Genomic DNA, 57,671 nt, shown 5'->3' with positions numbered 1-57,671 from the left:
GCCGGTCAGGTCAACGAAGCTACAACATGGTAATGGCTCTAAATAACTTAGGTTATGAGAAAGTATATAATATTTCTGGGTCCTATTTAGGCATTAATCTGTATGAATACTTTAATGATTTGTCTATGAATAGAGAGAAGATTGTAACAGCGTATAATTTTAAGTAAAGATAGTTATATTATCATTAGGTATGGAAAGAAAACGCACTTTTTTCTGCTGAAAAAAGTGCGTTTTCCTATTACTATAGATGATTTGGTTTTCATGTAATAACTTGTACAATAAAGCTAAATATATACCATTTTTATCAATTAGATTTTGAGAATAAAAAGAGAATGGATTTAATTTATCACCTATTGAATCAAGAATATTCATAATAAGAATGTTTTCTCATTTTTAATAAAATATTACGTTTCAAAGTAAAATACATGTATTTTACTCAATGAATTAAATTTCCGATGCTAAAGATACTTTTCCTAAAAAGCAGGAAGTTAGATTTGTTATTCGCATAATAATAAGTAAGTAATGCGTTTTTTGGGAGTTGTCATAGCCGCTTTGAAATAATTCACTCTGGCTATTATTAATAAAAAGAATAGAAAATAATATTTTACATATACTACCTGTTGATTAAAATAGATGGACTTTTATTTGTTTGCATACTATATAAGGGTATTTAGAAGCGGATTAGGTTGAATAATCAATAATCCTTGAAACAAGAAAGGAGAATAGATATGGGTAAGACAGCTGAACAAATGGCTCCGATCGAACAGAAGAAAATGTGTTGCGCTGAAGATGGAGAAGATACCAGCACGCATATGACAGATGAGCTTCAGCGAAATTTAATGAATCGCATGAACCGGATTGAAGGGCAGGTCAAAGGTGTTAAACGAATGATTGACCGGAATGTATATTGTGATGATATTTTAACGCAAGTGTCGGCGGTGCAATCTGCATTGCATTCTGTTTCAAGGCTGCTTCTGGAAAGCCATATAAACACATGTGTAATGGATAGGTTAGAGATTAAGGACCCAGAAATTGTTGCAGAGTTTATGACAACTATCTCAAAAATAATGAAGTAAAAATTTTTAACTTGACAATACCTATCTAGGGTATGGTAATATGAAGGTGAATTAAAAATTAGGAGGTAATTTACATGGAAAATAAAACGCTAAATGTTCAAGGAATGTCTTGTGGCCATTGCGTCAACTCAATTGAGGGCAACGTAGGAGAATTGGATGGAGTTGAATCTGTCAAAGTACATTTAGAAGATGGAAAAGTAGACGTAACCTACCATGCTGATAAAGTAAATTTAAAAGAAATTACAGAAGTAATTGAAGAACAAGGCTATGATGTCGCTTAAATAAGAAGGGGATAATCGTGCTTTCAGCAGCACGATTTCCTTTTTGAATTTTTAATACCCCCAAAGGGTATAAGAGAGGTGGAGAAAATGGGAGCACAAAAGGAAGTAAACTTACAAATTCAAGGCATGACCTGTGCAGCATGTGCCAATAGAATTGAAAAAGGGCTCAACAAAATAGAAGGCGTGGAAAATGCAAATGTCAACTTTGCAATTGAAAAAACAAAGGTTGTTTATGATCCTGATAAAACAAATGTGCAGGATTTTGAAGATAAAATTGAAAAATTAGGCTATCATGTTGCGCATGATAAGCAAACATTTGATATATCGGGTATGACCTGTGCAGCGTGCGCCAATAAAATTGAAAAACGATTAAATAAAATGGAAGGTGTTTCTAACGCTTCTGTCAACTTTGCTTTAGAAAACGTAGCAGTAGATTATGACCAAGGCCAAGTTACTGCAGGCGATATGATGGAAGCTGTAAAAAAATTAGGCTACAGCTTAAAAGTGCAATCATCTAAAGAAGAAACAGCAAATAATAAAGGAGAAGAAATTCGACATCAGACAGGGAAATTTATTTTTTCAGCCATTTTAACCCTTCCATTATTATGGACGATGGTGACACACTTTGAGTTTACGTCGTTCATCTATTCACCGGATATGCTGATGAACCCGTGGGTACAGCTGGCATTAGCGGCGCCCGTCCAATTTATTGTCGGTGCACAATTTTATAAATCCGCATATAAAGCATTGAAAAATGGCAGTGCGAATATGGATGTCCTTGTTGCATTAGGAACAACGGTTGCTTTTGTTTATAGTATTTTCCTCGGCTACGAGTGGCAGGTACAAGGGCAGGCGGGTATGCCAGAGCTTTATTTTGAAGCAGCGGCAGTTATTATCACATTAATCCTGCTTGGAAAACTATTTGAAGTTCGTGCCAAAGGAAGAACTGGTCAGGCAATACAAAAGTTGCTTGGGATGCAGGCAAAAACTGCCCGCGTCATCAGAAACGGAGAAGAACAAGAAATTGCAATTGAAGAAGTAATCGTTGGTGATATGGTTATGGTACGTCCTGGTGAAAAAATCCCTGTGGATGGTCAAATCGTAAAAGGGGAATCAGCAGTTGATGAATCGATGATTACTGGGGAAAGTATTCCTGTTGATAAGAAGACAGGAGATGTAGCTATTGGTTCAACCATTAATAAAAATGGCTTGCTGACGATGGAAGCTACCAAGGTTGGTAAGGATACAGCCCTGTCTCAAATTGTAAAGGTAGTTGAGGAAGCACAAGGAAGTAAAGCCGACATTCAGCGTGTTGCTGACAAAGTGTCTGGCGTATTTGTTCCAATCGTTGTGGGAATAGCGCTTGTGACGGGACTTGTATGGTATTTCTTTGTTGCACCTGGCGATTTACGCTCTGCTTTAGTCCCTGCGATTACGGTATTGGTCATCGCCTGCCCATGTGCGCTTGGTCTGGCTACTCCGACATCTGTGATGGCCGGTTCAGGCAGAGCAGCAGAGCTGGGAGTTTTGTTTAAAGGCGGAGAGTATTTAGAAAATACACGTAACCTGAACACAATTGTTTTAGATAAAACAGGAACAGTAACCAAAGGAGAACCTGAATTAACAGATGTTCTGCCTGAGCAAGGATTTACAGAAGAAGAAGTGCTCGCTTTCGTCGCTTCTGCTGAAAATAATTCTGAACATCCATTGGCAGAAGCAATTGTAAAAGGTGCAAAAGCAAAAGGCGTTCAGATTCAAGAAACCGATTCTTTTGAAGCGATACCGGGATACGGTATTCAAGCATCTGTAGATGGGAAAATGATTTTTGTCGGTACAAGAAAGCTAATGAAGCGAGAGAATATTGATGTCTCTTCTGTAGAAGATAATATGGCAGACCTTGAATCAGATGGGAAAACAGCGATGTTAATTGGTTTGGAAAATCAATTAGCGGGTGTTATTGCGGTGGCAGATACTGTGAAAGAGACTTCTAAGACAGCTATCCAAAGAATGCACGAGCAAGGATTAGAAGTCATTATGCTGACTGGAGATAATCAGCGGACAGCTGATGCAATTGGAAAACAGGTAGGAATAGATCGTGTTATCGCAGAAGTCGTTCCCGAGCAAAAAGCAGATGAGGTTAGAAAACTTCAGCAGGAAGGCAAAAAAGTAGCCATGGTTGGTGACGGTGTCAATGACGCACCAGCGTTAGCTGTAGCAGATATCGGCATGGCGATTGGTACAGGAACAGATGTAGCGATTGAAGCAGCGGATATTACGCTGATGCGCGGCGATTTAAATAGCGTAGCAGACAGTGTACAAATTAGTGCAAAAACAATGCGTAATATCAAACAGAACCTGTTTTTTGCTTTTTTCTATAACTCAGCTTCCATTCCAGTCGCAGCAATTGGACTGCTCGCTCCATGGGTTGCCGGAGCAGCGATGGCATTCAGTTCAGTATCCGTTGTACTAAATGCTTTACGATTACAACGATTGAAATTAAAAGGGGGCCAATAATATGTCCATTAAGAAATGGGTTTCCTTAGGGATTATCTATGTAGTGGCTGTTTTCGCAGCGTTTGCGATTATTACTGGGCAAAATCCACTGGCAAGCGGAGAAATGGGACACGATGAACACGCAGATGAGCATGAGCATGAGCATGAAGGGATGGATCATTCAGCTGAAGAAATGTCCAGTTCTGGAGACATCCCTGCAGGTCTTCAAGAAGCAAAGGAACCGACATTTGAAATCGGCAGTGAGGCAATCATAAGTGCCGATCATATGCCAGGAATGGATGGTGCTGTTGCGGAAGTCTCCGGTGCATTTGATACAACGGTTTACACCGTATCTTATACGACAGAAGATGGAAAGAAGATCGAGAATCATAAGTGGGTCATCCATGAAGAGTTGGAAAATCCAGATGCTGCCCCATTAGATCCTGGTACGGAGGTTGTATTGAATGCCGATCATATGGAAGGAATGGACGGTGCTCATGCGGAAATCGATTCGGCAGATGAAATCACTGTCTATATGGTTGATTTTGAAACCACAGATACTGGAGAAGAAGTTCAATACCATAAATGGGTAACAGAGGAAGAGTTATCACCGGCAAATTAAGAGTTACCCTTTTGTAAAAAAGTTCTTCTCATAGAATCTGTTGAGGCAAACGGAAATGCTGTGAATTATCATATGAAAAAATCAAAGGAGGAAGTAAATATGGATCATAGTCATCACCATCACCACCATAATCATTCAGGTGAATCAGAGGTAAAAGTAAATGTAACGTATAAGGACGGAAAAATATCTATCGCCTTAGAGGATAATGCCGGAAAAGCGCCGGAGCTGGCTTTGGCACATGAAAAAGAAATGCATTTTATTATGGTATCGAATGACTTGGAACAGTATTATCATTTGCATCCGGAAAAAGAGCAGGAAGGACTTTATACTATTAACCAGCCTTTAAAGGATGGTACGTACAAAGCCTTTGTTGATATTACATCAAAGGAAAAAGCATATCAGGTAGCTCCAAGTCCAGTTCAGGTTGGAACGGAGGAAACAGGAAAAGCTGTCTTAAAGCCTGACGATGATTGGACAAAAGAAGTAGATGGTAAAACTGTTACGTTAGAGGACGTCAAAGCAGAGACCGGAAAAGCAGTACCTTTAGATTTTAATATGCATGGAGAAACTCCTGAACCGTATTTAGGTGCTTTGGGGCATGTAGTCATTGTAGATGAAGCAGCAGAACAATATATCCATGTTCATCCAGATTCTGACGACACAACGACATTCCATGCTCATTTTCCAAAGCAGGGCATGTATAAAATTTGGTCAGAATTTGAATTTAATAATAAGGTACACACTTATTCATTCAATATTGAAGTAAGTAAATAAGTGATATCATCATACCTGGAGGAGGTAAGTTAATAAATGGCTGCATATCATTTGGAAATTTATACTAGACCAACTTGCTCAGATTGCCAGGATTTGAAAAACTTCTTGGAAGAACATCAAATCCAGCATAAGCAATATGACTTAGCAAAACAGCCTGAAAAAGAGAAGGAATTAAAAAAGATAACAGGAAATAGAATCGTTCCCGGTATTGTTTTTTCTCGATCGTCTATGCTGGGTTTAAGGAAAAAAGCGAAAAGCATGACCGGGTTTGAGCAAAATAAAGAAGAAATCAAAAAGCTGTTAGAAGTCAGCTAAGAGAAAGAAATGGATTCCGTAAAGAGATTTTATTTCTTTATGGAGTCCATTTCTTTTCTGTCATTAAAAATACCTTACCAATGTATTGTATAAAAATGATGAAAAAGTATAAAGAGGGGGGAGTTTATATGGAGAGTGATGGAAAAAAGATTAAAATCGCCGTCAATGGAGGTATCGGATTCGGATCAAAATTAAATGCCAACCAGCTGCTGACCATCTCTAAATATATGGATGCAAATGAAGAGCTGGAATTAACCACTTTTCAACAGCTTTATATCGAAATACCGGAAAACAAAAAAGAAGAAATAATACAAGAATTTAAACATGTTGGGTTATCTTGTTATCCAGTGGGAAATTACGTTAAGAGCTTGAGAACCTGCAATTTTTGTAAAGGAGAAGAGCGGGAAGGGATGCCTGTAGCAAAAGAACTTAATAAGCGATTTGCAGGCAAACAAGTTCCTTTCACACTAAAGATGGCTTATACAGGCTGTCCGATTGGCTGTGGAGAACCAATGGTCAGCGATATAGGCGTTTTGAAATTTAAGGATCAGTACAATTTGTATGTAGGTGGAAAAGGAAATGGATTCGATGCAGAAGTGGGGATGCTTCTGAAAGAGAATCTGGAGCCGGAAGAATTATACGTGATTATAGAGAGAATCATCGATAGCTATGCACAGCTCGGCAAGAAAAGAGAGACTTTCTTTAAATTCTGGAGAAGAATCGGAAAAGAGCGGCTGGTAAATATATAAAGCGAAGCTTCAGGGAGTGTAAACTAAGCTGCATTGTTAGCCGTGTGCTCTTACTTACACAGTTTAGTTTACACTCCCAAATATAATGAAATATACATGGCACAAAGACGTTGCTAATTCTTTCATGGAAGATAGAGACGTCTTTTTCTATTTATTACCATATGTAAGATAAATAAAAATTAGTGGTTTTTGTAAATGAATCCATCTTTATTTGCAACACAAACCTCACTTCCTTATAATTATATTACATAAGTCAGCTACAGACGCTTCATAATCATCCAGCTACCAATAAGTATTATCCGTTTTAATGTTATTTTTTGTATTTTCCTATGCAGTCATTTCTCTATTATGAAAATGGGAAATAACTAGATTAGAAGGATTAATAATTTACCTGGAGGGACGTTTATGTCTTTTAACATCATTCAAGGTGATATTACAAAAGTCAATGCAGCTGCTATTGTAAATCCTGCTAACTCTACTTTGCTTGGAGGAGGCGGGGCTGATGGAGCAATTCACCGGGCGGCAGGACCTGAACTGTATGAGGAATGCCGGAACCTTGGCGGCTGTGAAACAGGTCAAGCGAAAATAACAAAAGGCTATCAGCTGCCGGCTGAATATGTTATCCATACTGTCGGACCAGTTTGGCACGGTGGGCAAAGAAATGAAGAAAAGCTATTGGCCGACTGCTACAAGCATTCGCTTGCTTTAGCGAAGGAGTATCAAATGGAAAGTATTGCTTTTCCGCTTATTTCTTCCGGCGTTTATGGATATCCAAAGGAACAAGCGTTTAACATTGCTGTCTCAGTCATTCATGACTTTTTATCAGAGAATGAGATGCGTGTGTATCTTATTGCGTATGACGAAGAAGCCTTTACCTTGTTTCAAAAATGGTATGCATCCATTGTGGGATAATTCTTATATATAGTACGACAGCCCCTGGAATTAGATGGAATCATCTAACTCCAGGGGCGTTTTGTGTTTGTCGAGGCATTTTATCGTGATACTTTGAGATATCACAATTATTTTAAAGTAATTGTGATAAGATAATAAATAAATTATTTATTTAGACTTTTGGAAAAGTGGTGAAATGAATGGATGAAAACTTTAAGGATATTCATAAAGCAAAAAAACTGCTGGAAATAAATAAAATGCTGACAAAGTCATTAAAAATAGAAGAAATCCTAAAAAGTGTTATTATAGCAGCCACGGAGTTAATTGATGTGTCAGGAGTTTTTATTATCTATTTATATGATGAAAAAACGAAAACACTTAAATTTGCTGAAGGGCAGGATGTGAATAAGGAAGCATTTGAAAAAATTGCATTCGCTCCCGGTGAATCGATTGCTGGCAGGGTGTTTCAAGAAAAAAAGTCAAAACTATTCACTTCGGAAGAAGAAATTGATGACTATATGAAAAATATGACTGCAAAAAATTATCAATATTATTATAAAGGAATCAAAGAAAGAAAAATAAAAAGCACATTTGTTGTTCCGATTGTAAATAAGAACCGCTGCTATGGCATGGTTGTTGTCAATAATTTCAGCCGTAAAAATATATTTACAAAAGAGGATATGCAGGTTATTGAAGTGGTTGCGGATCAAACGGCTATCGCAATCGATAATTCGAATGTTTACCAGGATTTAAAGGAGAAAAATAATTTACTGAGACAATCGTATGCTATTCATAATCAATTTTATGAATTAATTATTGAAGGGCGAGGCATTGAAAATGTCATTTCTTTATTGGAAAAAATTATTGAATCGCCGGTTCAGTTTGATCATGAGATAAAAGAATACGATAAAGAAAATATTTTTCCTATTGTAAGAGGAAATGAAAGGCTGGGATTATTGAAATTTGAAAAAGCCTTTAATGATTTTTCTTATATGAGCAAAATTGCTATTGAACAAGCAAGCCTTCCCATTGCATTAGAATTGGTTAAAAACAATGCGCTTTTTGAAAAAGAAATCCATTTCAGAGAAGAAGTGTTTAATCAGTTAATGGAAGGAATTTCAGATAGAGATCTGCAGCATGCTTTACAATATGTGAAATGGAAGAAAGATTGGACTGTGCAATGTATGATAATGGAAGGGAAGGATAAATCATTATGGCAGCTAGATAAATTAATAGAAAAAGAACGATTTATCCAGTCAATAGAGCGAATTAGTCAGTCACTGGGAATAGACAGTTTAATTTTTACGCGTACCTTTCAGGTAATTGTTATTGTACCGGAGCCAAAAAAGAATCGTTTATATGAGCTTATTAAACAAATAAAAAAATATTGGAATAACATGGAGGTTATTTATGGTATTGGCAGAGAAACGAATATAAAGGAACTGTCTGTTTCCTATCAGGAAGCTATTCGCTCCATTGGATATGCCAAACATCACCAGATGGAGATAGTTGAATATGCTATGCTGGGAGTTGAGAGGCTTTTATATGAAGTAGACGAGGATGTTCTGAAAATGTTTATGCATGATAAGCTGCAGCATTTATATTCTCTGGATGAAAGCTTTATTGAAACACTTCAAGTATTTATCCATTTAAATAAAAATCATAAACTAACTGCTGAGCATTTGCATATACATGCCAATACACTTTACTATCGTTTACGAAAAATAGAGGAAGCATTAGACATTCAATTTGATGATGAGAAGGATTGGATTGATTTCGTGATAGCCTTTCGTCTATATGTGGCGAGCAACAAAAAAGATGGGTAATCTTTGTTGCTCGCCCTATTTAATTTTAAGCGCTTTCATTTTAAGATGAAATATATCAAGTATTCAAAGGAGGCTATTTAGAAATGAGCAATACGTATTTTAATTTTATAAATGGGGAATGGGTTCCATCAAAAACAAATGAAACATACGCAAGCATAAATCCTGCAAAAACAGATGAAATAGTAGGCTTTTTCCAACAATCTAATGAGGAAGATGTCGAGTTAGCTATACAAGCTTCTGAAAACGCTTTTTTAAAATGGTCGCGCACAGCAGCTCCGAAAAGAGGGGATGTCATTTTCAATTTGATTCAGCTTCTTGAAAGCAATAAGGAAGAATTGGCTGTCATTATTACAAAAGAAGTTGGCAAATCACTCCGGGAGGCACATGGAGAAGTACGTAAAACGATTGAGGCGATGAAGCAATTTAGCGGAGAAGCAACCAGACTGACAGGTGAAACCATACCTTCTCAAGATAATGATATCTTCGGCTATACTATTCGAGAACCACTCGGGGTGGTTGGTGTAATAGCTCCTTATAATTTTCCGTTAGGTATCGGGATTTGGAAAATAGCTCCTGCAATTATCGCAGGAAACACCGTAGTCTTTAAGCCTGCAAGCAATACGTCGCTAATTAGTGTGAAAATCATGGAATTATTTGAAGAGGCTGGGGTACCGGCTGGAGTAATTAACATGGTGACAGGACCTGGCGGCGTGATTGGGAGCGCTATTGGAAATCATCCGAAAATCAAGGCTGTATCGTTTACAGGATCAACGGATGTAGGATTGGCGCTTGGAAAAGCTGTAACGGCTCGCGGAGCAAAAATGCAGGCTGAAATGGGCGGAAAAAATCCATCTATTATTCTTGAAGATGCCAATATTGACGAAACGGTTGAAAATCTGGTGATTAGCGGGTTTTTAGATAATGGACAGCGTTGTACAGGGACCAGCCGTGTGATTGTATTAAAGTCTATCGCAAAAGAATTAATTGAAAAATTAGTAAAACGGGCAGAAAAATTAGTTATTGCTGATGGATTTACAGAGAACGTAGATAATGGCCCGGTAATTGATGAAGGACAGTTAAACACCTATTTACATTATGTTCACTCTGCTATAGATGAAGGAGCCACATTGGAATATGGAGGAAAGCGTTTGACAGACGACGGAAAGGACAAAGGATATTTTGTCTTGCCGACCATATTCAGTAATGTAACAAAGGAAATGACGATTAACCGGGAAGAAATTTTTGGTCCGGTAATGGGAATTACAATAGTAGATACGTATGAGGAAGCAATTGAGCTGGCGAATGATAATGAATTTGGGCTTTCGTCAACGATATATACCAATGATATGAATAAAGCGTTTCATTTTATTCGTGAAATTGAATCGGGGGTTACACATGTGAATATACCGTCTAATTATTTTGAAAATCAATATCCATTTGGCGGCAAAAAAGCATCCAGCATTGGTCCTCGTGAACAAGGGTCAACAGCATTAGATTTTTGGACAGAGTATAAAACTGTTTATATTAAAGCATAAAAAGATAATAAACAGACGGCTCATATCCTGGAATGCACATCTATATTCTAATAAACCTGATATTCGCCGTCTGTCTATTATCTAAATGAAGTCAACCAGGAAAGGGAGAGTTTCGTGAAAAATATAGGAATCGTCGGATGCGGATTAATGGGAGCTGGAATTGCTTCCAATTTATTAAAAAAAGATTATCATGTACATGTTTTTGATATTAATGATGAACTTGTACAGGCATTGACGGATAAAGGAGCCATTGGTGCTGAAAATGTTAGAACATTAGCAAAATTGGTTGATGTTATAATTTTATCCCTGCCGTCTCCTTCCGTTATTCAGCAATTAATGACAGATCAAGAGCAGGGAGCATTTTCTGTGATGAAGAAAGGGGCTTATATCTTAGATATGAGCACAAATGATGTAGCAATTACAAGACAATTGCATGAAATCGCTAAAACATATGAAATAGAATATTTTGATTGCCCATTAAGCGGCGGTCCGGAAGGTGCTCATAATGGTACGCTGACGATTATGGCCGGAGGAAGCGAACAAGCTTTTCCAGAGGTATTACCTGTTTTAGAAGCGGTGGGGGAGAATATCGAATACGTAGGGGAAAGCGGTGCAGGACAAATTGTGAAATTGTGTCATAACATGGTGGTTGGAGGAGTAATCACCTTGTTGAGTGAAGCACTTATTACTGGTGAAAAGGCGGGTGTTTCCAAGGAGAAAATTGCTTCTATTTTACAAAATGGATCTGCGCAAACACGTGTAATGGATGTTTTTGGAGCAAATATGTTAAAAGACACATTTAATGATGTGAAATTTTCATTAGCGAATATGATGAAAGATATGAATTTATACCGGGACCTTGCTGAAGGTCAGCAAATCCCGACGGTCTCCAGTCAATCCGCACACCAATTATTTCAAATCGCCAGTTATAACGGGAAGAATCATAAAGATTCTACAGCTGTCTATGAAATGATTGGTCAATTAAGAAAAGTAGAATTGCTGAATAAAAATTAAAAGGAGGGTTCCAAAATGAGTAAAAAATCCAGTACAGTTATGGGGTTATGGAAGGATTGGCGTTTGCATGCTATCGTACTTGTCATTGTTTTGATAACAGAAGCAATTGGACAATTTAGTATCACGGTCGGTCCCGGAGTAATTTTACTTTTACCTATGCTATATGCCTTAATTATCGGGCTGGTTTTATTTTTTACCCCATTGGTTAAAGAAGAGCAATCAAAAAATGCAGAGCCTATTATTGTGCTCGGAGTTGCTTTATTATTAGCAAAAATCGGAGTTATCATTGGCCCATCTTTACCGGAAGTAATTGCTGCAGGTCCGGCATTGCTTTTGCAAGAACTTGGTAATTTAGGGACAATACTATTTGCTCTCCCTGTTGCAATTTGGCTGGGGTTGAAACGAGAAGCTGTTGGAATGACTCATTCGATTGGGAGAGAGCCAAATGTAGGGCTGATCATGGATAAATTTGGAGTTAATTCTCCGGAAGGCCGCGGTGTTATGGCAATGTATATTTTTGGAACGGTTTTTGGAGCCGTATTCTTGGGGCTGATTTCCGGTCTTCTTGCAACGATTACTCCGTTAAATCCGCTTTCTTTTGCCATGGCCTCAGGAGTAGGAAGCGGCAGTATGATGGCAGCAGCCAGCGGTTCGCTCGTAGCTGCATTTCCAGATTTAGAGACCCAAATTGTCGCATTTGCTGGAGCAAGTAATTTATTATCACTTTCAACTGGACTATGGGTCAGCCTGTTTATTGGTTTGCCGCTGACAGAAAAAATATACCGTGTGATGACTCGAAGCAGATCGTCTAAATGATAAGGAGGGCTTAATGATGTTATTAAAAAACATACAAGAATGGACATTATTATTAGTTATTTTTGGGTTTACAGCCCTTATAGGAAATTGGGCAGGCTATGAAATTATGCCATTAACAGCGCTTCCTGGGATGATCACACTCATACTGATTTGTTTAGCTGGATTTATTTTAAGAGAACTTATACCGGTTAACTTCCCGAGTATTGCTTATATTTCACTGATAGGCGTTCTGGTATCTATGCCATGGATGCCCGGTTCGGAGAAAATTGTTGAATGGACGAGTCAGGTCGAGCTTCTCGCACTTGCAACGCCTATATTAGCTTATGCCGGTATTGCCATCGGCCGTTCGTGGACAGATTTTGTGAAATTAGGATGGAAGACGATTGTTGTGGCAAGCTTAGTCATGTTAGGAACATTTATAGGTTCGGCATTAATTGCAGAAATTATATTGCGATTCCAAGGAATTATTTAAATGATAAGTAGCGCTGTTCTTAAAGAATATAGTCTTAATGAATACAGCGAGTTATGTATAAATCGTGTACGGCATAAATAATCTTTTTAAATAACTCAACATTCACACCTAACAATAAGCATATATATATTGCTATTCCAAGATGAACATGTTCCCCATTATCATACTTCCTTTGATTGCGTAAAGCTGTATAAATTTAAAGAGATAAGTAAGGAATTATTTTTTGTTTTCGTGTAGGCTATGATTATAAGCATTTTCTGACAGAGGGGAGTCTGCTATGAGGGAAGCAATTATGTTGATTGTCGATTTAATCAATGATATGCATGATGTGATTGCCAGTACATTTGGTTCGAATATGACAGATAAAGAATTGCATTTCTGGATTTTTGGTATCCTGGGAATCGTAACTTTCTTTATTGTCTATGTAGTATTTAAAATTCTATCTAAAATAAAGTGGAGTATTGCCATTTTGGCTTTTCTCTACACATTTACCGTAATGGTCGTCCTTGTATTTGCTGTGGAGATTCAGCAGGCCTATACACAACGCGGAAATATGGAATTTGCTGATGCTGTCATGGGCTTATGGGGCTTTATTGTCTTTTTTGCAGTTTATGCAGTGATTGGTATCATTGGTTATTTTATATATAAAGCGTTTAAGAAATAAGCAGAGCACCTTGTTAAGTCAGGCAGATAACAAGGTGCTTTTTCTATGACTTTCTTTGTGTCAATTCGATTGAAAAAGAATGGCTTTCATTGGAAATTAGGACTATATCCATGTATGTTAATGAAAAAGGGGGAGCTGCGGTATGATAGATTTAAGTCATAAACCTTGGCTGAAAGGTGAAAAGGTTACACTTCGGCCATTTAAGGAAGAAGATTTTCCTCATATAAATGCATGCCTGACGGATGAGGAAGTTTTAAAATTAACTGGAAGCGATATGGATTTTGACTTTGAGGAGGAAGAAGAAAATATTCTTGGCTGGTACCGTTCAAGACACACTCAAACGGACCGTCTGGACTTGGCTATTGTTGATTCATTCCTGGACATTTTGGTGGGCGAAGCAGTAATCAATTTATACGACGAATCCACGCATAGTATGAATTTCAGAATACTTATCGGTCCACAGGGGAGAAATCGCGGCTTAGGAACAGAGGCGACACAGCTTCTTATCGATTATGTGTTTAAAAACACGACACTTCATTATCTGACCCTGGACGTTTTGGAATTTAATCCAAGGGCGAGGCATGTTTATGAAAAAATTGGTTTTGTGAAAGTTGGCATCAATGAAAACGAGCTGGAATTTGAAGGGGAATGGATCGATTCTATGCAAATGAAATTAACGAGGGAAACGTGGTTAAGCGAAGAAAAAACATAATAGAATACCTGCCATCAAATTATTTGTTTTAAGTGGAGAGTGTTATAATCTAGCTTAACAGAACAATTTTCAAAAAGAGGTGACAGGATAATGACAATCGTAAAGGGGAAACCGATGGAGAAATGGATCAGAGAATTTCCGGATCTGGGCCCCATATTAAATTACACCCCGTTTTATTGGAGTAATCCAGGTGTGAAGGATAATAAGGAAGCATTGCAAGACCAGCCGCTTCAATTAAAAGATATGAAAGATGCGGAGGAACGCTTAAAACGATTTGCACCTTTTATAGCAAAGGCCTATCCCGAAACGGAAAAGGACAGGGGAATTATTGAATCACCGCTGATAGAAGGGAATCAAATCAAGGCCAGAATCGAAACGATTACAGGTCAAAAAATCCCTGGTGCATTTTACATAAAGCTGGATAGTCATTTGCCGATTTCCGGTTCGATTAAAGCCAGAGGCGGTATTTATGAAGTTCTCAAATATGCAGAAACCCTGTTACAGGAGCATCATTTGTTATCCGAAACAGATGATTATAGTAAAATGACGGAAGCAACGTATCGGGAATTTTTCTCGCAGTATACGATTCTTGTAGGCTCTACAGGTAATTTGGGTCTGAGTATCGGCGTCATCAGCGCCAAGCTTGGTTTTCAAGTCATTGTCCATATGTCTGCAGATGCAAAGCAATGGAAAAAAGATTTGTTAAGATCGCGCGGAGTTCAGGTTATGGAGCATCCATCTGATTATAGCAAGGCAGTGGAAGAGGGAAGAAAAGAAGCTGAAAATGATTCGAAAAGCTATTTCATCGATGATGAAAATTCTAAGGATTTATTTTTAGGATATACGGTGGCAGCTATTCGTTTGAAAAAGCAATTCGAAGAACGGGAAATTCAAGTGAGTCCGGAGAAGCCGCTCCATGTTTACTTGCCTTGCGGTGTCGGCGGAGGCCCGGGCGGTGTTGCGTTTGGTTTGAAGGTTATCTTTGGTGACGCTGTAAAATGTTATTTTGCAGAACCGACTCATTCCCCTTGTATGCTGGTCGGAATGATGACAGGACTGCATAATGAGATTTCCGTCAATGACTTTGGATTAGACAATCAAACAGCCGCAGATGGGCTAGCTGTCGGCAGACCCTCTGGTTTTGTCGGAAAAGTCATGGAGCCGCTGTTAGAAGGAATTTATACGGTAAGTGATGAGCAAATGTTCCGCCTAATTGCAGAAATGGCTGATGCAGAGGGCATTCATTTGGAACCTTCTGCTGTAACCGGGTTGATGGGACCTTCTTATGTCGTTCAAAATGAACTGAAAGTGACCGATGGAGATACGCATTTAATTTGGGCTACCGGTGGAAGCATGGTGCCGGGTGACATTCAGGAAGCGGAATATCAAAAGGGACTGGAATATAAAAACAATCCTGATATAAGGTGATTATTGAAAGAATAGAAAAAACGCAAATCAGACGCGCCAGCCGATTTGCGTTTTTCTACATGGCAGAGGCCTTCTTTAGGCATGTTTATTTTTCAATAACCTGGCATTGAACGCTACCATAATCGTACTGAGTGACATTAATACTGCGCCAACGGCAGGGTTTAGTACAATGCCCCAAGGGGCTAGTATTCCTGCTGCTAATGGAATGGCAATAATATTATAGCCTGCTGCCCACCAAAGGTTTTGAATCATTTTGCGATAGGTTGAGCGGGAAAGCTCTATGATGGAAACAACATCGACCGGGTCACTATTCACTAAGACAACATCAGCTGTTTCCATCGCGACATCTGTACCGGCCCCGACTGCTACGCCTAAATCAGCAGTGGCTAAAGCAGGGGAGTCATTGATGCCGTCGCCGGTCATCGCTGTTCTTTTTTTATTTGCCTGCAGCTGTTTGATTTGATCGGCTTTTTGGTCTGGGAGCACCTCAGCGATAACGTGGTCAATGCCGATTTCTTTGGCCACGCCGGTCGCTACGGTCTGATTATCACCAGTCAGCATCTGTGCTTCAATGCCAAGCTCATGTAAACGGCGTACAGCTTCTTTGGAGGAAGCTTTGACTTGGTCAGCAAGGGCAATCATTCCAATGAACTGTTCTTCCTCCAGAACAAAAATTACTGTTTTACCTGCATCAGCAAGCTGGTTAAAAGCTTCTTTATCATAAGGGATTCCGTTTTTATCCATATAACCGGGGCTTACTGCTAGAAGCCAGGAACCTTCCAATTTTGCTTTTACACCTGCACCTGTTATGGAATCAAAGGTTTCTGGTGTGGTCAAGTTTATTTGCTGCTTCTTCGCAGACGCAACAACCCCTGCAGCAATCGGATGCTCCGACTGTGCTTCAATAGAAGCTGTTTTTTGCAGAAGCTCTTTTTCGGTTATATTGCTGCTGGAAATAATATCTGTTACAGCAAATTCCCCTTTGGTCAACGTGCCTGTTTTATCAAATACGACTGTATCGATTTTTCGTGCATCTTCAAAGCCTGCACGATTACGGATAAACAAACCGTTTTGAGCTGACAGATAAGTGGAACGGGCAACTACCAAAGGAATTGCCAGCCCTAAGGCGTGTGGACAGGAAATAACGAGAACTGTTACCATTCGTGTCATCGCTTCTTCCATTCCATAGCCAAGAGAAATCCAAATAACAAATGTAAGGATTCCGGCAGTTATAGCAACATAAAACAGTAATTTTGCTGCACGGTCGGAAAGCTTTTGCGTTTTTGACTTACTTTCCTGTGCTTCTTTAACAAGCTGAACCACCTGTGAAAGATAGCCTTCTTCACTTGTTTTAGAAACCTCAATTGTCAATGAACCAGATGTGTTAATTGAACCGCCGATTGCTTCATCTTTCACTTGTTTTTCAACAGGGACCGATTCGCCAGTCAGCATGGATTCATCCACAGAGGATTTTCCGTTAATAATGATACCATCTGCTGGTATTTTTTCACCTGGTTTAATCAGAACATGATTCCCTTTTTTTAGCTCTGAAACGGGGATGACTTCGGTGTTGCCCGTTTTGTCTATTTTGGTTGCCTCCTGTGGCATCAGCTCTACTAATGATTCCATGGAATCAGAGGCTTTGCTGACAGATTTCATTTCTATCCAATGCCCCAGCAGCATAATGGCAATCAGTGTTGCTAATTCCCAGAATAAATCATGACCTTCCAAACCCAATACAGTAGCGGCACTATAAACATAGGCTACAGTAATTGCAAATCCAATCAGGGTCATCATTCCAGGAGATTTTTGTTTTAATTCGTCCACAGCACCTGTTAAAAATGGCCAGCCGCCGTAGAAGAAAATAATAGATGCCAGAATGAGCTCAACCCAATGGTCCCCTGCAAATGTTAGCGAATAATTAAAGAACGACTGAATCATATCCGAAAGCAGAATAATCGGCAGTGCCAGTACAAGCGAAATGTAAAACCGCTTTTTAAAATCTGCAATCATATGCTCATGATGATCGTGGTGGGAATGAGCATGATGCTTCTCTTGATGATGTTCATGGTCGGAATGATGCGCGTTGTGATGATTATGTTGTTCATGCATTTGTAATCCACTCCTTTCCTTTTATTATACCCCTGCAAGGTATTTGCGAAACATGAAATTATTCAATCTTGAGAGGGAATTTTTATGGTCAGCGAACTTTCGTTTGTACCTGCTGGAAGAGTATAAGGATTTCCCGCCCGATCTGCAGAAATATGTCCCTGATTATGAATTTTTTCTATACGATGTATCTGGTTATAAAGACGAAAATGTCCAATTGAATGTGTTCCTGCGAATTATTCTGATGGTGTTTCGGGATATCCGCAAAAAGGATATCCACGCCGTGGTAAATACCATCTATCAGGCAGTCGATTACCTGCGGCAGCTGCAGGATCAAGCAAGAGCCACAGCGTATTTGAAGACGTTGTTTTATTATATTTTCCGTGTCCAGCGGCATCTTACCAAAAAACAATTTTATGATATAATCGACCATATAGGAAACACTTATCAAGAAGGAAGCGAGTTGACAATGACATTAGCGGAGATTTTTCGGAATGAAGGGAAGGAAGAAGGCAGAGCGGAAGGTATAGCCAATACCACAATTCGATTAATCACAAAGTTTGTAGCTCCACCTTCAGAAGATATAAAGAAAAAGATACACGAACAGGAAATAAGCACACTGGAAGCAATAATAGATCATATAGATGAATTGGAAACCATAGAAGACGTCAAACAATACTTGAAATAGAAAAGAGATGGGATGCCTTGACCTAATGTAAGAAGAAATACATCTCATATAAATTTGCAGTTCCATTTCATTTTTAAATATTGTATAATGTGATTATAAATTAGATTTCAATGCTATTTAAATAAATAAGGAGTGTGCTGTGTGAGTATTGTAGTAGGTTCTAAATAGGATAATTTCAAACGAAATAAATATAGAAATAATTAGGGTGAGTAGACCCTTTATTTGTAATGTATTTATTTCAACCTATGAAGATACCTGCTGAACTTATAAGCACCTCATCATAATCGTCTTGTCTCGTTGTGCTATCTGTTGTTATTCTGAAACAGATGTACATGACAGATGGGTTATTATGTAAAAAAGCTGCGGTATTCCTGCGGCTTTTTTTATTGATAAAATTCATTCTCAAAATGGATGAGAAGATACGTATTGAAATCTAATGGGCAGGTATCTTCATTCATACGCTCCCTTGTAAACAAGAGAGGAACTTGATTACTTCAACGCATATCGTAAAGGAGAACAAAAAATGAATGAGATAACCTTTGATAAACTGCAATATAATGAACTAAAAAAAATTATCAAATCTTATTGTATCAGCGGGCTGGGAAAGCAGTTAATGGATAAATTAAAGCCCAGCTCAAATATTAACGTGGTGAAAAGCAGATTGAATGAAACGACGGAAGCGGTGGCCATTTTGAATACGAATAGCCGTGTTCCTTTCCTGGGCGTTTCCAATATTGAAAATATCATGCAAAATCTAGAAAAGGGAATCATCTTACAGCCGGATGATCTAGTAAATGTATCGGATTTCCTGCGGGGCTGCCGGAAAATCAAAAAATACATGCTCGATAAAGCATTTTTTGCACCTGTATTAGCCTCTTATGCAAATTCAATGGCCGTATTTCAAAGTATAGAAGAAGAGCTTGATTTTTCGATAAAAGGAAATCGAATCGATTCCGCAGCAAGCAAAGAATTAAAACGGATTCGAAACCATATCCAAGCTGTTGAGACGAAGATGGAGGAACGTTTAAACCGATTTTTGAAAAGCAGTGTGTATAAAAAATATATCCAGGAAGCATTTATCAGTAAAAAAGATGATCGATATACAATTCCAGTAAAAGCTGCTTATAAGCATCATGTCGATGGCGTCATTGTAGACACCTCTTCCAAAGGCTCTACGGTTTTTATTGAACCTGCTGCAGTCAGTAAATTAAATAATGAACTTGCTGTATTAAAAGCTGAGGAGCAGATGGAAGAATATCAAATTCTGGCAACTTTATCGGGAATGATTTTAGAGAATATCAGCGAATTAAAAATAAATATGGAATTGATTGGCCAATATGATATGGTGTTTGCCAAAGCTAAATTTAGTAAGCAGATGGACGGAATTGAGCCCAAATTGAATGACCATGGGTATATGAAACTGATCGATTGTAAACATCCGCTGTTAACAGGGAAAGCAGTGCCTTTGAATTTTGAGATAGGTGAAGATTTCAGGAGCCTGATTATCACCGGACCAAATGCCGGCGGAAAAACCGTTGTATTAAAAACGATTGGGCTTCTGACATTATCTGTGATGTCAGGGTTTCATATAACGGCTAATAAGGAAACGGAAATCAGCTTATTCGAAAATATTTTTGTGGATATTGGCGATAATCAAAGCATGGAAAATGCGCTAAGTACATTCTCCTCTCATATGCAAAATATAGCTGAGATTATGCAGCAGGCGAATCATCATTCTTTAGTACTCTTTGATGAGATTGGCAGCGGAACAGAGCCGAATGAAGGAGCAGCTCTTGCTATCTCTATTTTAGAAGAATTTTATCAGATGGGCTGTATTACTGTAGCTACAACCCACTATGGTGAAATCAAGCGTTTTTCAGAAATGCATCCGGACTTCATGAATGCGGCGATGCAATTTAATAGTGAAACATTAGAGCCGCTGTATAAATTGATTATGGGGAAATCAGGAGAAAGTAATGCGCTGTGGATCTCCAGGAAAATGAACATGAAAGAACAAGTTCTTCAAAAAGCGAAGGAATATATGAATAATAAAGAATATCATTTTGACCTTGTTAATCATAATAAAATTAGAAAGCCTAAGACAGTTAAACAGAAATCAGCTGTATTTACGGAGTACGAAAAAGGAGATCGGGTCAAGCTGTTGGAATACGATGATTTCGGAATTATCTATGAAGGAGCTGATTCACAATATAATGTGGTCGTTTTTTATAAAAATGAGCTGATTACGGTGAATGTAAAGCGAATCTCTTTAGAGATTAAAGGGAAGGATTTATATCCTGCAGGTTACGATATGGATACTTTATTCGAGAATTATCATTCTCTGAAAATGCAGCATGATTTGGAGCGGGGATCTAAAAAAGCATTGCGGAAGGTGGAGAAGGAGATTAGAAACAGGGAAAAGTAAGCTGGCCTTTTGTCCGTGCTGACTATAAAAAAGGGTAGGCATCTTCTGTTATTTGAACCTTACGTAAACCTCTCCCTCCAAATAGAGAGTATAAATGAATTTATTTAGGCGGGGATTTTACGGGTGTTAACTCCCTGAATGAAATTTTGCTTATGAATTTGGAGGGTTATTAAAAAACATTTAATATTTGATACAAATAGTGCCAAGCTGATGTTTTCAATATGAATTTACAAGCAACAAAAAATATTTTTAAAATTCCCCCTTCCCATTCTCTGATAAATCTGATAAGATAGTGAAAATATCAAAATTGGAATGCAAGGATAAGGAATAGTACTTGTCTGACTTGTTTACAGAAAGTTGCTGGCTGATGAGAAGCAATGACAGGGAAGCAGGGAACTCGCCTTAGAGCAGCCTTAGTGAAATCAAGTTAAGAAAGTAATTAAGGACGGAACCCCACCGTTACACGGGAAGGATATAAGACAGTTTTGTCTGTATCTGGATAAGTGCATGGTAATTTGGTTTACCATGAAATCGGGGTGGTACCGCGTAAGAATAAGTCTTTCGTCTCCTAGCAAAGTGAATTGCTGGAGAAGAAAGGCTTTTTTTTATTTCAATTTAAATTTGAGGAGGAATGTATCATGTTTAATCATCAAAAATACGGAAAACAATATTTTATGCCACCGACAATATCTTATGACTGGGTGAAGAAAGAAACCTTGGAGAAAGCTCCAACATGGTGCAGCGTGGACTTGCGGGATGGAAACCAAGCGTTGCCTATTCCAATGAATTTGGAAGAAAAGCTGGAATTGTTCCAGCTATTAGTAGATATCGGCTTTAAAGAAATCGAAGTTGGTTTTCCGGCTGCCTCTGATACGGAGTTTAATCTTTTACGGAAATTAATTGATAATAATATGATTCCAGATGACGTAACAATTATGGTGATCACGCAGGCAAGAGAGCATATTATACGCAGAACCTTTGAAGCAATTCAAGGTGCACCAAGAGCTATCGTGCATTTATATAACTCCACTTCGGAAGCTCAGCGCAGGCAAGTATTTAAGAAATCTAAAGAGGAAATTAAACAAATTGCTCTAAATGGAGCTGTTTTAGTGAAAGAGCTTGCGGAAGAAGCAGGAGGAGATATCTATTTCCAATATAGTCCGGAAAGCTTTCCAGGAACAGAGGTAGATTATGCTTTAGATATTTGTAATAGTGTGTTAGATATTTGGAAGCCGACACCTGATCATAAAGCAATCATCAATATCCCGACCACTGTTCAAATTGCGATGCCGCATATTTTTGCTAATCAAATTGAATATATTCACAAAAATCTGGCTTATCGGGATGGAGTTACTTTATCGATTCATCCGCATAACGATCGTGGAAGTGGCGTGAGTGATGCTGAATTTGGCGTTTTAGCTGGTGCAGAGCGAGTAGAAGGTACGTTATTTGGCATCGGTGAGCGTACAGGGAATGTCGATTTGATTACCTTAGCAATGAATATGTATTCCCAAGGCTTTGATCCGGAATTGGATTTCAGTCAGATGAATGCCATCCGTGAAAAGTATGAGAAGCTGACTCGAACAGAAGTGCATGAAAGACATCCGTATTCCGGCGATCTTGTCTTTACAGCCTTTTCTGGTTCACATCAGGATGCAATTTCCAAAGGGATGAAATACCGTCAGGAAACAAATACGGAAAAGTGGGATGTTCCTTATATTCCAGTAGATCCAGTAGATATCGGCAGAAATTATCAGGCAGATGTTATTCGGGTCAACAGTCAGTCCGGAAAAGGCGGAATCGGTTATATTCTGGAAACGAACTTTGGCGTAAAACTTCCGTATAAAATGAACGAAGCAATGGGATATGCAACGAAAAAAGTGTCTGATCAAACAAGCAGAGAGCTTTCCGCGGAAGAAATTTATCAGGTCTTTAGAGAAAATTATGTGGAATATCATCCAAACTTTGAATTAGTAGATTACTATTTTAATAAAGGAACCGGGCAGGAAGTAACGTTAACCATCCAAAAAGAAAAGGAGCAAATCGAGCTGCAAGGTAAAGGAGCCGGAAGTCTGGATGCGATCAGTAATGCGTTAAAAGCGCATTTTGACATCGATTATGCTTTAGAAGTTTATGAACAGCAATCTTTAGGTAAAGATTCCGCTGCAGAGGCTTGTGCACAGATTGGTATTTCCCATCAGGGAGAAATTTACTGGGGAGCAGGCATTCATGAGGATATCACTGCGGCATCTGTATATGCTTTAGTGGTAGCAGTGAATCGACTGGAGGATGCCTTGATAAGTCAAAAAGAAACGGTAAAATGATGTGTTTTAGGAATCTCAAGTAAAAGAAGAGTAACAAGAGACTTCAAAAAAAGTATCAATGAATGGAAGAGCTTCTCTTAGACATATGTATGTTTAAGAGAAGCTCTTCTTTAATTCAGATAGAGTTTCTGATCTTTGTAGTCTTGGTAGGCATGATCGATAGTATACTCGAAATCATGATAATTTTCCCATGTACCGATGAAACCAAATGGTACTTCTTTTAAATCATCTACTACCCATAATCCATAATCAGTCAGATAGTATCTTTCATAATAAGCATTTACAAACGGAAAAATTTCTTCAGAGACATCTTCCTCTGTGAATTTTCCATCACAATTTTTAATAAAAAATTCTATCCCGGACATTGTTTCGTTTCGTACAGCCTGGAGATCTTCATTTGCTGTTTCTTTTAACAATTCCCCTTCAAACTGATGTTGAATAATCCAGGTCAGAAAGAAGCCGATATGGTTTCCAGCATAATATTCAATTACATCCATATCTGTTTCTGTCAGTTCTTCCTCGTCTTTTTGAAATTTTTGCATATACGGTTCGTAAGCAGACGCGTGATGATAATCAATTCGATCAAAATACATGGTTTTATCCCCTTTAAATATATGTTATGTACTTCCAGCTTTTATCTAATAAGTGTATCATCATACAATAGCTGTTTACAGTTATCCGGCAGAATAGATTGATGAAGACAGGCACGTTTTTACTGTATTCAAATGATAGGAACAGAAGTTAAAATTTAGCTGCATAACTGGATTAAAAGGGACGCAATGTTCAAAATGAATTAGATGTGACCGAAAAGAATGATGGTCATTTCTTGAGTTAACATAATGTTTATCATTATAATGAAACAATAGATAGTTTAAAATGTAGACAAAAAAACTAAACCAGCAGCTAAGAAGGATAGCAGAAAGGATTGAATGACAGGTATGTTAGTCAAATTATTAGAACCGCTAAATGTTCCAGATTCACTTATTGAAAAATTAGCAGAACCACTCCAAAAGAAAGGGCATGAATTTGTTTACTATAATGAAAAAACAACCGATACGAAAGAACTGGCCAAACGGAGTGAGAATGCAGATGTAGTAATGATTGCAAATAATCCGTATCCGACAGAAGTAATTAATCAAAATGACAATTTAAAATTAATCAATGTTGCTTTTACAGGAGTGGATCATGTAGGGATTGCAGATGCAAAAAATCAAGATATCCTCGTATGTAATGCAGCCGGATATGCCAATCAGGCAGTTGCTGAATTAGCCATTGGCCTGGTGATGGATTTGTATCGCCGCGTAACGCAGGGGAATAGTGATATCCGTGCTGCAGATTACCCTGGAGCTTTTCAGGGAAAAGAAATCAAAGGAAAAACAGTCGGTATTATCGGTACAGGAAAAATTGGTATCGAGACTGCCCGTTTATTCAAAGCATTTGGCGCTAAATTAGTTGCCTCCAACCAGGCGAGCATCAATCCAGAAGCAGTAGAACTGGGCATGGAGTATATGGATTTAGATGAGGTATTGGCTCAATCAGATATTGTAACCTTACATGTGCCGCTGATGCCGAACACGAAGGGGCTGATTTCTAAAGAAAAACTAAGCTTGATGAAAGAAACAGCTGTTTTAATTAATTGTGCACGGGGGCCGATTGTGGATAATGACGCGTTGGCAGATGCGTTGAACAGCGGCAAAATCGCAGGAGCTGGTATTGATGTGTTTGATATGGAACCGCCAATTCCAGGAGACTATAAATTATTGCATGCGAAAAATGCTATTTTAACTCCACATGTCGGCTTTTTAACAGATGAAGCCATGGAAGCACGAGCTAAAATTGCTTTTGATAATACGGTGGCATTTTTAGAAGGAGAGCCTCAAAACGTTATGAAGCGGTAATATGCCGGATACCGGCTGAGATAATAAAATAATTTATTGTTTTAGAAAGAAAAGAAGGGCTGATTGTGTATTTATAATAATAGATACAATCGGCCCTTCTTCAAGCTTATTGATCTGCTGTTGCAGTTCCGGCAGAAGAACGGGCGTTTACTTATTTTCTTTTACTCTGTACCAATATCTGTAAACTTCTGAAAAACCAATTTTGGAATAGAGCCGCAATGCAGATTCGTTATTCAGCAAAACAGCCAGGTAACTGTATTTTGCTCCCTTATCTTTTCCCCATTTTAGTAAGTGCAATATCAGCTGTTCGGCAAATCCTTGATTCCTGTATTGACTATCGGTGACAATATCGTAAAGCCCTATGTATTCCCTTTCGATAACACCAAGACCGCAGGCAATTACTTCTTCATTATAATAGAGGGATATAAAGCACTTTTGCGTTACGATATTGGATAGCATCTGCATCATAGTATCCTTATTTTTTTCTTCTACATTATTAAGTTGGCAAAAACAATCCAGCCACTCTCTGTTTATTTTTTCATCTATTCTTACCCTATGGAGAGCCGGCTCGCTGATAGTATCTAAAGCTATAGTTTGGACACTGGTATAGTCCACCAATGAATAAGCCCGCTCCTTTAATATATCATCTAAGTTTTCTGGCTGAATAAAAGGCGTGATTTTAAACGTGGTACGTAAATTTTTTTCTGCATAGATTTTCTCGCATGCATCTATTTTTTGCTCCAATTCTAAAGTGGAATAGAGGATAGGCTGAATGGAATTCGCCCGTTTGGTATAACCATTCGCAAATCTCAGCACCCAGCCGTCATAAAGTAATGTAGATAAAGGCTGCCAATTGTTTAAAGATAATTCTTCCATCGTCTTATCAAGCATAATATCCCTCCGATAGCTTTTGAATTATTATACATTTATTTGTATAAATATTCAATTCGAAAAGGTATTCTTTTTTCGGTATAGTAACAGGCTTTTATGTCGTGTAATAACATCCGGAAGAATCATTGTAAAAAGTATTTGGTTATGATATTTTAAAGTTAGTCAGTTGAATAACTAAAAGGACGGTGTGCGAATGGCAAAACCTAATGGAGTCAGCAAGCAGGAGTTAATTCAATATGCCAAGGAATGTCTGGTTGAGAAGGGGACGGAGAAGTTTACTTTGAGAGCGGTAGCAGATACAGCCGGAGTAACTCAAGGGACGATTTATTACCATTTTCGGACCAAGGAACAGCTGCTCTTGAGCATTGTCGAGGACATATGTGAAAAAAGCTGGTATGAAATTTCTAAAAGTAATACCTATGTGCTAAAGCAGGCGATTGCTTCGGCTAAAAGCCGCTGTTCCTATAATTCTTTTTTTCATCAGCTGTTTATTTTAATGACAGCAGCCAGTTTCAAAAATGAGAAGATCAGAAATCAGCTCTCAGAGATTATGCAGGCAGAAAATCAGGCATTATCCGAGAATCTATTAAAAATATGGCCGGCATCTCCGGTGCATGGTGTTTCTATGGAAGCATGGGGAATTATGTTTAATGCCATGGTGGATGGCTTGGCGATGCAGGCATTACTGCAAAAAGATTTTCCCGTTGAAAAAGTATATCAGGAATTTGAGCAGATTATAGAGGCTCTTACAAATTTAAGCGAGAAGGAGGCAGCGGAATGAAAACCTATTTGTTCACAGCAGCATGGGGTGTCATCGTTTGGGGCGCAGCTACCTTATTTTTCCGGATTTTTGGAGAAGCTGTTCTTTTTCCGCCTGGTACAGATGCATTTATGTATAGTTCCGGAGCACTTCTCGTTGGAACAGCCATTCTATTAACGCTGGTCATCTATCTTTATACCCTATTTGATAAAAAGGAGTATGCCGCGATACGATTTGGAATTGTAGGAACCATGATTGGTTTACTATTGGATAGCTTTGTTTTTTCAAATTATCAAATGATATTTCCTGACTTACACGAGACACAGGTAATTGCTTTTTCATCCTGGATGACTTTTGCCTATGCTTTGTATTTAGTAATACCCTTTTTATTCCAGCAGAAAGCCAGACAAAAACAAGTTGTAAGAGGAAAGTAGAAACTTTCATATCTTGCTTTTTAATTGGATTATTCTTTATTTCTTATCTTTCAGGTGTACAATGAAAGAAGAGGTGGTTGCTGTTGGATACAAAAATAACTGCAGAGCAGCGAAGGGCAATTATAGAAAATGATAAATCGTATGACGGGCAATTCTTTTATGCGGTGAAAACAACAAAAATCTTTTGCCGTCCTTCTTGTAAATCAAGAGTTCCCAACTTTGATAATGTTACCATTTTCAAAAAGGCAGAAGATGCTTTACAGGCTGGATATAGGCCATGTAAGAGATGTAAATCTGGAGGAAGCAGCCTTCCGGATGAAGAATGGGTAACACAGGCGGAAAATTATATCAGAGAAAATTATGCAACGTCTTTAACATTAAATGAGCTTGCAGAAGCGTGTCATGGCAGTCCTTATCATTTGCATCGCGTGTTTAAAAGGTGGACAGGAATAACTCCATTGGCTTATTTGCAGCAAATTCGGCTGGAAAAAGCAAAGGACTGCTTAATAGAAACGGATTTATCTGTGAAGGAGATAGCTCATCTTATCGGTATAACAAATCCAACTCGCTTCACAACACTTTTTAAAGAAAAGAATCAACAAACACCGCGTCAATTTAGAAAAGCGTACAGGGAGAAGGTGTCTGCAATGAAGCATAACCAAGAAGAAACAATTTATTATGGAAAATTAGAGCATAACGGCTGGTCGTTCTATCTTGCGGCAACTGATAATGGATTATGCTATGTCGGATCTCAAAATAAAGAAATAGATGAAATTGAAGCCTGGGCAGATAAAAAAAGAGCAGACTCAGAACTGGTACATGATGAGGGGAAAATTAATTGTTACAAAGAGCAGCTGATTTCCTATTTAGATGGTGAACGAAAAGAATTTGATTTGGCAATGGATTTAAAAGGGACTGCTTTTCAAGAATCTGTTTGGGAAGCGCTGCAGCACATCCCTTATGGAGAAACAGTTTCGTATATGAATATAGCGGAAAAAATAGAAAAACCGAAAGCGGTACGAGCTGTTGGTGCCGCAATCGGCGCCAATCCAGTAATGATTCTGGTTCCATGTCATCGTGTGATTGCAAAGGATGGCAAGCTGACAGGATTTCGCGGAGGTATTCCGATGAAAGAAAGTTTATTAGAGCTGGAGAGGAGATAAATTCTAAGAGCATCTATTAGAATTTCTAGAGATGGAAAAAGCATTAGAAGTCTGGCACAGCCACGCTTTCTAATGCTTTATTATTTCGCAGCTCCAGAGAGCATTCTTCTTTAGAGGAAATCCTGACAGGAAACTAAGAGGTCAATCTTTTTCCACTGTATTTCCTCATCAATAGAATTTCCTTCTTCCACGGAAGCAAAACCGCATTGTGGAGATAGTGCAATGTTATCGCCCACGACGGATTTGGCTTCCAAATATCTTTTCTTAATATCATCATGTGCTTCCAATGCCGGATTTTTGGTAGAGATAAGACCGACTACAAATGTAGCGCCGGTATTTTTAAGCACTTCCCAAGGTGCAAAGGAACCGGAACGGGCATCATCATATTCCACAAAGAAACCGTCATAAGGAATCGTGCTGATAACTTCTGCGACTGAATCATAAAATCCTGAAAAGAGCGGGTTTCCTTTAAAGTTTCCTTTGCAGAAATGCGTTGCAATTGTCATGTCTTCGGGTTTTTTCTCCAAAGCCTTGGCAGAAGCTCGTCTAAACCATTCTAAAACCTCTTCTTTTGTATAACCCAGAGCGGATACTTTTTCATTGAATGTGTCATCAATCATATAGGTCCATGACGTATCATCAATCTGTAAGTAACGGCATCCATGATCGTATAAATCCTGAACGGCTTCCTGATAGGCTTTTCCAATATCCTCAATAACGAGGTCAATATCGGTGCCATAATATGGTGTATCCTTGATGCCGAGCTGAAGAAAATGATCAACCAGAATCATATTCGGTCCGGAGATAGATTTTTTTGCTTCTACGCCATCGTAATTTTTAGCGAGGCTATGTAAATAATCCCAGGCTTCTATTTCTGGATGATTCTTATTCTTGTTATAAGAAATTTTCCCTTCAATACATCCTAGCTCAATTTTGTTCGTGACGTCGTTGATTACCTTATCAAAATGCTTTGTAGTAAAGCCGTCAAATTCTTTCAGCCAGTCAAGGTGCCACCATCTGCGTCTGAACTCACCGTCTGTAACAAATTTGAGACCGTGTGCCACTTCCTTCTCCACCAAATCGGAAATGGCCTGATCTTCTGCTTCTCTTAATGCATTCAAATCAATTTCTCCATTAAAATATTTTGCACGGGCAATCTTGATTTCATCGGGTCTTAAAAAAGAACCTACAATATCGTATTTTATGTTTAACATCGCTGCAACTCCTCGTAAGTATGTATTTACTTATGCTTAATAGATTAATTATATACAGAATAATAAAAGTCTGTAAAATACTTAAAACATATTGGTAGATATAGTTTTAACATATAGCGGGTATCCTGCTTAATTATAATTTCTATCAGAAATGTTCCATTTAATTTTGAAAAGATGCAATAGCCTGTTATAACAGGGGGAATGAAGAAATTTATTCTTAGTTGAAATATTTTTATTGATTTTCGATAAATAGTTATCTATAATCAATGTTAATAATAAAATTTTAAATTGGAGATTGAGAAAATGAAAGCAATCAAACAGCTTATCCGATTTGGTTATGAACAGGCGCTGTCCTGTATCTTTCCAGTCATTATTTTTGCGTCCTTAGCGATAACAAAGTTTATCGATCTGCCTTTCCTGTCAAGATATGATTGGCTATTGGTTATCTGTCTCATCACACAGGTTTTTATGATAGCCTCCGGATTAGAAACGAAAAAAGAGCTTGTCGTCATTACCTTATTTCATATCATTGGATTGACTTTAGAAATTTTTAAAGTGAATATGGGCTCATGGGTCTATCCGGAAGAAGCGTTTACGAAGATTTTTGGAGTTCCGCTATACAGTGGTTTTATGTATGCAAGTGTCGCCAGCTATTTGTGTCAGGCATGGAGAAGATTAGATGTTCGGCTGGTAAAATGGCCATCTATCTTTTTAGCAGGACCGCTGGCAGCTGCAATTTATTTGAATTTCTTTACCCATCATTATTGGCTGGACATCAGATGGTGGCTGTCTGCATTAGTACTTATCGTATTTTTAAGAGCATGGGTGGATTATAAGGTCGGCAATAAACGCTATCGTATGCCCATCGTCCTTTCTTTTTTCCTGATTGGTTTCTTTATATGGATAGCCGAGAATATAGCAACCTTTTTCCAGGCATGGGAATATCCAAACCAGGCAGAAGTATGGAGCATGGTACATTTAGGAAAAGTAAGCTCCTGGCTGTTATTAGTCATTGTCAGCTTCTTGATTGTAGCAATGTTAAAACAATCACAGGCGAAGATAGAAGGGTTATTGGAAGGAAGTAATCAAGGAATTGCCAGAAGTAAAAGTTAATTAAGAGAAGTATTTTATATATATATAAACGAGGTGATTATGATGCAGAAAAGCTCAACGACATTTTTGAAAACAGTTATTTATTTAATGGGATTAATTATGATTGCCCTATCGGTTATTTTAATTCCGCAAATTATCATCGATATTTCGGATAGTTCTGCGATGGTTAAATGGGTCATATATCCAATTGTAATTGGTGTTTTTTTAACAACGATTCCATTTTATCTGGCACTTTACCAAGCCTTAAAACTACTGAGGCTGATTGACCAAAATCAGACCTTTTCAGAAGAGGCTGTTTTTACTCTGAAAAAGATTAAACAATGTGCCTTAACAATTACTGGGATTTATATTCTGACGATGCCGTTTATTTATTTGTTTGCCGAGAAGGATGATGCTCCAGGTGTAATTATAATTGGCATGGTGCCATTGTTTGTTTCATTTGTTGTTGCTGTATTTGCTTCCCTTTTACAGAAGCTGTTTAAAAATGCGTTAGAAATTAAAACAGAAAATGATTTGACCGTGTGAGGGGTGATGATATGGCAATAGTGATTCATATTGATGTGATGCTGGCAAAACGTAAAATGAGTGTAACGGAATTAACAGAGAAGGTTGGTATTACCATGGCAAATCTGTCTATCTTGAAAAATGGAAAAGCAAAAGCGATTCGGTTCTCTACATTGGAAAAGATTTGTGAGGCTTTGGAATGTCAGCCAGGGGATATTTTAGAGTATGTGCCGGATGAGGAAGAAGGAGTTTGAGAGGTTTTTTCTAAAGTTATACTAAAATGAATCATTGGATTCCCTTGATGAAGTTTATAAAAAAGTATAGGAATTGTCTAAAAGGTTAATTTTTAGTGCAGCTCTTTAATAAGAAACTAACAGCCATAAACTCAGGATTATTGAGGTTCATGGCTGTTTATTAATGTGATATAAAAGTGTTTGATGTATTTGACTTCAAATAATGTAAAGAGGTAAGATACTGTAATATCCTATTTCAGATAGTGAACCAATAATTTGTTTTGAAAATTATAAATGAGATTAGGAAATGGTTAGGAGTACGTTTATGAGAATTGCAGAAGCATTAAAAATTGGAGAGTTATCAGAAGGAACACTAATTACAGGGCATGAGGGGTTAAATAATATAATTAATTCTGTTGAAGTAATGGAGGTTCCTGAAGTGCTGGATTGGGTTACACCCGGTATATTGATTATGACTACTTTCTATTCGATTAAGGATGACGAAGAAAAGCAAGTTGACATTGTCCGTACTTTAATTGAGAAAGGTGCGTCTGGGATTGTAGTCAAACTTGGAAGGTTTATTAATAAGCTTCCAGAAAAAATGATTGAATTGGCAAGCAGAAGAGATTTTCCGATTATATCTATTCCAAAGAATATTTCGTATATCAATATTTTGATGCCTCTATATGAAAAATTATATGAAGAGAAACAACTGCAAATTCAAACCCATCATCCATTTACTCAAATACAAGAATCAAATTTTATTTCCATGGAGCAGGCAATTGAAAGTATGGCAGAAGTCGTGAAAGCTTCTGTCTATGTGGAAGATCTGGAAGGAAAACTTTTGTATCGTTCTGCTTATTTTAAAACAGATGGATGGAGGAAAAAGAACGCTTTATTTTCTCCTCCACAAGCTGCTTCTTATTTAAAAGTCATTGAAGGATGGATAGCAGAATTCAATGATCAATCATTTATTATTTATAAAATGCAAGGATATAAAAATAGGATGCTGATTCCTTTGACGTCAAAGAATCAAATCTTTGGAATTATTCATGTGCTCTATGCAGATGAAAAATTAGCCGAAACAGATTCTGTCACTATGAAGAAAATGAGTAATAAATTGAGTGAACTATTTATGAGTGATCAGATTTATTATCAAAAAAATCGGCTATATGAAATAGAGTTAATGGAATCTTTTTTAAATGATTTAAAGGAGAATGAAGATAAGGGAATAACCATTGTACACTTTCAAGCGCCATGGATAAGACAGTCGAACCAGCCTGCGAATTTGTTGGTGGATTCCTCCTGTCTCATCAGGAAAGAATTGGACGTTCTAATAAAGAAATTCGAATTTGGTCAGACATTAATTTTTGAAAAACATAATTATTTTTATGCATTTCATTATGGGAAAAAGGTGAATTATTCAATGCTTGTTAAGGCATGGCAGCAGATTGTTGTACAATATAATGCAAGAAACAGTGCAGAACCGATTCGTATTTCAATAAGTTCTTGCATATCAGATCCTCAAAACTTCGATCAGTCGATGCATTCTGTTACAAAAATGATGGAAATAGGGGAAAAGGTAAAACCGGAAGAAAATGTTTATATCCAAGACCAATTAGGAATTTATGAGATATTGATTAATTTAACCTCGGAAGATGTTGTGCAAAAATATACCGACACAGTTCTGTCTCCCTTGCTTCGGGAAGAAAATGATGATTTACTGCATACGCTAATCGTTTATTTGGATAATAACGGAAATGTCTCTAAAACTTCTGAAAAATTATTTATTCACAGACGTACCTTAAATTACCGAATTAATAAAATTGAAGAGGAGTTAAATATGGATATCAGTAATCCGGAAGCAGGTTTTATATTGCGTTTTTGTTTGAAAATAAAAGAATTATCTTGAAAGATAAAACGATAAAAAATATTGTTATGAATAAAAGATTGTGGAAATGAAAGAAACCGGGGCAATACTCAGACTCTACTGATAGAATTTGAGTGTTGCTCCAGTTTTTTTTGGGAACCAGGGCATTTAATTGATTTCATAACAGCTATAATGAGTTTATTTTTAGTCATTTTTAGAAAGATAAAACGTATGCACTTTTTTTGCAGTTGAAAAAAGTGTGAAAATTTATTGTAAATATATTGCACATTTTTAACATTCTAAAATAATTTATAACTCTTTATAATAGCCGGAAAGGAGATGAAGTAATGTTAGGAATTATCAGAGTATTATCAACAGATAATGAAAATATTTTGATGGAGCATGGAACAAGAATGAAAGAGTTGTATCAAATTGCCTCAAAAACAAAATGTATCGGAGAGCAGCCGAATGGTATATATGATAATGAATCGGAAGCAGCAGCGATACCCAAAATTGTTTCTCTGGCAAAAGAGCTATCCCAAGAAAGGGATATTGATGCAATTACCATCAGCTGTGCGGCGGATCCGGCATTAGATGAAGCTCGTTTGGAAACAGATATTCCAATAATCGGTGCAGGAGTCTCAGGTGCACATGCTGCCAGTATGGTAGGGAGTAAGGTTGGAATTATTGGGATAACCCAAGAGGCTCCAATAAGAATGAAAGAAGAGCTCGGAAGTCGTTTCCACGCTTATACTTCTTCACCAAAACTAAGTAAAACAACAGATTTATTCAAAGAGAACGCAAAACAGGAACTATTGACACTTGTTCATGAGCAGATAGAATCGGGTGCTGATGTTATTTTATTCGCTTGTACAGGCTTTTCAACAATACGTTTAAAGAACTATTTACAGAAAAGGGTGAAAATTCCTGTGATTGATTTAGTCGAAGCGCAGGCGATAGCCTATCAGCTAATAGAAAGCAGGGAAAAAGATGAAGAATAAAACGTTTGATCCTACATTTATTATATTCTCTATTATTATCGCGTTTTTAGGTGCGATTATTGGGATGCAGTTAATTACGTCACTGGGGATTACTCCGAATACCTCTATTATTGGTGCTCTAATTGCAATGCTAATTGCGAGGATTCCGATGCAGATGTTTTATAAATATCGTACATTGGAAAACCAGAATTTGGTGCAAACAACGATATCTGCTGCAACCTTTGGCGCAGCAAACAGTTTATTGATTCCAATTGGATTACCTTATGCAATGGGAGTTCCTGAGTTGATAATACCTATGCTGATTGGTTCAGGAATTGCTCTTGCTATCGATGCTTTAATCTTATATAAAGTGTTTGACACAAAGTTATTTGGTTCAGATGAAGCTTGGCCATCAGGAATAGCAACTGCAGAAGCTATCAAAGCAGGAGATGAAGGTGGAAAGAAAGCCAAATATTTAAGTTTGGGCATTGTTGGCGGGGTAATTGGTTCTTACTTTGGCATCTCGATGTCAGCCTTTGGTGTAGCTTTTATCGGTAATATTTGGGCTCTTGCCATGTTTGGAATAGGTTTATTACTTATGGGATATTCTGATCCTTTATTTGGATTAGACTTAAATGCATATTATATTCCACATGGCATGATGATTGGTGCGGGAAGTGTAGCACTGTTACAGTTTATTTTCATCCTTGTCAAATCGAGAAAAGAACAGAGAAAAATAAATGAACAGATTCCAGAGCGTGAATATACACGTACAGAAAAGGATATCAAAACTGGTTTTGGACTTGGTTATCTATTTTATGCTCTAGGTGCAGTGGTAGTCGCAATTTTAGGTGGAATTATGACAGACATGCCAGTATGGCAGATTGTTATATTTGTTTTATTTGCTGCACTTGCTGCTATCATCAGTGAGATGATTGTCGGAATTGCCGCTATGCACTCTGGATGGTTTCCTGCATTTGCAGTAACGCTGATTTTCTTATTAATCGGAATGATGATTGGATTTCCACCGATTGCCCTTGCGTTACTAACAGGATATACCGCTTCGACTGGACCTGCTTTTGCAGACTTGGGATTTGATTTGAAAACAGGTGTTATTTTACGAAAAGGGGCCACTCTGGAGCAGGAATTGTTTGGAAGGAAGCAACAGCTTAAAAGTGCGTTTATCGGATTTGTTGTCGCATTTGTCGTTGTTTTTTTATTCGCAGAGAGTTTCTTTGAACAAGGACTCATTCCACCTGTTGATGCAGTTTATGCAGCAACAATTGAATCGGGTCTGACAGGAAATGTAGGCATGATGATATTAATATGGGCCATTCCTGGTGCAATTATCCAGCTTATTGGCGGTCCAAAACGTCAAATGGGAGTTTTATTTGCGACAGGTTTGCTGATTGTTAACCCACTTGCCGGCTGGGCTGTTATCGCCGGACTGATTATTCGAATAGCAGTTATCAAGCTTCGAGGCCAAGAGGCAGAAAATACAATGTATACGATGGCAGCCGGATTTATCGCCGGTGATGCGATTTATAGCTTCTTTTCATCTTTATGGAAAGCAAGATAATTAGGGGGATTGGACAATGGTTAGAAAAATGTTGACAAAAGAAGATGCAATCAGTGCTGTATATGGAGGATGTATTCTTGGCGGAGGTGGAGGCGGCTGGATCGCTGACGGCTTAGAAAAGACCGACCTTGCTTTTGCTTTGGGGAATCCGGAGCTGATTACAGTCGATGAATTGCAGGACAATGAATTTGTTCCTTGTGTTTCCTTAGTAGGAGCTCCTTCCGCTAAAGAAATGTATGTTGATTCCGATCAATTAGTTAATACAATTCATCGAATGAAAATGGAATTTGACAAGCCGATTGCAGCATTAATGACAAATGAAAATGGTGCTTCAACAACGATTAATGGCTGGCTGCAAGCTGCTGCTACTGGCTTGCCAGTAGTAGATGCCCCTTCCAATGGGAGAGCACATCCAACAGGTTCCATGGGGTCAATGAATCTTTCCGAAGTAGCGGATTATCAATCGATTCAAACCTTTGCTGGAGGGAAAGGTGATAAAGAAGCAGCTGGTTCCATCACAGGTACATTAGACCTTACTTCCAGTGCAGTCCGCTCCATCTCAGTGCAAGCAGGAGGCATGGTTGGTGTTTGCCGAAATCCAGTCGATACACAGTATATTAAGGAAAATGCAGCAGTTGGAGCAATAACACAGGCAATTGAACTAGGTAATGAATTTTTATCTGTACCTGAGGGTCCAGAACGGATTGAAAAAGCAGTGACGTACTTAAAAGGAAGAATTATTCATTCTGGTAAAGTGAATGAATTTCAATTAGATAAAACAGGTGGATTTGATGTTGGTTATGTTCGCATTGATGATTTAGAGCTTACTTTTTGGAACGAATATATGACCGCAGAAAAGAACGGAGAGCGTAAAGGAACATTTCCTGATCTAATTATGACTTTCGATGTCGAGACTGGGAAACCGCTTGTTAGTGCAGAAATTAAAGAAGGCATAAAAATAGCTGTTATGTCAGTACCAAAAGAGAACTTACTTTTAAGTTCTACCATGTACAATCAGAAGCTATTAAAAACGGTAGAGCCAATTATCAATAAATCAATTATTTAAAAGAATATACAAAACACGTTAAGGAGCTGAAGATAAAATGTCTTTAAAATATACAATGGAAGTTATGGAATTATTAGATAATCCAAGTATCAATGGTGAAAAAATTGTAAAACTGTTCGATGAAATGACTTATTGCGATGCCGGTTTTGAGACAGTAAATGGAGAAGCTGGTTCGACTGATTTCATTAAAATAGTGATTAAAGGAACAAATGGAAAAATAGACGGAGGGGAAGCGCCTTCTTTAGGTATTGTTGGAAGATTAGGCGGACTTGGTGCACGTCCAAATCGTATCGGGTTTGTCTCTGATGGGGATGGTGCGGCTGCAGCAGTTACAACAGCTTTGAAACTAGCAACGATGGCTGAAAAAGGAGATCGCCTGCCTGGAGATATTTATATCACCACACATATTTGTCCAAATGCACCAACTCAGCCACATAAGCCTGTAGACTTTATGGGATCACCGGTTGATATTTTGACGATGAATCAATATGAAGTATTCCCAGAGATGGATGCAGTATTATCTATCGATACGACAAAAGGAAATAAAGTATTTAATCACCGCGGAATAGCATTGTCACCAACTGTGAAGTCTGGATATGTTTTAAAATTCAACGATGACTTAATAAGAATTATGGAGATGACAACGGGAGAATTACCAGTCACTTTTGCGGTCACCACACAGGATATTACTCCATATGGAAATGATGTTTTCCATATTAACAGTATCCTCCAACCATCAGTTGCGACAGATGCACCAGTTATTGGTGTAGCAATAACTGCGCAGACAGCTGTTCCGGGAAGCGGTACAGGAGCAAGCCATGAAGTGGATGTTGCACAGGCTGTCCGTTTTTCAATTGAAGTAGCTAAAGAATTTACTCAGAAGCAAATCGAATTTTATGATGAAGCAGAGTATAATCGTTTGGAAGAACTTTATGGATCGATGAAACATCTGCAAACATTGGGGAAAGCCTAAGATGGGAAAAGGAAGCGTTGGCGTCTTAACTATCGGACAAGCTCCGCGTACAGATGTTACTCCTTCTATTCAGAGAATTCTTGGATCAGAAACAGAAATCATTGAAAAAGGAGCATTGGACCGGCTTGATGTGGATTCATTTCATACCGTTGCTCCGGATGCTTCGGACATAACGTATATATCCAGAGTCAGAAACGGAGGCTCTGTGAAAATGGGAAAATCAAAACTTCTTCCACTGCTCCAGGAAGAAAGAGATATGTTGGAAGAACAGACAGAAGTAATTATTATGCTTTGTACAGGAGATTTTCCAACTTTACAAGGGACCAAGCCAATTATTTATCCAGACGTTGAGTTAAACCAAGCTGTCCACAAGGTAATGCCGTCAGGAAATCTGGGGTTAATTATTCCTTTAGAAGAGCAAAGAGATTCGTTGATTGAAAAGTGGAATCATCCGGAAATAAAAAAGCTTGTGGAAGTAGCTTCTCCTTATGAAAAAAGTAATATAGAAGGAGCTGCAAGAGCTTTAAAAAACCGGGGAGCAGATTTGATTGTCCTTGATTGTATGGGTTACAATGAAGAGCATGAGAAGAGAGCAGTAAATGCAAGTGGACTAAAGGTATTTCTGCCAAGAAAAGTCGCTGCTTATGCAGCAAAAGCACACTTAAATAGATTATAATTTTTAAGGCATAGAAAGAAGGCAGTAAAATGAATTCTTTTCAGCAAACCGTTGCGAAATTAATGAAGAATAATGTATTTGCAGAGAAAGATACGATAATTTTAGTGGTAACAGATCATAGTACAGAAGCTCTGGGAAAGAAATTTAATGAGGCTTTGGAGCAGGATGGCTGGAATACAAATTTACAAATAATGTCGGACCGCAGTAAATCGGGAGAAGAACCATCGGAAGCAATCTCTGAAGCGATGCTTTCATATGATCTTGTATTCTGCCTGACCAAGCATTCCCTTACTCATACGGCTGCAAGAAAAAATGCAAATGCCCATGGGGTAAGTGTGATTACGATGCCAGGAATTACGGAAGATATGATTCTTCAAGGAGCAATGAGTGCAGATTACAAGCGCGTAGAAAAAGAAACAAACGAAATGACCGCTAAGCTGACAAAAGCGAAAGCAGTAACCATTACAACTGGAAAAGAAAAAAATCTTAAACTCCGTATTCCGCTAGAAGGCAGAGATGGAATAGCAAGCACAGGAATATTCCGCGGTAAAACAGCATCAGGAAACCTTCCATCTGGGGAAGCATATATTGCTCCTGTAGAAGGACTGGCTGAAGGGAAAATAGAAATAAATGGGTCCATGGCAGGAATCGGATTGGTAGATGGGCCTGTTGTTTTGACAGTTGAAAAAGGACGGCTTGTTCAAGCAACCGGAGAACAGGGGGAATTGCTATTAACCCTTCTTGGAGAAGGAAATGGGCGTCTGGCAGCTGAGCTTGGAATTGGCACGAACCATGCTGCGAGAATCACTGGAAATATTTTAGAAGATGAAAAAGCTTATGAAACGGTCCATGTTGCTTTTGGCTCTAATCATACTTTTGGCGGAATGAATAAAGCAGATGTGCATATTGATTGTGTTACCAAAAAACCGCAATTAGATTGGGAATTTGAATAAAAATATAAAACAGATATTCCATTTTATGGAATATCTGTTTTATATTTTTATGGGCATTGTGTTACAGCGTTAAAAAATACGAAGCGTTCTCAGAAAAAAGATTAAACAGCTGTATTTTTGCTCTTCAACAAATCAATCAGTCTATATAGATAATAAGCTCCTCTTAATTGCTGCTCGATTTGATAATCCATATAATCCAGTGCATCAATAACAATTTTTCTGGCATCTGTTAAACTATGATGCTGTATCTTATCCAGGATATCGCGTACGGTGTCCAATAAATAAACAGAGGATTGTACCGTTTTGATGATCAATATTCTCCTCATATCCTCCCTTGTATATAGTCGATAACCATTTTCCGGATTTCTTTCAGGAGTGATTAACCCTTCCTTTTCCCAATGTCTGAGGGTGGTTGCAGCAACATGTAATTCGTCTTCTACTTCTCCAATCGAATAATATTTCTTTTGCTGTTTTTTCATGAAATCCTGTATATTATCTGGACTTAAGATAGAAGCAGCATCCAATGCCTGCTGTTTTCTTTCAAATAACTCAGCCTGCACTTGGTTGACTTCCCATAATGCTTCAATATATTTATTTTCCTGCAGCAGAGGCATCACTCTGCGGACGGTCCCCATCCCAAAACCAGGGTACATAGCCCGGATACACTGAAAATAAGCTTCATGGACCTCAGTGTACACACGATATCCATTTGCTTTCCGAATCGCTTTTGGCACAATGCCCCATTCTTCATAGTGTCTTAATGCGCTTGTTCCTACATCTAGTTTCTTAGCAATATCGATTGGCCGCAGTTCCATGATTACCTCCAAAGATTAGATTAAAACCTTATAGACCCATGACGGGTTTTGGTTAATTGAACGTTATTATAGCTTATCATTTTAACTCAAACTTTGCACTTGCACAAATGTTATATGATGGTAATAGATGTTAGAAAGGAGGGATATCAAGATGCAATTGGTTATTAAAACTATCGTTCATCATGTCACCATGAAAAAAACATTGCACTTGAAAACAGAAAACAGAAAGAAAACAAAAATCACGGAGGAGGAATATCAACATGCATAATGTAATGACCGTAAACGGAGCGCGGGAGAATAATCTAAAGAATCTTTCTGTGTCTATCCCTAAAAACAAACTGATTGTGGTTACAGGCCCTTCTGGGTCTGGGAAAAGCACGCTTGCTCTGGACATCTTATTCAATGAATGTCAGCGTCAATATTTAGAATCAATGGGGATGCAGGGAATCAACAAACCCAAAGTTGATTCTATCAGCGGGTTATCACCTGCAATCAGTATCAATCAGCATATCACCAATCGGAATCCACGTTCGACAGTGGGGACGATGACAGATATGTATACCAGCTTGAGAATGGTATTTGAAAAGCTTGGAGAAAGAACATGCCCAAGCTGTCAATATAGCATTAATCCAATGACTTATGAAGGAAACGTGGAAAAAGAAGCGGATAGCTTTACAGAATATATCTTATGTCCGAATTGTAATGTAAAAATGGAAAAGCTGACTCGGACGCACTTTTCTTATAATACAACCGAAGGAGCTTGTTCGAACTGTAAAGGATTGGGAGAAACAGTAGCTATTCATTTGCCATCAGTTTTTCATGAGGAGCTTTCTTTAGAGGATGGCGCTGTGGATATTTTTGCCGGGCGTTATGGCGAATATCAAATTGCTGTTTTAAAAGCAGCTTTTCAATATTATCAGCTTCCGGATGCCGATAACGTAGCTATCAGGGACTTTAATGAAGGGCAAAAGGCTATTCTTTACTATGGTGTAGAAAGTGATGAAGTGAAGCAGCTGTTTCCAAACGTAAAGCCTCCAAAAACAGTAGAAAAAGGAAAATTCCCCGGCGTATTAACCTCGATGTGGCGCCGATATGCAGAGCATGATGGTTCTTCAGCCGAAGCAGATGCTTATTTCTATTCGCAGACTTGTCCAGCTTGTCATGGAGAACGTTTAAATGAAGTGAGCAGATCAGTTACCGTTGAAGGCTGGACAATTCCACAGCTGGTTGTCCATTCTTTAGAGGAAATGGCAGCTTGGATAGATAAATTAGAAGCATCACTGGAGCAGACAAGTTATCAGCTTGTCGAAACATTTGTGGAGGATATAAAAACAAAGCTTTCCCGAATTATCAAAATAGGGCTGGGTTATCTGACACTGGATAGACAAGTGATTACGTTATCCGGCGGGGAGGCACAGCGTATTCGGTTATCTGCACTTTTAGATTCTGCACTTACCGGTGTATTATATATTATGGATGAGCCGACAGTCGGTTTGCACCCGAAGGACACAGCCGGCCTGATTAGTATCTTAAAGCATTTGCGTGATTTAGGGAATACCGTTCTGTTGATTGAGCATGATGTGGATGTCATGCGGGAGGCAGATTATATTATTGATATTGGACCGGGAGCTGGAAAGCTTGGAGGTACTGTGGTTGGTCAAGGAACACTGCAGGAATTGCTTCAGCAGGAAAAGTCAGTTACAGGGCAATATTTGCGTGCAGAGAAGCCTCGGAAAATGAATAATCGGACAAAGAAATACGAAGCCGGGATAACAATACATCACGCTGCTGCCAATAATCTTCAGGATGTGACCGTAACTTTTCCGACAGCCTGCTTAACCGCAGTAACTGGTGTTTCAGGCTCAGGAAAGTCATCGCTGTTATTTGAAGTGCTGGCAAAAGCGAATGATGCCATCCATGAAGACTTTGAAAAAATAACTGGTCTAGATGTCTTTGATCAGATGATTATTGTCGGCCAGTCTCCGCTCAGCAGAATGAAACGGTCCAATACGGCAACTTACATTGATTTATTTACACCTGTTCGAGCTATGTTTGCTAAGCTGCCGGAAGCAAAGGAAAAGAAGCTCACAGCAAAGCATTTCTCCTTCAATACAGCAGGAGGTCGCTGTGAAAATTGTCAGGGACTTGGCTATGTAACGACCAATATGCTCTTTTTCCCTGATTTAGAGGTCGTTTGTCCGGAATGTCTGGGGAGAAGGTTTAAACAAGAGATATTAGCAGTAAAATACCAGGGCTATTCTATCAATGATATTTTAGAAAGCTCTATCCATGAATGCCTTTCTATATTTGAAGGGGAGAAAAAGATACAAGCCATCTTAAAGCTCCTAACAGAAATCGGTTTAGGCTATTTGAAAATGGGACAATCCTTAACCACTTTATCTGGAGGAGAAGGGCAACGATTAAAGCTGGCCAAAGAATTAATGAAGCAAGGGAAAAAGACGTCACTATATTTATTAGATGAGCCGACCACTGGATTGCATCCGAATGATACGATTCAGCTGCTCAAGCTGTTAAATCGGCTGGTGGATGCAGGAAATACAGTGATTATGGTGGAGCACAACAGTCAGGTAATCGAAGCAGCAGACTGGGTGGTCGATTTAGGTCCTGAAGGCGGTGCAAAAGGAGGAAAGGTGATTGCAGAAGGAACACCAGAGATGATAAAGGAAAACAAAGCTTCATATACAGGACAGTATTTGCAGGTTTAATTTATCGCAGTGTGACTGGCGGGAAAACTCCCACTGAGGGAAGTTTCATTTTAAATATACTTTGCTTGAAAAGGACATCCTTAAAAAAGAAGGGTGGCCTTTTCAAATAATAAAGCTTCCAACTAAATGGAATGAATCCTTGCAGGGGGAAGCAACGTAAGTAGAAAGAAAGGGATATGAATTAGTGAATATAACTTTGCCAAATGACCATATATTCAATTAGCAGAGGAGGCAGAAGAAAATGCGTTATGAATTTCACGCAATAACAATGCTGATTGTTGCATTGGCGGCTGTTGCAGTAATATTTTTATTACGTAAATCTAACAGATTATCTATTCTAATCGGTCTGCTCAGCTGGATTGCTTTAAGTGCTTATTTTATCATCGAAGCAGTTGTTATCCGGGCAACTACAGCTCCTTATAGCTTTATGAATCAACCGATGAGTGACCTTGGAGTAACGGCTTGTGGAACGGATACGTATGTACTTGCAAGCTACGCTATCTGTTCACCCTACCATTGGCTGATGAACTGGACATTTTTCTTAACCGGGTTAGCTGTTTTGATGGGTGCTGTTTTGCTGTACCCGCTATGGCCCAAGGTTCGTTCTGCTAAAATAGCAAGTATTTTTATTGGAATTTTTGGAGTGAGTTATGGCATCTCTGGTATCATTCCTGCAGATATTCATTTTTATTGGCATACGTTCACAGCACTCCCGGGAATGATTGTGCAGATTCCTGCGATGATTTTAATCAGTATTGCGATTTATAAAAAAATGCCGCGTCTATTTTGGTGGACGATGATTTGTACGACAGTCACTTCAGCAGCTCTTTTCAGTCTTTTCTTACAGCCTGTATTGACCAGTCTGCCCGGCGGTTTGCTTCAGCGTATTCTCTATGCCTCGGTATATATCTGGCTGACAGGTACGGCTATTGGTCTCTGGAGCAGGGGATATGATATATGAAGCTGAATTGCAAAGACATGGATAAATGCATGAAATAACTCCTTTTCATAGAATTATCAATCTGTTTGCTGACTAAACTTAACAATTCAATAAATAAGATTGAACTGACAGCGGCTTAGTGCTATGATTTGGATATTCTGATAATTATGAAATTGTTAAGGTGGAGAAGGAAAAAGACCTAAGCAGCCGACAATAAACAAATAGATAGAATTAACCGAAAAACTAGCGGCAACAGAAATCATAAAGTGCATTTTACTAGAAAAGCAGCACATCTTATAGTATTCTAGCGGAATAATTAACAGACTTTTCAATTAGATAGAGGGGATAAGAAATGGAGAACATTGTTTATTTTAATGAGATAACATGGCGCAGAAATGATCAGGAAATTTTACAGGATATTAATTGGCAAATTAAAGAGGGAGAGCATTGGGCGATTTTAGGTTTAAATGGATCAGGTAAAACCTCGCTCTTAAATATTATTACTGGTTATAATTATCCGACGTCTGGAAAAATGACCGTGCTGGATCGGCTTTTTGGAAGAACAGATTTATCTGAATTACGAAAATCAATCGGCTATGTAAGCAGTGCATTGGAGCGTTTTCAAGAGACGATCCAGCTGGAGCCGGTTGAAAATGTGATTATCAGCGGTAAATTTGCTTCCTTTGGGATTTATGAAGAGGTATCTGAAGCGGATTGGCAGCAGGCTGATCAGATTCTTTCAGACCTTCGATTAGACTACTTAAAAGGAAAAAAATATCAAGTGCTTTCGCAAGGGGAAAGAAGAAGAGTTCTTATTGGCCGGGCGTTAATGAGTCAACCGGAAATACTGATTTTAGATGAACCCTGCTCCGGTTTAGATATTTTATCGCGTGAAGAGGTACTGGAATTAATGAACGATATACAAGCGAATACGCACCTGCTTTATGTTACACATCATATCGAAGAAATTACAGAAGCCATTTCCCACGTGGCCTTAGTTCGTGACGGAAAATTAGTAGCGACTGGAGAAAAGCACGATGTTTTAACCGATGCTTTATTAAGTGAAACATTTAAAATCCCTGTTCAGGTACATTGGGATGGAGGCAGACCCTGGTTAATGATTGAAAAAAGAAGGTAGCGGCTTGCATGACTTTTCCCTGTTTGAAGATATTTCTAATTTACTGGAAAAGGTGTATGATAAAGAAGAAGAAATTAGAAATGGGGGAAAATATAGTGAAAAGCAGATTGTTTAGGCTGATGGCTGTAGCTGCGGCTATCGTATTATTGCTGGGAGCCTGCAGCAATAATGATGACGAAGAAGCTCAAAAGCCAATGCCAGAACCGGATGAACAGACAGAAGAAATCCCTGAATTAGAGGCAGAAGAAGCAGAAGAGGTATTACAAACCTACAATGAAGCATTCCAAAATGTGATTGAAAATGCAGCGGAAGACGGAGAAGTAACGGATTTTGATTCTCCGGAAGAGCTTCAGGAGGAATTCTCGACCATTATGTCCGAGGATTTAGCAGCAAAGATGGCAGATGCTTATTTTGAAGAGAATGAAGAGGGATCCATCTACATAGTTGCTTCCGAAGAACCTGTCTGGTTTGATGAAGAAGAAACATATGAATTAGAAAAAGCAGAAGATAATTTGTATGAAGTAGAGCAGGAACAGACGGATAATATGCTTAGCGTTACTTATTCTATTTTCTGGAATGAAGAGAAGTGGATCGTATCTGATGTGGAAACAGAAGATATTCCAGTTGAGGAAAATGACGGAGATACTTCAAATAGTGAGGCTGAAGCGGATTCGAATCAGACCGAACAGGAAAATAATACAGACAATGACACTGCAGACCAGGATACGGATGGAGCAGCTGCAGAAGAAACAAATGAATCAACAGATGAAGATACAGCTAATAATGAAGCAAATACAACGGAAGAAGAAAATGATCAGGTAAGTCCTGACAGTGAGGAAAATAATTCTGGTCAGGGTGGTACAGATACCAGTGACAGTGATACATCAGACGATGCCGATATGGACAACTCTGAGAGCAATCAGAATCCGGAATCAGAAGAGAATGAAGAAGAGAATACAGATGAGAATGCCTCATCGATTGATGCTGCAGCAGCTGAAAAATTAGTTAAAGAACACTTAAATATGGTCGACGATAGTTTAGAGGTTGTTACTAGTCACCAGGATGAAGAAGGAAACTATGTGGTACAGGTATATGAGCTTGTTGATCAGGATGACGGCTTAGCACATACCGCTACGTATGGATGGTATACGGTAGATCAGACTACCGGAGAAGTAAAAGAGACAGAATTCTAAATAAGAATAGATTAACAGCTGGTAGAATGTTCTAGGAAAACGTTTCGCCAGCTTTTTTCTTTTGAAGGAATAACATCTTACAAATAATTTAGGCTGTGTTTTAGCAAGAACAGCAGGTCTCATGTACAATGGAATAAAGGTATTTTTCATGAAGAAGCGCTTGTAAAACTGACGTCTTCCAAGAGAGTGTGAAAAAGTATTTATTTAGGCAGGAGATAACAGGCGCAGGCTCACGTTGAATGAAGTCTCACTTTATGATTATTTATAAATGTAATGGAGAACTTTAAACATATTGATGCAGTAAAATATGGATTTGTGAGGAGCGGAAATGGTGAAAAAAGTCGCTTTAATTATAAACCCGAACGCCGGAAAACAAAAGCTGGCACAACAATTAGATAAAATTCAATCTAGATTAACGGAAATATTTGAAGAGGTAACTATCTTGCAGACCAAAAAGGAAGGGGATGGAGAACGTTTTGTTGAAAAGCATGCGGAAGAAGTTGATTTACTGATTGCGGGTGGGGGAGATGGAACTGTTTTTGAAATTATGAATGCCCTCGTTCCATTGAAAAACAGGCCGGTTTTTGCTATTTTGCCAGGCGGAACATGCAATGATTTTTCCCGGACGCTTGGCATCAGCCAAAAGCCAATAGAAGCGTTAGAGCAAATTATCATGCAGAAACGAATGCAGGTCGATGTGGGTAAATATGGGGAAAATTACTTTTTAAATTTCTGGGGCATCGGTATTATTTCCAAGGTTGCTGAAGAAATGGATGAAGTAAATAAGCAGGTTTTCGGAAGGGTTTCTTATTATCTGAATACATCCAGGCTTGCTTTTCAAAATGAAGCTTTTGCATTGAAATTGCATAGTGAGGAATTCGATTATGATGAGAAAGCAGAATTGCTGGTTGTTGGAAATGGTTCCTTTCTCGGCGGGATTCAATCCTTCTTTCCGAATGCAGATGTACAGGACGGAAAATTCGATGTCCTGATTGTCAAAGAAGCAAAACTGAAGTATTTAAAGAAATGGCTGGAAGCTAAGATACAGGATGATTATCCGGAAAATGAAAAAGATGATGATATTATTTATTTTCGGACAAACCGTTTAGAAGTATCTACTTCCCCGGAACAAAATATTGATTGTGATGGCGAATTTTTAAATAAAACACCAGCAACGATTGAAGTGCTCCCGAAACATTTGGACATGATTTATGGGGAGATGGAATAAAAAGCTAAAGCTGAGGGATAAGGGGATGCCTTCTCTAAATATAGAGGGGCAGGACCTTGTCCATCAGCTTTTTCTATCTTAACGTTTCAGCTTTTCCATCAGTTTATCCGCTTCTTTTGCGGAGGGGGTATAGCTGTTATTTTTCCAATGATTCCAGATTTCGGATATGAATAAAGCGATGAGAGATAGCACGGAAACAAGCTCTTCGTTCGATAAAGGGATGAGTTTGTAGCCTAACAGCATGGCAGCTGTATTGATGAATACAATGATTAAAACAGCCAGCCGAATCCATTTATTATTTATTTTTGCCAGATTTTCACTCAAGAAAGCAGCCTCCTTTTTATAAGATATGGGCAGGGTAAAAGAATTATAACGGAATTTTTTTATTGGAATGCTATGATTTTTTTGAATTATAAGAATGTATTGTTACATAAGTATCAAAAATGTTACAATTGTATTAAACATTATAATCTATGTTGACGCTTTCATTTTTAGTGATAATATAAATTTAAGACGGTTGTAAATTAAATGAAAATTAGCCAAAATATTATATCATTAAGAAAACATTGGATTTTAATCTATAACCGTCTAAACAAGTAAAGGAGGAGTTTTATGCAAAGGTTATTTCATGGTAAGTCACTGAAGTATCTCGGAACAACCGTTATTTCGCTCGTCTTTTTTATGTTTGTTGGGCTAGGAGCTGTTGCTGCACATGGGTATATTGAGCAGCCAAAATCAAGAGGGTTATTGTGTAATGAACAGGTGAATACAAATTGCGGCGGTGTTCAATGGGAGCCACAAAGCTTAGAAGCACCAAAAGGATTTCCGGGAGTAAGTATTTCAGATGGGGAAATTGCTTCGGCGGGGGGGGTTTTTCCTGAATTAGATGAGCAGACTTCAGATCGATGGGAAAAAGTTGATTTGAATTCAGGAGTTAATACATTTACTTGGCATTTAACAGCGATGCATGCAACAACGAAATGGCATTATTATATAACTAAACCCGATTGGAATCCGAATGAACCATTAACCAGAGACCAATTTGAACTTATTCCATTTTATGAAGTGTATGATGGAGGGGCGAGACCTGGGGAGAAAGTAACGCATCAAGTAACGATTCCTGAGAGGACTGGTTACCATGTTATTTTAGGTGTTTGGGATGTGGATGATACGGCGAATGCTTTCTATAATGTTATAGACGTTGACTTTGACGGAGATGGGACAGAACAAGACCCGGAAGAATCGGAACCAGAAGTCCCTAATTATCCGGTATGGGAAGCTAATGCTGTTTATCTTGGAGGAGACAAAGTTATCTATAACGGAAAAGTTTTCCAAGCAAAATGGTGGACAAGTGGAGAAACGCCCGGAATTTCTGGTGTCTGGGAGGTTATTGAATGAAAAAAACAGCATTCTTTAAACATCTAAATAGTCTAATCAGATAAGCTATTGAAATATAAGAGAATGTTCAAAAGTCCCACTAAAAATGACATAGCGAATTTTTGCGTTGACGAGCTATTTCCAATACTCTCAAGCATACGCTCTGTTTGGAGATAGCTCGTCATCTTTAATTTTCGACGCACAAACGTTTCCGGTAAGGAGAGTAATCGCAGTCCCAGGACGTTACAGCCTTAGCCGACTTGGTCTTATTTATCTGGCTTTTTGAACACACATTATAAGTGTAATTATCAAATAAAAAATTCCCCTTGCATAAATTAAAAAACTTTAGTATGATATTTTATAATTTATTCAAGAGAAGCGAAGAAGAGGACATGAATTACTTGGAAGGCTCAAAGAGAGGAGAGCAGAAGGTGAGAGCTCTCTAACCAAGAAGCGTAATTTACCACCTCCGAGCTGCGTCAGGGTGACAACTGATGCCGTCATATGCAACGTTACTGCAAAATGAAGCTGCCAATCACTTGGCGGGAATCTGGGTGGAACCGCGGAGAAGTATATTCGTCCCTTTGTATAGAGGGAAGTGTATGCTTTTTTATTTGCCTAAAATGAAGAAGGAGTATGAAGAAAATGAAAAATGAAGTGAAAATTAGATTTCCGGATGGAAGAGAAGATGATGTAGAAAAAGGAGTTTTCTTAAAAGAAATCGCTGAACAAATATCAAAAGGCTTAGCGAAGAAAGCTGTTGCTGGAAAAGTGAATGGGAAGCTGGTAGATGTAAGTTATCCTATTTCCGAAGAGAGTGCAATTGAATTGTTAACACTGGATTCAGACGAAGGTCTGGAGGTTATGCGGCATACTGCAGCACATATTTTAGCACAGGCTGTTGAGCGGCTTTACGGAAAAGGAAACGTTCAGTTTGGTATTGGGCCGGTGATTGAACATGGGTTCTATTATGATATGAAATGTCAGGAATCCATTACACAGGCAGATTTGATGAAAATCGAAAAAGAGATGCAAAAGATTATTCAGGAAAATCTTTCAATTCATTCGTATGAACTCTCCTTGGAAGAAGCAAAAGCTTATTTCAAAAAACACCATCAGCCTTATAAGGTAGAGTTGTTAGAAAGTATCCCGGCTGATGAAGCAATCACAATCTATGAACAAGGAGATTTCTCTGATTTGTGCAGAGGTCCACATTTACCATCTACTGGGTATGTTAAAGCATTTCATCTTATAAAGCTGGCAGGAGCATATTGGCGGGGCGACAGTAATAACGAAATGCTGCAGCGTATTTATGGCATTGCCTTTGCGAAGAAAAAAGATGTAGAAGCACATTTGCATTTTATAGAGGAAGCAGAAAAAAGAGATCACCGTAAATTAGGAAAGCAGCTGGATCTGTTTATGTTTTCTGAAGAAGCGCCTGGCATGCCGTTCTATTTGCCGAATGGTCAAATTATTCGCCAGGAGCTTGAACAATTTTCCAGAGAAGCACAATTAAAAGCAGGCTATCAGGAAGTGCGTACACCACTTCTGATGAACCAGCAGCTTTGGGAAGAGTCAGGCCATTGGGATCACTATCAGGAGAATATGTATTTTTCGGAAGTCGATCATACCAATTTCGCATTAAAGCCGATGAATTGCCCGGGGCATATGTTAATCTATAAGCAAAAGCTGCGTTCTTATCGTGATTTGCCAATCAGGCTGTCGGAATTCGGTCAAGTCCATCGTCATGAATACAGCGGCGCTTTAAATGGACTGCTCCGGGTCCGCACTTTCTGTCAGGATGATGCCCATATTTTTGCAAGGGAAGATCAGGTAGAGGCAGAAATGGAAAGAGCCATTCGTTTAATTGATGAAATATATGGGGTGTTTGGCTTCAGCTATGCGGTTGAATTATCTACACGTCCAGAGAAATCTATGGGAGAGGATGCTGCTTGGGAGGCTTCAGAACAGGCGTTAGAAAATGTGTTAGAGCGTATGGAGCTGCCTTACCAAGTAAATGAAGGTGATGGCGCATTTTATGGCCCAAAAATTGATTTTCATATCAAAGACGCCTTAGGACGCAGCCATCAATGTGCGACATTACAGCTTGATTTTCAAATGCCGGAAAAATTTGATTTAACTTATGTCAATGCAGAAAATGAAAAGCTGCGCCCTGTTGTTATCCACCGGGCAATTTATGGATCCATCGACCGCTTTTTTGGTATTCTGCTTGAACACTTTGCAGGCGCTTTTCCAGTTTGGCTGGCTCCTGTTCAAGCCATTATTTTACCAGTTTCCTCTGCACATCATTCCTATGCAAATCAATTAATGGATACTTTCAAAGAAACAGGTATCCGTATTGAAGCAGATTATCGGGAAGAAAAGCTGGGATTAAAATTAAGAGAGGCACAGATGAAAAAAATACCGTATATTTTTGTTGTCGGTGATGAGGAAGAAGAGAACGAGGCGATAAACGTCCGGAAATATGGCGAAAAGCAAAGCCAGAGCTCACCTGCGAGCGATGTACGGAAACGACTCGAAAAAGAAATTGCGGAAAAGCACGTATCATTTTGAAGCATCAGGAATTTTAAACCAGATATCTTTGAGTAATTACTGTCCATTCTTTTTCCTATCGTTTAAAATGAAAGTATCATCTATAACTAAGGGAGATGAGTGAGGATGACAATTACATTTAAGAAGGTTGACAGCTCGAACTATAAAAAATGCTCATTATTAAAGGTGAATGATAATCAAAAAGATTTTATAGCTCCTAATTGGTATTCTGTTTTGGAAGCAGTTTATGAAAAGGAAGAGAAACGTCCTTATGCGATTTATCATGAGGAGGAAATGGTCGGATTTCTCATGTTATGCTATTATCCGGCAAGTGATATTTATGATAAGGATTCATGGTGGATGGACCGGTTTATGATTGCGAAGGATTTTCAAGGCAAAGGATATGGAAAAGCTTCTTTAAAGAAATTTATGGAAGACTTCCAAAAGAATTATCCGAAAGAAGCGTTACGTACATCTACCGTGAAGGAAAATCATGTTGCCATCACATTATATGAACATAGCGGCTTTCAGCGGACAGGTGAATTTGTAGAAGAAGAAGCAGTGCTTTTGATGGAAGAGTAGAGGAATGCGAAGTATGATTTTAAGGCTGATGATTCTATGAAATCATCGGCCTTTTATCAAGGAAAGCGTTCATTGCCTTGACGCTGTATTCGTGTGTCTATCTCTCCTGTCAAATAGTCAGCTGTGACTGGAGACAGCAAATAAAAAAGGGAAGCAAAAAATTTTTCAGGAGGTTTTACAATGGATTGGTTTCAACGATTAAACGGATATTTTCCAGTGGAAGAAATGAAAGCAGAAGAGCAATTAAAAGCTTTACTGGTGGATAAGCCCAATCATTATCATAAGGATGAAAGTGATTTACATATTATGATGTATGCGGAGTATGCCGATTTTGTTTTTGTTGACTTTTTATGGGTTTCTGAAAGGGCTCGGGGAAAGGGAATAGGTAAAAAGTTGATTCAACAGCTAAAAAACAAACGGAAAACGATTATTTTGGAAGTAGAGCCAGTGGATGAAAGGGATGAAGATACAGAGAAACGCCTGCGTTTTTATTTCCGTGAAGGCTTTAAGGTATCAGAAAGGATTTCTTATCGATTCCAGGCATTAGTATCTCATACAGAAATAGAATTGGATATTATGTACTGGGATGAACAAGAGAAAACAAATGAGCAATTACTGGATTATATGATAACTATTTATGAGGAAATCCATTCATACAAGCAGAAAGAAATCTACGGGTTTGATCCGAAGCTGACAAGCGATGTTTTGAGATTAAAGGCTTAATAAAAGAAATTTCGACATAGAGGGATTTAAATGTATATTCAAGGAATAAACCATTCTTTATTTTACAAATTTTGATGAATATAAGTTTGAATTATATACTGGAACGCTTCAAGGTCAAATTAAGTATTATTAAAATGAAAAGAAGCAAATAACTTTTTATCCGGAAAAGATAAAAAGCACTAAAAAATAAGCTGATGAAAAGAGTTCTCCTATATAAGGAAACTCTTTTTTGGCAAAAAAGCAGGAATTTAAATTAGAGAGCTGATTCTAATGGTATATATTGATTCAATAAATTAAAAAATTTTAAATACAATTGGGGGAGCTACATTGAAGGCAGTATTAGCAATTGATATGCAGAAAGAGCTGATTAATGAACAATATAGTCTAGGGCAACGTGTAAAAAATATGGAGACGGTATTAAAGGATTTTTCAAATCAGAATTTTCCTGTTTTTTTTATTCAACATACTAGTGAAAATAGAGAAGATCCGTTCTATATTGAGGGAAAAGGTGCAGAGATTTATCCGTCTTTTAAAAAATATGCTACAGAAATAATTCAAAAAGAAACTCCCAGTGCTTTTTACCAAACAGATTTATTGGAAAAGTGTCAGAAATATAAAGTGGACGAGCTTGTCATTATTGGCCTTAACACAGAATTTTGTTGTTTATTTACAGCAATTGCTGCATATGATAGAGGTTTCAAAGTTGTATTTGTAGAGGATGCTACTGCTACCGTAAATAATGGAGAAGTATATGAGATGTCAGACTTAGATATTCCGGATTTTATTGGAACTGTTTTGCATTGGTCAGGATCGATAGAAGTACTTGATATGGAAGAATATAAATTTTGGATACAGACTTGATGCATTAAAACAGTAAAAATTTCTTTATCGCACCTATCCAAAGGCATATAAATGAGTTCACCGGGCATAATAACCTTGATAAATTTTTGGAAAGGGGTTTGTCTGATGAACCAATTAACGCAAACAGAACTGGAAACATTGCGTAAGGTTATTGGAGAGCACGGGATGATTGTGAATAAGCTGGAGGCATATGCTGAACAGGCACAAGATCCGGAGTTTAAATCAATCCTGCAATTTGATGCGCAGGATGCTCGTAATGCACAACAACAATTAATGTCATTTTTACAGTAGGAGGGTGATTTGAAAATGTTTCAGGATAAAGAGATGGTAAATGATTATTTAAACGGTCTTAATGCAAGTTTGAAAGGTTACGCCGGTTATATTTCTGAATCGAATAACCCTGCGTTGCGCCAAAAATTTGTAGAACTAAGAAATCGGGACGAAGCACGCCAATTGAAAGTATATCAATATGCATTGCAGCATGGTTATTATCAGCCTGGTCAAACAGCAACACCTCAAGAAGTACAACAAGTGCAAACAGAATTATCTCAGGGCAGCTAATAGCTGAAAAGAGAGTGTGTAAAGCATAAAGTGCAGTTTTAGAATGCCTGAGTGCTTTACAAACCATTCATTATAAAAACGAGAAGTCTATATATTTCATAGGCTTCTCGTTTTAGTTATACTTTTTATTTTTTAGATCCAGCCTTTCCGATACGCTAACAGCATCGCATTCGTCCGGTCATTAACATTTAACTTACGTAAAACGGTGGTTACATGGTTTTTCACTGTTTTATCAGAGATTTCTAAGTTATTGGCAATAATTTCATTGTTGTTTCCTCTGGATATTTCAAGTAAAACATCCCATTCCCGTTTGGTAAGAAGACCATCCGGACGGGATTGTAACGTAGAAGATAAAGTTAAAAATTCATCGTGTAATGCTTTAGCTAACTCGGGGTAAACATAAATGCATCCTTCATTGATAAAACGGATTCCTGATATGATTTCATTCAGGCTCATATTTTTAACAAAATATCCATCTATATCAAATTCATACAATCGGATAATATCCTTCATATGCAAATTAGGCAGGATGATTGCAATTTTAACATCCTTTAATTGTTCCTGTTCAAGAATGCGTGTAATATCGTTGTATTGATAAATTGGGATCATAATTAAATCCGGTATATTTGATGAATCAAGTTGAAAATCATCCAAATCTCTTAAAGATAGGATTGAAATATTTAAATTTGTTTTTTCAGATAACGTAAATGCGTCAATAAAATTCAAAGTTGAATTCGAAGTTGGTGTCATACTCAATATTATCCTCTCCTGTCATTTGAGCAAGTATTTTCGTGATGTCAATATAAAATGAATAATTATGCGATGTTGATTCTTGAAGCTGACTTACAGGTTTCGACTAATCTGTTCGAGCTTTTAATACTATAAGGGCAGGGATATGGATTTTCAACTTGTTCATGATGAAACCTATCTTCAAATATAGCATAGGATTGTATGAATTAAAATCTTGTAATAGTTTTTTAATAAAAAATGATAGTTAAATCCCGGTTTAAAAAAGAAAAAGTACCTACCTATGCATGAATATCCAAGTAATATACTAATTATAAAACGAAACTTAGTTCAAAGGGTACGTTTTTTAATCTATTTTCCGGTTCCAGATTTAACCAGTAAATATAATGACGGTTATTTTTCATCATAATTAGCCATTATCCGTCATAATCAATCAGGAGGATCAAGGTCGTTTAAGTTGTGACAAATTAAGCTGCCATGTAAGTTAATAGAGCTGTTTATAAAGCTGGATTCCGGAAAAATAAATGTCCAGGGCATGCTAGAGTCTGGAGGCACATAAACTCTTTCTAAAGTGAATGTCTTTTCGGCTTTTACTGCGTTGTCTTCTACGTATTTTAGTGTGGTGTCTCCAAAGGAATACGCTTGGCCGCTATAATTATTTATTAAAACAGTAACCAATAAATCAGACCGGTGATTTCTTGCTTGCCATAAAGGGGTAAATGTTATTTGTTTACCGGCAGTATTCGGCAATACGAATTTTTGAAACGTTTGTTCAATTTTAAGACGGTCTGTATCGGGAAGCGCTTTATCCCATTTAGGGTCAAAAACAAGGTTCATAACAAATCCTCCTTAAGATACCTTGATTATATAAGATTCGAGCGTAGAAATAAATTTTTAGCGTTTCTTTTGAAAAAAAATATAATTCCTTATACACTTGTGGTACGATGAATGAGGTAAATTACTAGTTCGCTATTGATACAGGGAGGTTATAACATGGAAGAAGAAAATTTAGAACAAGAACCGGTGAAGCAGGAGGATATTGCTGAGGTCGGTGAAACGATTAGTATTGTTCGCGGTGAATATAAAGGTAAGAAAGCAGAAGTGCTTATTATCCGCGAGAATTCAGTTATTGTCCGTATCGGAAATCACCCATCTACAGGGGAACCGATCAAAACCGTAGTTAACCATAAAAATTACAAGAGAAAATAGTTTCGATATAATAAAAAGCTCTGGCATCGCAATGATGCCAGAGCTTTTTTATATATTAGAAAAAGAGGCAAGTTCAACATTTGTCGAACTCGCCCCTTGAAAATCCAGGTATGGATTCTTTCTTATTTGGAAACTGGTTTTTTCCATATACCAAGTATTAACGCTGAGATAACTGTACCAATAAGTAATGATAGTAAGAAGAACCACCATGCATTACCTAAGAAAACAACGAAAATACCGCCATGTGGTGCTGGAATGGTACTATGGAAGAATTGAGTCAATCCTCCAGCGATTGCAGCACCGATAACAGATGAGGTAATCACGCGTAATGGATCAGCAGCTGCGAATGGAATAGCGCCTTCTGTAACAAAGGATAGCCCCATTATATAATTCGCTGTTCCAGATTTACGCTCATCTGGGGTGAATTTATTTTTAAAGAACGTTGTTGCCAGAGCGATTGCTAATGGAGGAACCATACCACCAATCATGGCAGCTGCCATAAATGCTCCATCTCCTGTATCATTAAAGATTCCGATAGAGAAAGTATAAGCAGCTTTATTAAATGGCCCACCCATATCGATAGCCATCATGCCGCCAAGAAGGATACCGAGTATAACAATATTTCCTGTTCCCATACCTTCAAGGAAACTAAGGATGAAACTATTTAGCTTAGAAAAAACTGGTCCAATTGCAAAGTACATTGCTGTTCCCGTGGCAAGTAACCCGAGCACAGGATATAATAAAATTGGTTTAAGACTTGCTAAAGACTGTGGCAGATCTTTTAATAAGTGTTTGATTAATACCACCAAGTAACCAGCTACAAAACCACCGATAAGACCGCCGATAAAACCGGCGTCACTCTGTACTGCCATCATACCAGCTACAATACCAGGCATTAAACCAGGTCTGTCGCCGATACTCATGGCGATATAACCAGCAAGAATTGGGATTAAGAAATTAAATGCTGTACCTCCTACGCTGTTAAAGAATAAGAAGAATTCTGATTCACTTCCTAAGAAACTTTCAAACAAGAAGGAAATAGCCATTAAAATCCCGCCACCAATAACAAATGGAAGCATATGGGAAATCCCGTTCATTAAATCCTTATAAATCTTACCCCAGGCGGATTGTTTTTCATATTCGCCGTCTTCTTCAGATTTTTCCCCGGAGTCACGATAAATGGGAGCATCTTGCGCCGATGCTTTGGTAATAAGTTCCTCTGCTTTTTTAATGCCGTCTACAACCGGTCGCTCAACAACGTGCTTGCCATCAAAGCGGGCCATTTCCACTTTTTTGCTGGCAGCAATGATAACGCCGGAAGCACGCTCAATGTCTTCGTTTGTTAAATGGTTTTTCGTACCGTCTGAACCATTTGTTTCTACTTTGATGTCTACATTCATTTCTTTTGCTTTTTTCTTGAGAGCATCCTCTGCCATATAGGTATGGGCAATACCAGTAGGACAAGCGGTTACTGCTACGACGAAAGGTTTTTCATCA

The 57,671-nt window shown here is 38.2% G+C and carries 56 protein-coding genes, 2 pseudogenes and 1 other annotated feature (2 of these 59 cut by a window edge); of the genes and pseudogenes, 49 read left to right on the top strand and 9 right to left on the bottom strand.

What is annotated here, in order from left to right:
* The 17 genes and pseudogenes from ACZSMY_RS07955 to ACZSMY_RS07875 form a co-directional block, all read left to right on the top strand.
* Positions 1-167, top strand: a pseudogene (locus ACZSMY_RS07955) (FAD-dependent oxidoreductase) (it extends 1,528 nt beyond the left edge of the window).
* Between the two features lie 561 nt (positions 168-728).
* Complete coding sequence (locus ACZSMY_RS07950) at positions 729-1,076, top strand: metal-sensing transcriptional repressor (protein WP_289585318.1); 348 nt, start codon at positions 729-731, stop codon at positions 1,074-1,076.
* 74 nt (positions 1,077-1,150) lie between these two features.
* A complete protein-coding gene (gene copZ, locus ACZSMY_RS07945) occupies positions 1,151-1,357 on the top strand; it encodes a copper chaperone CopZ (protein WP_042533234.1) in 207 nt (68 codons plus the stop codon).
* An 87-nt stretch (positions 1,358-1,444) separates the two neighbouring features.
* Positions 1,445-3,871, top strand: a complete 2,427-nt coding sequence (locus tag ACZSMY_RS07940) for a heavy metal translocating P-type ATPase (protein ID WP_465147648.1) — start codon at positions 1,445-1,447, stop codon at positions 3,869-3,871.
* 7 nt (positions 3,872-3,878) lie between these two features.
* The gene (locus ACZSMY_RS07935) at positions 3,879-4,472 is read left to right on the top strand and encodes a YdhK family protein (RefSeq protein WP_465147763.1); all 594 of its coding nucleotides are present in this window, start codon (positions 3,879-3,881) and stop codon (positions 4,470-4,472) included.
* A gap of 99 nt (positions 4,473-4,571) precedes the next feature.
* Positions 4,572-5,246, top strand: coding sequence for a hypothetical protein (locus ACZSMY_RS07930; protein WP_368901357.1), 675 nt, complete (start codon positions 4,572-4,574; stop codon positions 5,244-5,246).
* Positions 5,247-5,282: 36 nt separating this feature from the next.
* Entirely contained in the window at positions 5,283-5,561 is a 279-nt protein-coding gene (locus ACZSMY_RS07925; RefSeq protein ID WP_289585322.1) for a glutaredoxin family protein, read from the top strand.
* Positions 5,562-5,689: 128 nt separating this feature from the next.
* Positions 5,690-6,310 (top strand): nitrite reductase, encoded by a 621-nt coding sequence (locus ACZSMY_RS07920; protein ID WP_289585323.1) that lies wholly within the window; start codon positions 5,690-5,692, stop codon positions 6,308-6,310.
* Positions 6,311-6,715: 405 nt separating this feature from the next.
* A complete protein-coding gene (locus tag ACZSMY_RS07915) occupies positions 6,716-7,222 on the top strand; it encodes an O-acetyl-ADP-ribose deacetylase (protein WP_042533266.1) in 507 nt (168 codons plus the stop codon).
* 179 nt (positions 7,223-7,401) lie between these two features.
* A complete protein-coding gene (locus ACZSMY_RS07910; RefSeq protein WP_212928301.1) occupies positions 7,402-9,027 on the top strand; it encodes a helix-turn-helix domain-containing protein in 1,626 nt (541 codons plus the stop codon).
* Between the two features lie 83 nt (positions 9,028-9,110).
* Positions 9,111-10,562, top strand: coding sequence for an aldehyde dehydrogenase family protein (locus tag ACZSMY_RS07905; RefSeq protein WP_212928302.1), 1,452 nt, complete (start codon positions 9,111-9,113; stop codon positions 10,560-10,562).
* 114 nt (positions 10,563-10,676) lie between these two features.
* A complete protein-coding gene (locus ACZSMY_RS07900; RefSeq protein ID WP_465147647.1) occupies positions 10,677-11,576 on the top strand; it encodes an NAD(P)-dependent oxidoreductase in 900 nt (299 codons plus the stop codon).
* 15 nt (positions 11,577-11,591) lie between these two features.
* Complete coding sequence (locus ACZSMY_RS07895) at positions 11,592-12,392, top strand: DUF3100 domain-containing protein (protein ID WP_042533274.1); 801 nt, start codon at positions 11,592-11,594, stop codon at positions 12,390-12,392.
* A 13-nt stretch (positions 12,393-12,405) separates the two neighbouring features.
* Complete coding sequence (locus ACZSMY_RS07890; RefSeq protein WP_042533276.1) at positions 12,406-12,864, top strand: hypothetical protein; 459 nt, start codon at positions 12,406-12,408, stop codon at positions 12,862-12,864.
* Positions 12,865-13,141: 277 nt separating this feature from the next.
* Positions 13,142-13,528, top strand: coding sequence for a hypothetical protein (locus ACZSMY_RS07885; protein ID WP_042533278.1), 387 nt, complete (start codon positions 13,142-13,144; stop codon positions 13,526-13,528).
* A gap of 142 nt (positions 13,529-13,670) precedes the next feature.
* On the top strand, positions 13,671-14,240 hold the full coding sequence (locus ACZSMY_RS07880; protein ID WP_042533280.1) for a GNAT family N-acetyltransferase: 570 nt from the start codon (positions 13,671-13,673) through the stop codon (positions 14,238-14,240).
* Between the two features lie 90 nt (positions 14,241-14,330).
* Positions 14,331-15,668: a D-serine ammonia-lyase gene (locus ACZSMY_RS07875; RefSeq protein WP_042533282.1), complete on the top strand. Its 1,338-nt coding sequence runs from the start codon at positions 14,331-14,333 to the stop codon at positions 15,666-15,668.
* Positions 15,669-15,743: 75 nt separating this feature from the next.
* On the opposite strand, the gene ACZSMY_RS07870 is transcribed toward ACZSMY_RS07875, so the two are convergent.
* Complete coding sequence (locus ACZSMY_RS07870) at positions 15,744-17,780, bottom strand: copper-translocating P-type ATPase (RefSeq protein WP_042533284.1); 2,037 nt, start codon at positions 17,778-17,780, stop codon at positions 15,744-15,746.
* Positions 17,781-17,832: 52 nt separating this feature from the next.
* On the opposite strand from ACZSMY_RS07870, the gene ACZSMY_RS07865 reads away from it, so the two are divergent.
* The 3 genes from ACZSMY_RS07865 to ACZSMY_RS07855 all read left to right on the top strand — a co-directional run bounded on the left by ACZSMY_RS07865 (position 17,833) and on the right by ACZSMY_RS07855 (position 23,214).
* Positions 17,833-18,465, top strand: a complete 633-nt coding sequence (locus ACZSMY_RS07865) for an Rpn family recombination-promoting nuclease/putative transposase (RefSeq protein WP_465147646.1) — start codon at positions 17,833-17,835, stop codon at positions 18,463-18,465.
* Positions 18,466-18,988: 523 nt separating this feature from the next.
* Positions 18,989-20,890 (top strand): endonuclease MutS2, encoded by a 1,902-nt coding sequence (locus tag ACZSMY_RS07860; RefSeq protein WP_465147645.1) that lies wholly within the window; start codon positions 18,989-18,991, stop codon positions 20,888-20,890.
* 308 nt (positions 20,891-21,198) lie between these two features.
* Positions 21,199-21,462 (top strand) — a binding site (T-box leader).
* 66 nt (positions 21,463-21,528) lie between these two features.
* On the top strand, positions 21,529-23,214 hold the full coding sequence (locus tag ACZSMY_RS07855) for a 2-isopropylmalate synthase (RefSeq protein ID WP_042533288.1): 1,686 nt from the start codon (positions 21,529-21,531) through the stop codon (positions 23,212-23,214).
* A 110-nt stretch (positions 23,215-23,324) separates the two neighbouring features.
* On the opposite strand, the gene ACZSMY_RS07850 is transcribed toward ACZSMY_RS07855, so the two are convergent.
* Positions 23,325-23,807 (bottom strand): DUF7832 domain-containing protein, encoded by a 483-nt coding sequence (locus ACZSMY_RS07850; RefSeq protein WP_465147644.1) that lies wholly within the window; start codon positions 23,805-23,807, stop codon positions 23,325-23,327.
* Positions 23,808-24,143: 336 nt separating this feature from the next.
* Between ACZSMY_RS07850 and ACZSMY_RS07845 the strand changes: the two genes are divergently transcribed.
* A complete protein-coding gene (locus ACZSMY_RS07845; RefSeq protein WP_244882383.1) occupies positions 24,144-25,112 on the top strand; it encodes a 2-hydroxyacid dehydrogenase in 969 nt (322 codons plus the stop codon).
* A 147-nt stretch (positions 25,113-25,259) separates the two neighbouring features.
* On the opposite strand, the gene ACZSMY_RS07840 is transcribed toward ACZSMY_RS07845, so the two are convergent.
* Complete coding sequence (locus ACZSMY_RS07840) at positions 25,260-26,003, bottom strand: GNAT family N-acetyltransferase (RefSeq protein WP_256706021.1); 744 nt, start codon at positions 26,001-26,003, stop codon at positions 25,260-25,262.
* A gap of 193 nt (positions 26,004-26,196) precedes the next feature.
* Between ACZSMY_RS07840 and ACZSMY_RS07835 the strand changes: the two genes are divergently transcribed.
* From ACZSMY_RS07835 to ACZSMY_RS07820, 4 genes and pseudogenes are all read left to right on the top strand, one after another.
* Positions 26,197-26,784, top strand: a complete 588-nt coding sequence (locus tag ACZSMY_RS07835) for a TetR/AcrR family transcriptional regulator (protein ID WP_042533294.1) — start codon at positions 26,197-26,199, stop codon at positions 26,782-26,784.
* On the top strand, positions 26,781-27,197 hold the full coding sequence (locus ACZSMY_RS07830) for a DUF5367 family protein (RefSeq protein ID WP_042533296.1): 417 nt from the start codon (positions 26,781-26,783) through the stop codon (positions 27,195-27,197). Before ACZSMY_RS07835 ends, ACZSMY_RS07830 begins: the two co-directional genes overlap by 4 nt.
* A 77-nt stretch (positions 27,198-27,274) precedes the next feature.
* Positions 27,275-27,820: pseudogene (locus ACZSMY_RS07825) on the top strand (bifunctional transcriptional activator/DNA repair enzyme AdaA); the annotation flags it as partial.
* Positions 27,821-27,844: 24 nt separating this feature from the next.
* Positions 27,845-28,360, top strand: a complete 516-nt coding sequence (locus tag ACZSMY_RS07820) for a methylated-DNA--[protein]-cysteine S-methyltransferase (protein ID WP_212928318.1) — start codon at positions 27,845-27,847, stop codon at positions 28,358-28,360.
* A gap of 110 nt (positions 28,361-28,470) precedes the next feature.
* On the opposite strand, the gene ACZSMY_RS07815 is transcribed toward ACZSMY_RS07820, so the two are convergent.
* The gene (locus ACZSMY_RS07815; RefSeq protein ID WP_042533299.1) at positions 28,471-29,574 is read right to left on the bottom strand and encodes a 5-methyltetrahydropteroyltriglutamate--homocysteine S-methyltransferase; all 1,104 of its coding nucleotides are present in this window, start codon (positions 29,572-29,574) and stop codon (positions 28,471-28,473) included.
* 303 nt (positions 29,575-29,877) lie between these two features.
* On the opposite strand from ACZSMY_RS07815, the gene ACZSMY_RS07810 reads away from it, so the two are divergent.
* The 10 genes from ACZSMY_RS07810 to ACZSMY_RS07765 all read left to right on the top strand — a co-directional run bounded on the left by ACZSMY_RS07810 (position 29,878) and on the right by ACZSMY_RS07765 (position 39,521).
* Positions 29,878-30,687, top strand: coding sequence for a DUF817 domain-containing protein (locus ACZSMY_RS07810; protein WP_042533300.1), 810 nt, complete (start codon positions 29,878-29,880; stop codon positions 30,685-30,687).
* Positions 30,688-30,726: 39 nt separating this feature from the next.
* Positions 30,727-31,212, top strand: a complete 486-nt coding sequence (locus ACZSMY_RS07805; protein ID WP_332094141.1) for a DUF2975 domain-containing protein — start codon at positions 30,727-30,729, stop codon at positions 31,210-31,212.
* An 11-nt stretch (positions 31,213-31,223) separates the two neighbouring features.
* Positions 31,224-31,445 (top strand): helix-turn-helix domain-containing protein, encoded by a 222-nt coding sequence (locus ACZSMY_RS07800; protein ID WP_042533305.1) that lies wholly within the window; start codon positions 31,224-31,226, stop codon positions 31,443-31,445.
* Between the two features lie 304 nt (positions 31,446-31,749).
* Positions 31,750-33,336 carry a PucR family transcriptional regulator gene (locus ACZSMY_RS07795; protein WP_042533307.1) on the top strand — a complete coding sequence of 529 codons (1,587 nt, stop codon included), beginning with the start codon at positions 31,750-31,752 and terminating at the stop codon, positions 33,334-33,336.
* 305 nt (positions 33,337-33,641) lie between these two features.
* Positions 33,642-34,295: an aspartate/glutamate racemase family protein gene (locus ACZSMY_RS07790; protein WP_042533309.1), complete on the top strand. Its 654-nt coding sequence runs from the start codon at positions 33,642-33,644 to the stop codon at positions 34,293-34,295.
* The gene (locus tag ACZSMY_RS07785) at positions 34,285-35,853 is read left to right on the top strand and encodes an OPT/YSL family transporter (RefSeq protein WP_256706022.1); all 1,569 of its coding nucleotides are present in this window, start codon (positions 34,285-34,287) and stop codon (positions 35,851-35,853) included. Before ACZSMY_RS07790 ends, ACZSMY_RS07785 begins: the two co-directional genes overlap by 11 nt.
* A 16-nt stretch (positions 35,854-35,869) precedes the next feature.
* Complete coding sequence (locus ACZSMY_RS07780; protein ID WP_042533313.1) at positions 35,870-36,919, top strand: DUF917 domain-containing protein; 1,050 nt, start codon at positions 35,870-35,872, stop codon at positions 36,917-36,919.
* Positions 36,920-36,956: 37 nt separating this feature from the next.
* Entirely contained in the window at positions 36,957-37,892 is a 936-nt protein-coding gene (locus ACZSMY_RS07775; RefSeq protein WP_289585331.1) for a DUF1177 domain-containing protein, read from the top strand.
* A 1-nt stretch (position 37,893) separates the two neighbouring features.
* Positions 37,894-38,568 carry an AroM family protein gene (locus ACZSMY_RS07770; protein WP_256706024.1) on the top strand — a complete coding sequence of 225 codons (675 nt, stop codon included), beginning with the start codon at positions 37,894-37,896 and terminating at the stop codon, positions 38,566-38,568.
* A 29-nt stretch (positions 38,569-38,597) separates the two neighbouring features.
* Positions 38,598-39,521 carry an aminopeptidase gene (locus tag ACZSMY_RS07765; protein WP_042533318.1) on the top strand — a complete coding sequence of 308 codons (924 nt, stop codon included), beginning with the start codon at positions 38,598-38,600 and terminating at the stop codon, positions 39,519-39,521.
* A 101-nt stretch (positions 39,522-39,622) separates the two neighbouring features.
* Here ACZSMY_RS07765 and ACZSMY_RS07760 read toward each other — a convergent pair whose 3' ends face one another.
* Positions 39,623-40,336, bottom strand: a complete 714-nt coding sequence (locus ACZSMY_RS07760) for a MerR family transcriptional regulator (RefSeq protein ID WP_042533320.1) — start codon at positions 40,334-40,336, stop codon at positions 39,623-39,625.
* A 260-nt stretch (positions 40,337-40,596) separates the two neighbouring features.
* Between ACZSMY_RS07760 and uvrA the strand changes: the two genes are divergently transcribed.
* The 5 genes from uvrA (at position 40,597) to ACZSMY_RS07735 (ending at position 47,561) form a co-directional block, all read left to right on the top strand.
* Entirely contained in the window at positions 40,597-43,062 is a 2,466-nt protein-coding gene (gene uvrA, locus ACZSMY_RS07755) for an excinuclease ABC subunit UvrA (protein ID WP_465147643.1), read from the top strand.
* A 241-nt stretch (positions 43,063-43,303) separates the two neighbouring features.
* Complete coding sequence (locus ACZSMY_RS07750) at positions 43,304-44,023, top strand: DUF998 domain-containing protein (RefSeq protein ID WP_042533324.1); 720 nt, start codon at positions 43,304-43,306, stop codon at positions 44,021-44,023.
* A gap of 331 nt (positions 44,024-44,354) precedes the next feature.
* Complete coding sequence (locus ACZSMY_RS07745; protein ID WP_465147642.1) at positions 44,355-45,140, top strand: ABC transporter ATP-binding protein; 786 nt, start codon at positions 44,355-44,357, stop codon at positions 45,138-45,140.
* 95 nt (positions 45,141-45,235) lie between these two features.
* Positions 45,236-46,333, top strand: a complete 1,098-nt coding sequence (locus tag ACZSMY_RS07740; RefSeq protein WP_465147641.1) for a hypothetical protein — start codon at positions 45,236-45,238, stop codon at positions 46,331-46,333.
* Positions 46,334-46,661: 328 nt separating this feature from the next.
* On the top strand, positions 46,662-47,561 hold the full coding sequence (locus ACZSMY_RS07735; RefSeq protein WP_256706028.1) for a diacylglycerol/lipid kinase family protein: 900 nt from the start codon (positions 46,662-46,664) through the stop codon (positions 47,559-47,561).
* A 78-nt stretch (positions 47,562-47,639) separates the two neighbouring features.
* Here ACZSMY_RS07735 and ACZSMY_RS07730 read toward each other — a convergent pair whose 3' ends face one another.
* Entirely contained in the window at positions 47,640-47,885 is a 246-nt protein-coding gene (locus ACZSMY_RS07730; protein ID WP_042533332.1) for a phage holin, read from the bottom strand.
* Between the two features lie 288 nt (positions 47,886-48,173).
* On the opposite strand from ACZSMY_RS07730, the gene ACZSMY_RS07725 reads away from it, so the two are divergent.
* The 8 genes from ACZSMY_RS07725 to ACZSMY_RS07690 all read left to right on the top strand — a co-directional run bounded on the left by ACZSMY_RS07725 (position 48,174) and on the right by ACZSMY_RS07690 (position 54,218).
* Positions 48,174-48,959, top strand: a complete 786-nt coding sequence (locus ACZSMY_RS07725; RefSeq protein WP_042533334.1) for a lytic polysaccharide monooxygenase — start codon at positions 48,174-48,176, stop codon at positions 48,957-48,959.
* A gap of 473 nt (positions 48,960-49,432) precedes the next feature.
* On the top strand, positions 49,433-49,594 hold the full coding sequence (locus tag ACZSMY_RS07720; RefSeq protein WP_341172844.1) for a hypothetical protein: 162 nt from the start codon (positions 49,433-49,435) through the stop codon (positions 49,592-49,594).
* Positions 49,584-51,512, top strand: coding sequence for a threonine--tRNA ligase (gene thrS, locus ACZSMY_RS07715; protein WP_341172845.1), 1,929 nt, complete (start codon positions 49,584-49,586; stop codon positions 51,510-51,512). Before ACZSMY_RS07720 ends, thrS begins: the two co-directional genes overlap by 11 nt.
* 105 nt (positions 51,513-51,617) lie before the next feature.
* Positions 51,618-52,073 carry a GNAT family N-acetyltransferase gene (locus tag ACZSMY_RS07710; protein ID WP_042533338.1) on the top strand — a complete coding sequence of 152 codons (456 nt, stop codon included), beginning with the start codon at positions 51,618-51,620 and terminating at the stop codon, positions 52,071-52,073.
* Positions 52,074-52,253: 180 nt separating this feature from the next.
* Complete coding sequence (locus ACZSMY_RS07705; protein WP_042533340.1) at positions 52,254-52,796, top strand: GNAT family N-acetyltransferase; 543 nt, start codon at positions 52,254-52,256, stop codon at positions 52,794-52,796.
* A 327-nt stretch (positions 52,797-53,123) separates the two neighbouring features.
* Positions 53,124-53,657, top strand: coding sequence for an isochorismatase family protein (locus ACZSMY_RS07700; RefSeq protein ID WP_042533342.1), 534 nt, complete (start codon positions 53,124-53,126; stop codon positions 53,655-53,657).
* 105 nt (positions 53,658-53,762) lie between these two features.
* Entirely contained in the window at positions 53,763-53,948 is a 186-nt protein-coding gene (locus ACZSMY_RS07695; RefSeq protein ID WP_042533346.1) for a hypothetical protein, read from the top strand.
* A gap of 15 nt (positions 53,949-53,963) precedes the next feature.
* Positions 53,964-54,218, top strand: coding sequence for a spore coat protein (locus ACZSMY_RS07690; protein WP_042533348.1), 255 nt, complete (start codon positions 53,964-53,966; stop codon positions 54,216-54,218).
* A gap of 132 nt (positions 54,219-54,350) precedes the next feature.
* Here the strand turns inward: ACZSMY_RS07690 and ACZSMY_RS07685 are convergent, their stop codons facing one another.
* Positions 54,351-54,968 (bottom strand): response regulator transcription factor, encoded by a 618-nt coding sequence (locus ACZSMY_RS07685; RefSeq protein ID WP_226895178.1) that lies wholly within the window; start codon positions 54,966-54,968, stop codon positions 54,351-54,353.
* Positions 54,969-55,394: 426 nt separating this feature from the next.
* Complete coding sequence (locus ACZSMY_RS07680) at positions 55,395-55,802, bottom strand: SLAP domain-containing protein (RefSeq protein WP_193065113.1); 408 nt, start codon at positions 55,800-55,802, stop codon at positions 55,395-55,397.
* Between the two features lie 156 nt (positions 55,803-55,958).
* On the opposite strand from ACZSMY_RS07680, the gene ACZSMY_RS07675 reads away from it, so the two are divergent.
* Positions 55,959-56,174 (top strand): DUF2187 family protein, encoded by a 216-nt coding sequence (locus ACZSMY_RS07675; protein ID WP_042533352.1) that lies wholly within the window; start codon positions 55,959-55,961, stop codon positions 56,172-56,174.
* A 122-nt stretch (positions 56,175-56,296) separates the two neighbouring features.
* Here ACZSMY_RS07675 and ACZSMY_RS07670 read toward each other — a convergent pair whose 3' ends face one another.
* Positions 56,297-57,671, bottom strand: partial view of a PTS fructose transporter subunit IIABC gene (locus ACZSMY_RS07670; protein ID WP_439957454.1) — the 3' portion only. Its footprint extends 1,010 nt past the window's final position; 1,375 of the gene's 2,385 nt are visible here — the last part of the coding sequence; its start codon lies off the right edge, out of view; the stop codon is at positions 56,297-56,299.

This window comes from Oceanobacillus sp. B139/18 (genome assembly GCF_055524595.1).
This window is presented reverse-complemented; position numbering and strand designations above follow the sequence as displayed.

Bases quoted from the DNA above. Each gene is read 5' to 3' on its own strand.
- ACZSMY_RS07950 (WP_289585318.1), top strand. From the start codon at position 729: ATGGGTAAGACAGCTGAACAAATGGCTCCGATCGAACAGAAGAAAATG.
- copZ (WP_042533234.1), top strand. From the start codon at position 1,151: ATGGAAAATAAAACGCTAAATGTTCAAGGAATGTCTTGTGGCCATTGC.
- ACZSMY_RS07940 (WP_465147648.1), top strand. From the start codon at position 1,445: ATGGGAGCACAAAAGGAAGTAAACTTACAAATTCAAGGCATGACCTGT.
- ACZSMY_RS07930 (WP_368901357.1), top strand. From the start codon at position 4,572: ATGGATCATAGTCATCACCATCACCACCATAATCATTCAGGTGAATCA.
- ACZSMY_RS07925 (WP_289585322.1), top strand. From the start codon at position 5,283: ATGGCTGCATATCATTTGGAAATTTATACTAGACCAACTTGCTCAGAT.
- ACZSMY_RS07920 (WP_289585323.1), top strand. From the start codon at position 5,690: ATGGAGAGTGATGGAAAAAAGATTAAAATCGCCGTCAATGGAGGTATC.
- ACZSMY_RS07915 (WP_042533266.1), top strand. From the start codon at position 6,716: ATGTCTTTTAACATCATTCAAGGTGATATTACAAAAGTCAATGCAGCT.
- ACZSMY_RS07910 (WP_212928301.1), top strand. From the start codon at position 7,402: ATGGATGAAAACTTTAAGGATATTCATAAAGCAAAAAAACTGCTGGAA.
- ACZSMY_RS07905 (WP_212928302.1), top strand. From the start codon at position 9,111: ATGAGCAATACGTATTTTAATTTTATAAATGGGGAATGGGTTCCATCA.
- ACZSMY_RS07895 (WP_042533274.1), top strand. From the start codon at position 11,592: ATGAGTAAAAAATCCAGTACAGTTATGGGGTTATGGAAGGATTGGCGT.
- ACZSMY_RS07890 (WP_042533276.1), top strand. From the start codon at position 12,406: ATGATGTTATTAAAAAACATACAAGAATGGACATTATTATTAGTTATT.
- ACZSMY_RS07885 (WP_042533278.1), top strand. From the start codon at position 13,142: ATGAGGGAAGCAATTATGTTGATTGTCGATTTAATCAATGATATGCAT.
- ACZSMY_RS07880 (WP_042533280.1), top strand. From the start codon at position 13,671: ATGATAGATTTAAGTCATAAACCTTGGCTGAAAGGTGAAAAGGTTACA.
- ACZSMY_RS07875 (WP_042533282.1), top strand. From the start codon at position 14,331: ATGACAATCGTAAAGGGGAAACCGATGGAGAAATGGATCAGAGAATTT.
- ACZSMY_RS07870 (WP_042533284.1), bottom strand. From the start codon at position 17,780: ATGCATGAACAACATAATCATCACAACGCGCATCATTCCGACCATGAA.
- ACZSMY_RS07865 (WP_465147646.1), top strand. From the start codon at position 17,833: ATGAAATTATTCAATCTTGAGAGGGAATTTTTATGGTCAGCGAACTTT.
- ACZSMY_RS07860 (WP_465147645.1), top strand. From the start codon at position 18,989: ATGAATGAGATAACCTTTGATAAACTGCAATATAATGAACTAAAAAAA.
- ACZSMY_RS07855 (WP_042533288.1), top strand. From the start codon at position 21,529: ATGTTTAATCATCAAAAATACGGAAAACAATATTTTATGCCACCGACA.
- ACZSMY_RS07850 (WP_465147644.1), bottom strand. From the start codon at position 23,807: ATGTATTTTGATCGAATTGATTATCATCACGCGTCTGCTTACGAACCG.
- ACZSMY_RS07845 (WP_244882383.1), top strand. From the start codon at position 24,144: ATGACAGGTATGTTAGTCAAATTATTAGAACCGCTAAATGTTCCAGAT.
- ACZSMY_RS07840 (WP_256706021.1), bottom strand. From the start codon at position 26,003: ATGCTTGATAAGACGATGGAAGAATTATCTTTAAACAATTGGCAGCCT.
- ACZSMY_RS07835 (WP_042533294.1), top strand. From the start codon at position 26,197: ATGGCAAAACCTAATGGAGTCAGCAAGCAGGAGTTAATTCAATATGCC.
- ACZSMY_RS07830 (WP_042533296.1), top strand. From the start codon at position 26,781: ATGAAAACCTATTTGTTCACAGCAGCATGGGGTGTCATCGTTTGGGGC.
- ACZSMY_RS07820 (WP_212928318.1), top strand. From the start codon at position 27,845: ATGAAGCATAACCAAGAAGAAACAATTTATTATGGAAAATTAGAGCAT.
- ACZSMY_RS07815 (WP_042533299.1), bottom strand. From the start codon at position 29,574: ATGTTAAACATAAAATACGATATTGTAGGTTCTTTTTTAAGACCCGAT.
- ACZSMY_RS07810 (WP_042533300.1), top strand. From the start codon at position 29,878: ATGAAAGCAATCAAACAGCTTATCCGATTTGGTTATGAACAGGCGCTG.
- ACZSMY_RS07805 (WP_332094141.1), top strand. From the start codon at position 30,727: ATGATGCAGAAAAGCTCAACGACATTTTTGAAAACAGTTATTTATTTA.
- ACZSMY_RS07800 (WP_042533305.1), top strand. From the start codon at position 31,224: ATGGCAATAGTGATTCATATTGATGTGATGCTGGCAAAACGTAAAATG.
- ACZSMY_RS07795 (WP_042533307.1), top strand. From the start codon at position 31,750: ATGAGAATTGCAGAAGCATTAAAAATTGGAGAGTTATCAGAAGGAACA.
- ACZSMY_RS07790 (WP_042533309.1), top strand. From the start codon at position 33,642: ATGTTAGGAATTATCAGAGTATTATCAACAGATAATGAAAATATTTTG.
- ACZSMY_RS07785 (WP_256706022.1), top strand. From the start codon at position 34,285: ATGAAGAATAAAACGTTTGATCCTACATTTATTATATTCTCTATTATT.
- ACZSMY_RS07780 (WP_042533313.1), top strand. From the start codon at position 35,870: ATGGTTAGAAAAATGTTGACAAAAGAAGATGCAATCAGTGCTGTATAT.
- ACZSMY_RS07775 (WP_289585331.1), top strand. From the start codon at position 36,957: ATGTCTTTAAAATATACAATGGAAGTTATGGAATTATTAGATAATCCA.
- ACZSMY_RS07770 (WP_256706024.1), top strand. From the start codon at position 37,894: ATGGGAAAAGGAAGCGTTGGCGTCTTAACTATCGGACAAGCTCCGCGT.
- ACZSMY_RS07765 (WP_042533318.1), top strand. From the start codon at position 38,598: ATGAATTCTTTTCAGCAAACCGTTGCGAAATTAATGAAGAATAATGTA.
- ACZSMY_RS07760 (WP_042533320.1), bottom strand. From the start codon at position 40,336: ATGGAACTGCGGCCAATCGATATTGCTAAGAAACTAGATGTAGGAACA.
- uvrA (WP_465147643.1), top strand. From the start codon at position 40,597: ATGCATAATGTAATGACCGTAAACGGAGCGCGGGAGAATAATCTAAAG.
- ACZSMY_RS07750 (WP_042533324.1), top strand. From the start codon at position 43,304: ATGCGTTATGAATTTCACGCAATAACAATGCTGATTGTTGCATTGGCG.
- ACZSMY_RS07745 (WP_465147642.1), top strand. From the start codon at position 44,355: ATGGAGAACATTGTTTATTTTAATGAGATAACATGGCGCAGAAATGAT.
- ACZSMY_RS07735 (WP_256706028.1), top strand. From the start codon at position 46,662: ATGGTGAAAAAAGTCGCTTTAATTATAAACCCGAACGCCGGAAAACAA.
- ACZSMY_RS07725 (WP_042533334.1), top strand. From the start codon at position 48,174: ATGCAAAGGTTATTTCATGGTAAGTCACTGAAGTATCTCGGAACAACC.
- ACZSMY_RS07720 (WP_341172844.1), top strand. From the start codon at position 49,433: ATGCCGTCATATGCAACGTTACTGCAAAATGAAGCTGCCAATCACTTG.
- thrS (WP_341172845.1), top strand. From the start codon at position 49,584: ATGAAAAATGAAGTGAAAATTAGATTTCCGGATGGAAGAGAAGATGAT.
- ACZSMY_RS07710 (WP_042533338.1), top strand. From the start codon at position 51,618: ATGACAATTACATTTAAGAAGGTTGACAGCTCGAACTATAAAAAATGC.
- ACZSMY_RS07705 (WP_042533340.1), top strand. From the start codon at position 52,254: ATGGATTGGTTTCAACGATTAAACGGATATTTTCCAGTGGAAGAAATG.
- ACZSMY_RS07695 (WP_042533346.1), top strand. From the start codon at position 53,763: ATGAACCAATTAACGCAAACAGAACTGGAAACATTGCGTAAGGTTATT.
- ACZSMY_RS07690 (WP_042533348.1), top strand. From the start codon at position 53,964: ATGTTTCAGGATAAAGAGATGGTAAATGATTATTTAAACGGTCTTAAT.
- ACZSMY_RS07685 (WP_226895178.1), bottom strand. From the start codon at position 54,968: ATGACACCAACTTCGAATTCAACTTTGAATTTTATTGACGCATTTACG.
- ACZSMY_RS07680 (WP_193065113.1), bottom strand. From the start codon at position 55,802: ATGAACCTTGTTTTTGACCCTAAATGGGATAAAGCGCTTCCCGATACA.
- ACZSMY_RS07675 (WP_042533352.1), top strand. From the start codon at position 55,959: ATGGAAGAAGAAAATTTAGAACAAGAACCGGTGAAGCAGGAGGATATT.